The following is a 57,001-nucleotide window of genomic DNA, read 5'->3' on the forward strand; positions in this document are numbered from 1 at the left end:
GAGCGCGACGGAAATTGCCGCCAGCACTGGCGCCTGCCACATGTCGATGTAGTAGGACAGGACGCCACCGCCCGACGAGCTATGAACCTGCGCCGCCGTGCGCCACTCAAGCATATGCTTGCGGCTGACGAACAGACGAAAGAGCGACCGGACGATCGCGTCGGCCATCAGAGCCGCCTGATCCGCGATGAAGACGATGCGCAGCGCCACCTGGGCATTTGCCGCGCGGACATCGGAGAGGATGGTCTGCAGGTGCGCTCGGGCGACGATGTCGCTGCGGCGCGGTACCGCGCCGGTGATCAGCGACAGCGTCGGCGCCACGAACAGCAAGAAGATGAGCACCAGCTGCCAGATCAAGGCCTGGCGCGGCTCCATGTAATACCAGCCCATGACCGAGGCGACGAGCCAGCCGATCGGGATGAGGCAGCGGCGCAGGTTGTCATACATTTTCCAGCGACCGAGCATGGAGACGCCGCTGGAGGGCTTGAAGATGTAGGGCAAGAGCTGCCAGTCCCCGCGGGCCCAGCGATGCTGGCGCGAGCTCTCCACCTCGTAGCGGATCGGGAAGTCCTCGATGAACTCGACGTCGGTCACGAGCGCGCAGCGTGCGTAGGAGCCTTCGAGGAGGTCATGCGAGAGAATGGTGTTTTCCTCGATTCGCCCCTTCAGCGCCGCCTCGAACGCATCGACGTGATAGAGGCCCTTGCCGGTGAAGGTGCCCTCGCCGGCGAGATCCTGATAGACGTCGGATACCGTAAAGACATACGGATCGACGCCGCGATTGGCGGAGAAAATCCGCTGGAAGGTCGAGGCTTCGTCACCGGTCGTCAGCGACGGCGTCACGCGCGGCTGCAGGATACTGTAGCCGGCGACGACCTGCTGGGTCGTCGGATCGATCTGGGGGCGGTTGATCGGATGGAACAGTTTGCCGACGAGCTTGGTCGCGGCGTCACGCATCAGGCGCGTGTCGGAATCGAGCGTCAGCACGTACTGGACATTGTCGGGTATGATGTTGGCGCCGGGCAGGAAGCTCGTATCGCCGTCGCCGCGCAGTAGCAGATTCAGTTCATGCAGCTTGCCGCGCTTGCGCTCCCAGCCCATCCACACGCCTTCCTGGGCATTGAACAGCCGGCGGCGGTGCAGGAGATAGAAGCGGGTTCGGCCGTCATAGGCATAGCGCGCCGAAAGCTGCGCAATCTCGCGCTTGGCATATTCCAGGACTTCCAGGTCTTCCGGCGTCTCCTCGACCTTGCTGTCGGTCCAGTCGCTGACGAGCGCGAAGTAGATCTCGCCACGGGGATTGGCGAGGTAATGAACCTCCAGGTTGCGCACGAGTTCGTCGACATGGTCGCGCTTGGAGATGAGGCAGGGAACCGCAACCAGCGTGCGCGCCTCCTCCGGAATGCCTTCGCGGAACTCGTAGCCCACCAGGCGCGTCGGCTTCACGCACAGGGTGACGACGGTGTTGAACAGGCCGACCGCGCCTTCCGATGCCGGCAGCGCGAAAAGGATCAGCATGATCAGCCAGGCGCCGTCGGGAATGTCCATCTGGTCGAGAAAGAAATAGACCCCGATCATCGCCAGAAGCGTCAGCAGTGTCACCGGCCCCGCAATTGCGAACCAGTTTAGGGCCCGCGTGAAACGGACAATGCGTTGCAGGATGGACGGCCGGTAGCCGATGCGCCGTTCCAGGAGCCCGTGCTTTTTCCCGATGAGATAGGCGCCGACATTGGCCTCGTGAGCGCCGGCGACATTGCCGGCGGCCATGTCCTCCGCGGTCATGGCAAGCGCGGTCTGGGTCACCTCCAGCTCGGTCCGGCCCGAGCGGCGGGCGAGTTTTTCGATCGTGTCGCGATAGGCGTTGCGCGAACCGAAGTCGAGATCGTTGTAGTCGGACCCTTCACGAAGGGCGGCGTCCAACCGGCTGACGCTCTCGACCCAGACCGGCCATTCCGTGTCGTCGATCGCGCGCAGACTCTTGATGAGATTGCTCATCGTGGCGTTGCCGGACGACAGGCGGTTCTGCTCGGCGACAAGCACCTCCTCGAGATCGCTGCCGCGCGCTTCGATCTGGCGTTCCAGCCATTGGATCGCCGCACCGGAGGCCTGCAGACCGTCACGAAGTCGGTAGAGAAGTTGGGCGACGAAGGTGTTGTCGGCGACGAGCTCTTCGATCTCGCGCAGGATCACGACGCTCCGCTCCGGATCGTTCTGCCGGATCAGTTCGTCGGCGATCTCATTTGCCTTGCGCCGCATGCCACGCGACTGCTCCACGCGGATCGAGATCCGTCGCAGGTTTTCGATCAGGATGAAGCGGATGATCGACGGCAATGCCCAGAGCTCGCCGATCTTGAAGGCCTCGATCTTCTGGAAGCCTTCGACGATCGCCGTCAGGCTGTCGCGCGATACGCTGCTGTGGGTATGGGCGACATAGAGCCACCCCAGCGCCATCGTGCGCGGGATATCGACGTCGCCAACCTTCATCGTCGGTAGCTGGCGATAGAAGCGGCGCGGAAAATCGCGACGTACCTCCTGGACGGCCTCCTCGACGACATAATAGTTGTCGAGCAGCCACTCGGCCGCCGGCGTGATGGCGGCCCCTGCTTCGACGTCGCGGGCGATCGTCCGGTAGACGCGAAAGATCTCCCGCTCGTTTTCCTTCTGGCGCGCGCGAAACTCGAACGGCTTGAAACCCGGCAGGGTGCTTGCACCGTCACGCGCCAGGTCTTCGCCGCAGGCGCTCAGCTCTTCGAGTGTGAAATAGGTATCCCGGATCGAATCGTTGTAGTCGATCTGTTTGGATTCCGTCTCGCGCGGCGAAGGCTGGGGTCGATTGTGAAGGGGCATTTGCTTGTTTCTGGGTTCGAGCAACGTGGATTTGTGCCGCAATCCTGGATCGCGGATCGCATTTCGGCGGACGAAGTTCACTCGTGCGCCACCATGAACCATGACGCCTTCATGCGTCCTTTGCGTGCCGCCGCCAGTCCTGAAGGGGGGCGGAATACGCAAGCCCGCGCACCTTGATCATGGCGCGATATGGCTCAGGCGACACGCAAATGTGCATCGGGGCCGCGTGGTGCATGAAAACAGCATTTTTTAGCCGCAAAGGGAGGTGGTTGCAACAAGGCGGCTGGGCAAGAGGGTCACTCCTTGGCAAGAGGCGCACAACTGGCAAAAAATTCGATCCCCCCTAAACAATCCACGGTGAACAGGGGCTGAACGCAAAGCGCAGCAAGGGGTTCCAAAATCGGCCGGTATCTGTCGACAAGACCGGCTGTGTCATTGACAGGACCGGCGCCATCGGGCCAACGTAAGCCATCAGGGTTCTTTCGAATCGTTCTCGATCCGGAGCTAAGAGGGAAGCCGGTGCGATGCCCCACAAGGGGCATCAAGACCGGCGCTGCCCCCGCAACTGTAAGCGGTGAGCTGCTGTCGCCGATGCCACTGGCACGATCACGTGCCGGGAAGGCAAGACAGCCGCAACGACCCGCAAGCCAGGAGACCTGCCCTGATGAACTTGTAACGTCCATGGGCGGGGTGTCCCACGGCTGCGCTTGCTCCGCGAGAGCGGAATTTTTAGCTCGCGTGCGTCCGGTCATCCCCCAATTGCAGATTGGGGAAGTCATGCTTGTCACCGTTGAAACCAATCCCTCCGAATCCGGGCGACCGGAAGCGGTGTTCGTCTCCTGGCTGCTGTGGCAGCCGCGCGGGGCCGATCTCCAGACCGAAGCGCTGAAGGAGCTTTGCAAGCTCGCGCGCTATGCAGACCGAAACCCGGACATCGCCCGTCTGCGGTCGCTCTTTGCCACGCTGGCTGAGCGGGAGAAGCTTCATTAGCAACTTACCGCATAAAGACATATTGACATAAAGATATCCTTATGTGATCTCCGATGCAGACAATTCTGCATCGGAGGGCTTTGCCATGGCAGCAGCCGACCTCAACGACCTATTCGGTCCCGAACTTTCACCTCGCACTGGCAAGGACATCGCCGACGCGCTTCAAACCGCTGCGAAGGAACGCATTCTCGTTCTCGACGGCGCCATGGGCACGGAAATCCAGACGCTTGGCCTCATCGAGGCGGATTTCCGCGGCAGCCGTTTCGGCGACTGCGCCTGCCACCAGCAGGGCAACAACGACCTCCTGACGCTAACGCAGCCGGCCGCGATTGAGGACATCCACTATCGCTACGCGCTTGCCGGCGCGGACATCCTGGAGACCAATACGTTTTCCTCCACCGCGATCGCCCAGGCCGACTACGGCATGGAAGCACTCGTCTATGAACTGAACCGCGACGGCGCGCGACTGGCCCGCCGTGCCGGGTTGCGTGCGCAGGAAAAGGACGGCAAGCGCCGTTTCGTCGCCGGGGCGCTCGGGCCAACGAACCGCACCGCCTCGATCTCGCCCGACGTCAACAATCCCGGCTACCGCGCCGTCACCTTCGATGATCTCCAGCTCGCCTATGCCGACCAGCTGCGTGGCCTCATCGACGGCGGCGCCGACATCATCCTGATCGAGACGATCTTCGACACGCTGAACGCCAAGGCGGCGATCTTTGCGACCAGGGAAGTGTTCGCCGAGAAGGGCATCGAGCTGCCCGTCATGATCTCCGGCACGATCACCGACCTGTCCGGCCGCACGCTTTCCGGCCAGACGCCGGAAGCGTTCTGGAACTCGGTGCGCCACGCACAGCCGTTTTCGATCGGCCTCAACTGTGCCCTCGGCGCCAACGCGATGCGTGCGCATCTGGACGAGATTTCATCCGTTGCCGACACCTTCGTCTGCGCCTATCCGAATGCCGGCCTGCCGAACGCCTTCGGCAAGTACGACGAGACGCCGGAACAGATGGCCGCGCAGATCGAAGGCTTCATGCGCGACGGTCTCGTCAACATCGTCGGCGGTTGCTGCGGCTCCACGCCCGCGCACATCAGGGCCATTGCCGAGGCGGCCGGCCGCCACGCACCCCGCCAGATCCCGGACATTCCGCGCCACATGCGCCTGTCGGGGCTGGAACCCTTCACGCTCACCAAGGACATTCCCTTCGTCAACGTCGGCGAGCGCACAAACGTCACCGGCTCGGCGAAATTCCGCAAGCTGATCACCGCTGGCGACTTTGCGGCAGCCCTCGAGGTCGCCCGCGACCAGGTGGCGAACGGCGCCCAGATCATCGACATAAACATGGACGAGGGCCTGATCGATTCGGCAAGGGCGATGACGGAGTTCCTCAACCGCATCGCCGCCGAGCCGGACATCGCCCGCGTGCCGATCATGATCGATTCGTCCAAATGGGAGGTGATCGAGGCTGGCCTGAAATGCGTGCAGGGCAAGCCGCTCGTGAACTCGATCTCACTGAAGGAAGGCGAGGAAGCCTTCCTTCATCACGCCCGCCTCGTGCGTGCCTATGGCGCCGCCGTAGTCGTCATGGCCTTTGACGAAAAGGGCCAGGCCGACACGCAGCAGCGCAAGGTCGAGATCTGCAGCCGCGCCTACCAGCTCCTGACCGAGGTGGCCGGTGTGCCGCCCGAGGACATCATCTTCGATCCGAACATCTTCGCCGTCGCCACCGGCATCGAGGAACACGACAATTACGGCGTCGACTTCATCGAGGCCGCGCGCCAGATCGTGGCGACGCTGCCGCACGTACATGTTTCGGGTGGCGTCTCCAACCTTTCCTTCTCCTTCCGCGGCAACGAACCCGTGCGCGAGGCAATGCATGCGGTGTTCCTCTACCACGCGATCCACGCCGGCATGGACATGGGGATCGTCAACGCCGGCCAGCTTGCGGTCTATGACACGATTGACGCCGAGCTGCGCGAGGCCTGCGAGGATGTCGTGCTGAACCGCGCTCCCAAAGCCGGCGGCACGGCGACGGAACGTCTCCTGGAGATTGCCGAGCGCTTCAAGGGCGCCGGCGGCAGGGAGGCGAAGGAGAAGGATCTCGCCTGGCGCGAATGGCCGGTCGAGAAGCGGCTGGAGCACGCGCTCGTCAACGGCATCACCGAATTCATCGAGGCGGACACGGAGGAGGCCCGCCTTGCCGCCGAGCGGCCGCTGCATGTCATCGAGGGCCCGCTGATGGCCGGCATGAACGTCGTCGGCGACCTCTTCGGCGCGGGAAAGATGTTCCTGCCGCAGGTGGTGAAGTCCGCCCGGGTGATGAAGCAAGCGGTTGCGGTGCTGCTGCCCTACATGGAGGCGGAAAAGCTCGCCGGCGGCGGCGTCGCACGCCAGAGCGCCGGCAAGATCCTGATGGCGACGGTGAAGGGTGACGTGCACGACATCGGCAAGAACATCGTCGGCGTCGTGCTCGCCTGCAACAACTACGAGATCATCGACCTCGGCGTCATGGTGCCGGCGGTCAGGATTCTTGAAACCGCCCGCGCTGAAAAGGTCGACATCATCGGCCTCTCCGGCCTGATCACGCCGTCGCTGGACGAGATGGCGCATGTGGCAAGCGAGATGGACCGTGAAGGCTTCGACATTCCGCTCCTGATCGGCGGCGCAACCACGAGCCGCGTGCACACGGCCGTGAAAATCCATCCGCGCTACCAACAGGGCCAGGCCGTCTACGTCACCGACGCCAGCCGTGCCGTCGGCATCGTCTCCAGCCTGCTGTCGGCGGAGGCGAAGCCGGGTTATGTCGAGACGCTGCAGGCCGAATACCGCAAGGTCGCCGACGCCCACATGCGGGCGGAAGCCGAAAAGCAACGCCTGCCGCTGGCGCGGGCGCGCGAAAACGCCTTCAAGCCCGACTGGCCGGCCTGCCGGCCGAAGACGCCCTCCTTCCTCGGCAGCCGTGTCTGGCAGGACTGGGATCTGGCCGACCTTGCCCGCTACATCGACTGGACGCCGTTCTTCCAGACCTGGGAACTGAAGGGCGTCTATCCGAGGATCCTCGACGACGAAAAGCAGGGCGAGGCCGCCCGCCAGCTCTTTGCCGATGCACAGGCGATGCTGGAGAAGATCATCGCCGAAAAATGGTTCACCCCGAAGGCGGTCGTCGGCTTCTGGCCGGCGAATGCCTTCGGTGACGACATCCGCCTCTTCACCGACGAGAGCCGGAACGCGGAGCTTGCGACCTTCTTCACCCTGCGCCAGCAGTTGTCGAAGCGCGATGGCCGGCCGAACCTCGCGCTCTCCGATTTCGTCGCGCCGCAGGAAAGCGGACTTTCCGACTATATCGGCGGTTTCGTCGTCACCGCCGGAATCGGCGAGATCGCCATTGCCGAACGCTTCGAGCGCGCGAACGACGACTATTCGTCGATCCTGGTCAAGGCGCTGGCCGACCGCTTCGCCGAGGCGTTTGCCGAGCGCTTGCACGAATATGTCCGCAAGGAACTCTGGGCCTACGCGCCGGAGGAAAGCTACACGCCGCAGGAGCTGGTCGCCGAGCCCTATGCCGGCATTCGTCCCGCACCGGGCTATCCGGCCCAGCCCGACCACACGGAAAAAACGACGCTCTTTCGGCTGCTCGACGCGGAAAAGGAAATCGGCGTCCAGCTCACCGAAAGCATGGCGATGTGGCCGGGCTCGTCCGTCTCCGGCCTCTACATCGCCTGCCCGGAAAGCTACTATTTCGGCGTCGCCAAGGTCGAGCGTGACCAGGTTCAGGACTACGCGGCGCGCAAGGGCATGGCGGTCGCCGAGATCGAGCGTTGGCTGGGGCCGGTGTTGAACTATGTGCCGGCACCGCTGAGCGAAGCCGCCGAATAGGCGCATCAGGCCGCGCTTGCCTGCAGCAGCAGGATCATCGCGTAGCTCGCCGCCAGCAGCGCCAGCAGCGACAGGAGCACGGTGGCGCTCACCCGCATCCCGGCCTGCATGACCTTGCGGACGTCGACACCGAGCCCGAGGGCGGCCATGGCAACGACGGTCAGGGCGCCGGACGCCTTGCTCAAAACCAGGGCCGCCGGCTCGCCAATCAAACCGAGCGAGCGGGCGGCCAGCATCAGCAAAAAGCCGACGATGAACCACGGGACGAGGCGGTGCAGCGGCGGCCGGCGGCGATCGCCGCCCGACCGGCTCGTCGACACCAGCGACAGCAGCAGCACGACCGGCCCGAGCATCATCACGCGCACGAGCTTGACCAGCATGCCCACCTGCACGCTGACGGCTGAGACCGGGGCCGTGGCTGCGAAGACCTGTGGAACCGCATAGACGGTCATGCCGGCCAGAATGCCATAGTCGACACCCGAAAGCCGCAAAACGGGCACCAGCAACGGCAGGAGCAGCACCGTCAAGACGCCGAGCACGGCGGTGAAGGCGATCGAGGACGCGACGTCGTCGGGTCGCGCCTGGATGACCGGCGCGGTCGCGGCGATCGCCGAATTGCCGCAGATCGAATTGCCACAGGCGACCAGCACGGCCATTCGCTTCGGCAGGCCAAGAAAGCGGCCGATGCCATAGCTGACCGCAAGCACGCAAAACACGACGAACGCGATCGCTCCGAGCATTGCTGGCCCGATCGAGGCAAGGGCCGCCGCGCTGATGCCGGAACCGAGCAAGACGATGGCGATCTCCAGGAAGTATTTGGCGCTGAATTCGATACCGGGGTCGAAGGTCGCAGGACGTCGAAGCAGAAGCCGCAGGACCGCGCCAAGCAGGATTGCCAGCACGAGCGCCTCAATCCACGCCTCCCCTGTCAGTTGCCGCTCGGCGAAGTCGCCAAGAAGCGCAAGGCCGGCCACGGCCAGCGAAAGAACCACGCCCGGGATGTAGGCACGGATTAGAATGACTTTGCTCATCCAGCTTCAATGATGGAAATTTTTTATGCAATCCATCGACAAATAAGGTACGTTTCGTTCGATATTTTTGAATGATCGCCATGACCCTGGAACAGCTCCGTATCTTTATCGCCGTCGCCGATCGCGAGCATCTCACCCAGGCAGCACTTGCGCTGCATCTGACGCCTTCGGCAGTCAGCTCGGCCATCCGCACGCTGGAGGAGCGCTACGCGGTCGCCCTCTTTCATCGAACCGGGCGCCGGATCGAACTCACCGAAACAGGGCGCGCCTTCCTGACGGAAGCGAAGGCGACGGTCGCGCGGGCACGGGAAGCGGAACTGTTCCTGGCGGAGGTCGGCGATCTGCGGCGAGGATCGCTGACGCTGCATGCCAGCCAGACCATCGCCAGCTATTGGCTGCCGCCGGTGGTGATGCACCTGCACCAAAGATACCCCGGCCTGGATCTGCGCGTAACCGCCGCCAACACCGAGCTTGTCGCCGCGGCCGTGATCGACGGAGCGGCTGAAATCGGTCTCGTGGAAGGAGCGATCGACAGCGTTCTGCTGATACAGCAGGTGATCGCCCGCGATCGCCTCGTCATCGTTGCACGGCCGGACCATCCGTTGGCGCAACGGCGCGGCATCGAGCGGGACGATCTGCTTGCCGCGCGGTGGGTGCTGCGTGAACCGGGGTCAGGCACCCGCTCCGTCCTCACAGCCGCACTTGAGGCCAGGCCGGGGCAGCTCACAGCCGAGCTGACGCTGCCCTCCAACGAGGCGGTGCGCGCTGCGGTTCGCGCCGGGCCATTCCTCGGGGCCTTGTCGGAACTGATCGTACAGGCGGACATCGACGCCGGCCGGCTGGTGAAGCTCGACTTCACCCTGCCGGAGCGCGAATTCCTGATGCTGCGCCATCGCGAGCGCCATCGTTCGAAGGCGTCCCTCGCCTTCGAGGAAATGGTGATGACGCAAGGTCGTTGACCTGCGTCAGCGCCTCATTCGCCCCGCCCGCGAAAGCGCCGCTGGTAGGCCGGATCGTAAAGCGAGCTCTCGCGAAAATCCTCCGCCGCGAGCGTCCGCCCGACGAAGATCAGCGCGGTGCGCTCGATCGGCTCCTCGGCGACCTTGGCGGCGATGTCCGCGAGCGTGCCGCGCACGATCCGCTCGTCCGGCCAGGACGCCTTGACCACGATCGCCACCGGGCAATCGGCACCATAGTGCGGCACCAGTTCGGCAACCACCTGGTCGAGCGCGTGGATGGCCAGATGGATCGCGAGCGTTGCGCCCGTCGCTCCAAAACCCTGCAGCGTTTCCCGGTTCGGCATCGGCGAGGCGCGGCCGGACACGCGAGTGAGCACCAGGCTCTGGGCGACCGCCGGGATCGTCAGTTCGCGCTTCAGCGCTGCCGCCGCAGCCGCGAAGGACGGCACACCGGGTGTAAGGGTGTAGTCGATCGCGTGCTTCTCCAGCCGGCGGATCTGCTCGGCGACGGCGCTCCACACCGACAGATCGCCGGAATGCAGCCGCGCCACGTCCTCGCCTGCTTCTGCCGCCCGCACATACTCCGCCTCGATCTCGTCCAGCGACATCGGCGCGGTATCCACGATGCGCGCACCGGGCGGGCAGTATTGCAACAGCTCCGGCGAGACGATCGAGCCGGCGTAGAGGCAGACCGGGCAGCGGCCGATCAAGTCGCGGCCGCGCACGGTGATCAGGTCGGCGGCGCCCGGTCCGGCGCCGATGAAATGGACGGTCATGCTTGTTCCTCGATTTCATTAGCCGGCTTCACCCAGCTCCATTGGGTGACCGGCATGGCAGGCCGCCAGCCGGTCATCTGGCCGATCGGTCCGGCACGGGCAAGGTCGATGCGGATCAGCGAACCGCCCAGGCGCACATGCGCTGCGAGAAGCACGGCGTCCATTTCGGTGGTCACCGAATTGGCAACAAGCCGCCCGCCGGGCTTCAGCGCGGCAATCGCCGCATCGAACACGCCGGCCTCGCTGCCGCCGCCGCCAATGAAGATGGCATCCGGCGCGGCCAGGCCCGCCAGCACACCGGGTGCCGCGCCCTCAACGACGGCAAGCCCCGGGACACCAAAGTTAGCTGCGTTCTGCCGGATGCGCGCGGCCCGCTCGGCGACCGCCTCGATGGCGACCGCCCGCAGCGACGGATCGGCGAGCATCCATTCGATGCCGATCGAGCCGGATCCCGCGCCGATGTCCCAGAGAAGCTCACCGTGCCGCGGTGCAAGCGTCGAAAGGGTGAGTGCGCGAACCTCGCGCTTGGTGATCTGGCCGTCGTGCTCGAACAGCGCGTCGTCCAGCCCGGACGTGAACGGCAGTACGCGCGCTGCTTCGCCGGCTGCAACCTCGATCGCGCAGACGTTGAGCATGTCGGTTTCGTCGAGCGCGAACCGGTCGGCACGGTGCGTGCTCACCCTTTCGCGCGAGCCGCCGAGCGCTTCCAAAACAGTCAAGGCCGACGCACCGAATCCGGCTTGCGTGAGCAATGCCGAGAGCGCGCGCGGACCGTCGCTGTCGGAGGTCAGGGCCAGGATGCGGCTGCCCGAATGCAGGTGCGGCCGGATCAGGTCGATCGGACGCCCGTGCAGCGAGACGCAAGTCGCATCCTGCAACGCCCAGCCCATGCGTGAGGCGGCGAGGCTGAAGGAGGACGGCGCGGGAAAAACCGTCATCTCCGCTCGCGGGATTGTTCGCGACAGCGTCACGCCGACGCCGTAGAAGAAGGGATCGCCCGAGGCGAGCACCACCACCGGTCGGCCGCGTGCGGCAAGCACGGCTTCCACCGAGCGCGCGAACGGGCTGAGCCAGACGCGGCTTTCGCCGATGATGGCCGGAGCTGCGAGTTCCAGGTGTCGCGCGCCGCCGAAGACGATCTCGGCCTTGGCGATTGCCGCCTTGGCCGCATCGCCGAGACCGGCTAAACCATCTTCGCCGATCCCGACGATGGTCAGCCAGGGCGGCGATACGACAGGGACAACGGACGGATCAGGCGTGGACAAGAGACGCATCCTCATTCTGGGCGGCACCACGGAAGCGCGCGAACTGGCGCGCCGGCTTGCGCCGCGCGACGACTTCGAGGTGACCCTGTCGCTCGCCGGCCGCACGATCGACCCGGCGCCGCAAGCCGCTCCGACCCGCACCGGCGGCTTCGGCGGCGCGGCCGGCTTGGCGGACTACCTCGCCGCGAACAGCATCGATTTGCTGATCGACGCGACCCATCCCTTTGCGCGCCAGATTTCCATTAATGCCGAACAGGCCGCAGACCGGGCCGGCACGCCGCTGATCCACCTCGAGCGGACCGGCTGGCAGCCCGTCGAGGGCGATCGCTGGAACCATGTCGCAACGCTGGCGGACGCGGTCGGGGCCCTCGGCGCCGAGCCGCGCCGCGTCTTTCTCGCGATCGGCCGGCAGGAGGCGTTCCATTTCAACGCCGCGCCGCAGCATTGCTATATCGTTCGCAGCGTCGACCCGGTCGAGCCGCCGCTGGCGGTCCCATCGGTCGACTATATCCTCGCCCGCGGCCCCTTCGCCGTCGAGGACGAGACCGCGCTCTTGCGCGATCATCGCATCGAGGTGGTCGTCTCCAAGAACAGCGGCGGCGAGGCCACCTACGCCAAGATCGCCGCGGCGCGCGCTCTCAATATTCCCGTGATCCTGGTCGATCGGGGACGGCAGGGCGGCGTCACCACGGCGGAAACCGTCGCGGACGCGCTGCGGCTGATCGATCATGTGGCCTCCGCGGGCAGGAAGCGTGGCGTATAAACGAGATCGGGCCTGCCTTCACGCGCGATCACGCGCGTCTGCGGCGAGCCGATGATGACGCAGGTCGCCATGTCGGCGCGCGCGGCATCCGCCTCGCCGAGCGGCTTGACCACCATGCGCTCGTCCGGTCGTCCGGCAGCCCGGCCAAAGATCACCGGCGTTTCCGCCGGAAGGACGTCCCGCAGGATCTCGAACGCCTTGCCGAGCTGCCAGGGTCGCGCCTTGCTGATCGGATTATAGAGCGCGATCACCAGTCCTGCCTCCGCCACCATGCGCAGCCGCTTCTCGATCACCGGCCAGGGCTTCAGGTTGTCGGACAGCGATATCGCGCAGAAGTCATGGCCGAGCGGCGCGCCGATACGGGCAGCAACGGCTAGCATCGCGGTCACGCCGGGAACCACCACGAGGTCGATGTCCCGCCACCCTGCCGGTCCCGCGTCGATCGCCTCGCAGACGGCCGCCGCCATGGCGAACACGCCGGGATCACCGCCGGAAACGACACACACGTTGACGCCTGCCGCCGCACGGTTCAGCGCCGCCTGGGCCCGGTTCAGCTCTTCCCGATTGTCGGAGGCGACCTTGATCTGGTCCGGACGAAGCGAAAGGCGATCGATATAGGGAAAATAGCCGAAGAACTCGGTCGACGCCTCGACCGCTCTTGCCGCCTCTGGCGTCATCTGCTCCGGACTGCCCGGTCCGGTTCCGATCACATACAGCGTCCCCGTCATGGCCGGCCGCTCCAGCCGGGCACCAGCACCAGCGAGAAGTAGGGTGCCGTATCGTCGAGCTTCTCGGACAGCCGCAGCGACTTGCTTTCGGCCATCGTGCCGCGCTCGACATAGATCGCCTCGGCGAGCCGCCCCGCTGCCGACAGGGCCCGGCGGATCTTCGGCAGATTGCGCCCGACCTTCATGATGACGGCCGCCTGGGTGTCCTCCAGCCGACGCGACAGTTCCTCTTCCACCATCGTGCCCGGCAGCACCGACAGCACGTCGTCGCCCTGCACGATCGGCAGGCCGGAGAGCGACCAGCAGCCCGACATCGCCGTGATGCCGGGAATGACCTCGGTTGGAAACCGGTCCGCGAGCCGTACGTGCAGATGCATGTACGAGCCGTAGAACATCGGGTCGCCCTCGGAGAGGATCGCCACCGTCCGGCCGGCCGCCAAATGCGCGGCCACTGCTGCGGCCGAGGCGTCATAGAATTCGGTGATCTGCCGCTTGTACTCGTCGTGATCCTTGTCGATCTCGGTCGTCACCGGATAGTAGAGCGGCAGCTCGACGATACCGGGCTTCACAAGACCTTCGACGATCCTCCGCCCATTGCCGGAGCGGCCGGCCTTGGCGAAGAAGGCGAGCACGTCGGCCTCGCCAATGGCGCGCACGGCCTTCAATGTCAGCAGTTCCGGATCGCCCGGCCCCGTGCCCACGCCATAGAGGCGACCCATCTGCACCGCGCTCACAGGCCCGCCCTCGCCAGCGAGTTCAGGGCCGCCGCCGTCATGGCGCTGCCGCCGAGGCGGCCGCGGACGATGGCGAAGGGCACGCCATAGGAATTTTCCGCCAGCGCCTCCTTCGATTCCGCCGCACCGACAAAACCGACCGGCATGCCGAGAATGGCCGCCGGCTTCGGCGCGCCGTCGCGCAACAGTTCCAACAGGTAGAAAAGAGCGGTGGGGGCATTGCCGATGGCGACGACGGATCCGGCCATTCGCTCGAGCCACAGGCGGATCGCCGCCGCCGACCGCGAATTGCCGATCTCGGCCGCCAGATCGGGCGTGCGCGGATCGCGCAGCGTGCAGATCACCTCGTTTGCGGCGGGCAGCCGCGCTGCGGTGACGCCGCGCGCCACCATCTCCGCATCGCAGAAGATCGGCGCACCGTTCCGCAACGCCTGACGGCCGGCCGCGACGAAATCCGGCGAAAACACGATCTGGTCCGCCGCCTCCACCAGGCCGCAGGCATGGATCATCCGCACGGCGACGTCGGTCTCGTCATCGGAAAACCGGGCGAGATCGGCCTCGGCGCGAATGATGGCGAAGGATTTTTCGTAGATGGCGTTGCCATCCTTTATGTAATCGTAGTCTGTCATTGCGAACCCTGCCGAAAAGCCTTGGCAAGCGTGGACGCGCCGATTCGATCGAGCGTGTGCCGCGCCGTATCCTTCTGTTGTCGTTCCTGTCGAAAGAGCGCGACGATACGCGCAAAAGCCTCGCCGAGGCCGTCGGCCGGCACCGTCACACCGGTTTCGTCGGCTGCGCGGGCATCAATTGCCAGCGTGACGCCATTGTCCTGGCCGGCCAGCGTCAGCGCCGCGGCCCGCGGATGAGCACATCCCTTGGCGCAGCCGGAAATATGGACCGTCAGCGACCCGTCCAGCAGATCGGGTGCCTGCGCCACCAGAAGATCGGCCGCCGCCTTCGTGTCAAACCGTCCTGACGCACAGCCGGTCGAACCGGCGCATACGGCAATAGCGTTTCCGGGTTCGTCAGCCCGCGTCCAGAAGCCTTCGCGCTCGGCAAGCGCAATCGCCGGGTCGATCGCCGCATCGGCGAGGCCGAGGACGATCAGCGACCGGTGCGGCGCCAGCCGCACCTCGTTGGCGCCGAGTGCCGCCAGGCCCTGCATCAGCCTCTCGAGATGCGCAGCACTCGTCTGGCCATAGGCAAGACCGACGCCGAGCGCGGTATCCTCACCGAGTCGATGGCGACCAATGGGCCGCGACTGCGGTCGTGGGCTTCCCATGTCCACCGGACCGGACCAGGCGAATGATCCGAGTTGCGAGCGCAACACCTCCGCGTCGAGGTCGCGCCCGCGGGCGGCGGGACCGAGGCCGTGAAGCGCCGCGAGCGCCGTCAGGACTGCGCTGACGGCATCGCCATCCGCGACGATCGCCACTTCACGCGCCGAGCATGCATCACCACCGACAGAAAGCCGCCAGAACAATCCATCGGTCCGGCGGAGTGCGTCCAGACGGATGTCGGCGACCATGTCGGAAAGGCCGAGCGTTCCACTGCCATCGACGACGATCGACAGCTTGGGCGCCAGCACCAGCGGCGGCAGGTGTGCTGCGATGGCCGCGCGAATCGCGGCACCAAGCGGTTCGGCGTCGGCGATCTCATCCGGATCGATACCGGAGAGCGGCGGCGTCTCGACCGCGACGTCCCGATGGAAATCGATCCCCGCCTCCGCCAGCCCGGCGGCAAGCTTCGGCACCGTCTCCTCGCGCAAGCCGCGGATCTGCAGGTTGCCGCGCGCAGTTACCTCGAGCAGGCCGTTGCCATGCGCCGCGGCCAGCCGGGCGATCGCAATGTAGTCGGAAGGTTTTAGGCCAATGCGCGCCGGACGCAAACGCACCAGCAACCCGTCGCCGGTGCGCATTGGCGAAGCGAGTGACGGACAGAACCCACGCCGAAGCGCCGCTGACGCGGCGGTGGCAGCGGGACTGCAAGCAGTGTCCGTCAGAGCAGAGAGCGTCGTCGTCACGTCTCGCTCTCCGTCTCGCGCGCGCGGCGGATCAGGTAGGTATCCATGATCCAGCCGTTTTTCTCCCGCGCGCGGCGCCGCGTCTCGGAAATCGTCTCCGCGACGTCGCCGAGGCGGCCGGAAAGCGTAATTTCCAGTTCCGTGCCAAGATAGGCACCCCAATAAATCTGGGCGTCGCGGTCCTCGACGGCCCGAAAAGCCTCGACGCCGTCGAGCATGACGACGACGTCATCCACCCCCGCCGGCCAGCCTTCGGAGAGCCTGCGGCCGGTGGTGATCTCGACGGGCAGGCCGATGCGGTTGAGCGCGATCTTCTGGCTGGCACAGAGCGCCTGGATGCTGGTGATGCCGGGGATGACCTCGAGATCGAAGGCGACGCGGCCGTTGGCGCGCACATGTTCGATGATGCGGATCGTGCTGTCGTAGAGCATCGGGTCGCCCCAGACGAGCAGACCTATCACCTCGCGGTCAGTGGATACTTCAAGTATCAGCTCTTCGTAGATTCTTGCGATGGCATGGTGCCAGTCCTGCACGCCGTCGTCATAGCCGCCATCGGCGCGGCGCTGCGGCACGGCGTAGTCATGGATGCGCGTGTCGGGATTAGTAAGGTAGCGCTCGCAGATGTCGCGGCGCATGTCGGCAAGAAACGACTTCTCCTCGCCCTTGGTCGGAATGAGCAGCACGTCGGCTCGGTTCAGAGCATTGATCGCCTGAACGGTGATGTGCTCGGGGTTGCCCGCGCCGATCCCGATGATCAAAATGGTTCTAGACACGTCCACTCCCCGTGCGGCCCAGCGCTCCCGGTTGCGTCCCGATATGGGTCCCGCCCGACCTTCCTAATCCCAAAGTGAGGCTGAGAACAGTGCCTGAATAGCGGCGTCGGCCGGTCTTTTTGAGACGCCTCCCGAAAAGCGGACCTTTTCTGCGCCGCTATGCGACCGCCTCGCGCGCCCTGAAATAGCTGCGCGGTGACGAGCCGAGCATGCGCTTGAACATGGTGATGAACGCCGGAACGCTCTCGTAGCCGGCCTCAAGCGCCACCGTTGTCACCGGCTCGCCGTTCGCCAGCCGCGGCAGGCAAGCGAAAATGCAGGCCTGTTGCCGCCAGGTGGTAAAGCTGACGCCGGTCTCCTCGCGAAAAAGGCGCGTGAATGAGCGGCGGCTCATGTTCAACTGTCTCGCCCAGTCATCGATCTTGGCACCAGGCACCGGATGATCGAGGAAGTCCCGGCACAGACTTGCAAGCCGCGCGCTTGCCGGGAACGGCAGTCCCAGCGGCTGCTGCTCGAGCCGTCCGATCTCGTCGACGAGCAGTGCCATCACCAGGTCGGCACGATGCGGGTCACCGTCCATCCCCTGCAGCCGGATCGCTTCCGCCAGGAGATGGTGCGCCAGATCGGTCACCGCCAACACCTCAGGCACCTCCGCGGCCGCGCGACCGCTCGGCGCGAGAATGTAGATCGAGCGCATGCTGACATCGCTGTACATCTCCACCGAATGCTTCAGCCCGCGCGGGATCACCAGCGCATGGCCGGGCGGGATCATCCAGCGCCCGCGCGCGGTGGCGACCAGAACGACACCGGCGAAGACGCAAAGTACCTGTGTGCGCCGGTGGCTGTGCAGCGGCACGACATAGCCGTGCGGGATCTCGTTGCTGTGCACGAGCACGTCCGCATTTGACTGCTCCATCCACGCGAGATTGCGAAGATGGTCGTCATCAAGCCTCGAAAGCAGTTTCGGGTTGAGCTTTGGCATCCGTCTGGCCCACTTGCGAAAGAATTGGACCTCAGCACAAAAGCAGGCCGCAGGCAATCACGCTATGGGAAGCTTGGCAGTCATCAATTCTGCATAAATCATTGAGGGTCAGCATGTCGACGGCAGTCTCCGTCGCGCCGCCACATGCCGCGCGAACCAGTTTCTCCATTATCGTCGCTGTCAGCGTCTGCCACATGCTGAACGACATCATGCAGTCGCTGCTGACGTCGCTCTATCCGATCCTGAAGGAAAACTACGCGCTCGATTTCATGCAGATCGGCCTTCTTACCATGGCCTTCCAGGTGACGGCCTCGCTGCTCCAGCCGGTCGTCGGCATGGTGACGGACCGCTGGCCGATGCCCTTCTCGCTGCCGCTCGGCATGGGCAGCACCTTCTTCGGCCTGTTCTTCCTCGCCTACGCTCACTCGTTTCCGATCCTCGTTCTCGGCGCCTGCCTGATCGGCTTCGGATCGGCGGTGTTTCACCCGGAATCCTCCCGCGTCGCCCGCGCCGCCTCCGGCGGGCGCCACGGCCTGGCCCAATCGCTGTTCCAGGTCGGCGGCAATGCCGGCACCGCCATCGGCCCGCTGCTGGCAGCCTTCATCGTGCTCCCCTTCGGCCAGTCCAGCGTCGCCTGGTTCTCGGTCTCAGCGCTGCTGGGCATGGTCATCCTGACCTGGGTCGGTCGCTGGTATGCCGCCGAGCGCCTGCGCATGGCAGGCCGCGCCGCGGTTAGCCGCGCCTTGCCGCTGCCGCGCGGTCGCGTCGCCTGGGCGATCGCCGTCCTCGTGCTGCTGACGGCGACGAAGAACGTCTACATGTCCTCGATCGGCAGCTACTTTACCTTCTACACGATCGAGCGTTTCGGCCTGTCGGTACAGGACGCACAACTGATGCTGTTCCTGTTCCTCGGCGCCTCTGCCGCCGGCGTCTTCCTCGGCGGGCCGATCGGCGACCGCTTCGGCGCACGCTTCGTCATCTGGTTTTCGATCCTCGGCGTCATTCCTTTCGCGCTGCTCCTGCCCTACGCCAACCTGTTCTGGACGGGCGTGCTGAGCGTGATGATCGGCCTGATCTTCTCCTCCGCCTTCTCGGCGATCGTCGTCTTCGCCCAGGAGCTGGTGCCCGGCCGCGTCGGATTGATCGCCGGCGTCTTCTTCGGCTTCGCTTTCGGCGCCGGCGGTCTCGGCGCAGCCGCCCTCGGGGTCTTCGCCGATACCCACGGCATCGCCTTCGTTTACCGCATCTGCTCCTACCTGCCGCTGCTCGGTATCCTCACCATCTTCCTGCCGCGCCTGCGAACCCGGTGAGAACACCGACTGCAAATTGAAAAAACCCGCGCATTGCCGAATGCGCGGGTTTTTCAATTTGAATGGCAGAAAGTCGGTCAGATCCGCGCTTGCACCAGATGCGCCAGCTGGGCGCCGACTTCGTAGTAACTCTCTCGAACCGGCCGGAAGCTCTGCGCCACCGGGTCGGTGACCGGCAGCGGCAGGTCTTTCTCGGTAATCTCGCCGGCGATGTGCCGCGCTAGCACCTTGCCGAACACCGTCCCCGGCGCAATGCCGCGGCCGTTATAGCCGGAAAAGCCGATGACGTTCTCGGCCAGCCGGTGGAATCGCGGCAGGTTATCGACGGTCATGCCGATCTGGCCGTACCACTCCGCCTCGAACGCGATGTCGCCGATCTCGGGGAACAGTTTCTTCAGCGCACGCCGTGCCCAGGCCTTGTGGATCGCCGCGCCCGTCCCGCGCAAGGCACCGACGCTGCCGAAGACGAGCCGACCGCGTTGGTCATAACGATAGGAGGAGAGGATCTCCGCGGTGTCCCACACGCCTTCGCGCCCTGGGACGATCTTCTTCTGTAGCTCCGGCGAAAGCGGCCTGGTGGCAAAATTGAAATAGGGCAGATGGACGAGTTCGGCCCGGACCTCCGCCCAGGGGGACACCGTATAGGCGTTGGTCGCGACGATGACCCAGTCGGCGGTCACCGCGCCTTTTCCGGTTTTCACGGTCCAGCGCTTGCCGGATCGCTCGGCGCCGATCACCGGGCTGGCGGTGTATACGCTTGCTCCGGCCGAAATCGCCGCCTGTGCCAGGCCGCGCACATAGGCGAGCGGCTGGATCGTGCCGGCGCGCATGTCGAGAAGCGAGCCGGCATAGGCTGCGGTGCCGACCCGACGGGCCGTTTCCTCGGCGCCAAGCAGCGTCACCGGTGCGCCACGCCGTTGCCATTGTTCGGCGCGCGCCTGAAGTTCCTCGAGCCCGGACTTGCCGATCGCGCAATGCAGCGTGCCGACCGGATTGATCTCGCATTCGATCGCGTGCTTTTGCACCAGCTCGAAGACGAGCTTCGGCGCATTGCCGAGAAGATCGAGCAGCCGGTCGCCGTAGAGCTGGCCGAGCACGCCCGGCAGATCGTCCGGCATCGTCCACATGCCGGCATTGACGAGCCCGACATTGCGACCCGAGCCGCCGAAGCCGATCTCCTTGCCTTCCAGCACAACGACCTTGGTCCCCCGCTCGGCAAGATGGAGCGCTGCGGACAAGCCGGTGTATCCGCCCCCGACGATCACCACGTCGGCCTCGTAGCTGCCGGAAAGGGTCTGCGTCGCAGGAGCGGCTGGAGCGGTCATTTCCCACAGGCCGTGGGAACGGGGATCATTCTGCATGGGCGTCTTCTTCGATGGAAGGTGGCGGGGCGTGTTCCGATGTCGCCACATTGGTTCATCGCAGGCAAGGAGGAAAGTGCTGATTCGACACCGGGTCATTCTGGCTGCGAATGAGCGGTTTAGACGCTTTAGGCGACCTGCGTCGCGATCCAGCCACGGAAAGCCTGGCTGAGCGAGTTTTCGAGTTTCCCCTCCGGCACGACCAGATAGTAGCTGTTGTCCGTCTGCATCGGCCGATCAAACACGACGGCAAGACGGCCGCTCGCCAGCTCCTGCTCGATCAGATAGCGCGGCAGCAGCGCGAAGCCGAGGCCGGCGACCGCCGCCTCGATGACCATGGAAAACTGGTCGAAGCGATGGCCGCGATAGGCGGTCTCGGCCGCCCCGCCGTTCAGCTCGAACCACTGCGCCCAGAGCTTCGGCCGGGTGGCGAGATGCAGCAGCGGCGCAATCTCCAGGTCCTTGGGATCCTCCAGTTGCCATTGGCGGATCAGATCGGGGCTTGCCGCCGGCAGAATGACCTCACTGCAAAGATAGGAGCAGGTCGCCCGCGCCCAGACGGGCTGGCCGTAGTGGATGGCGAGGTCGAAGCTTTCCTCGTCGAAGTCGAAAGGAGCCGAGCGGGAGGCGACGTTGATGATCGTGCCCGGAAACATTTCCAGAAAGGCGGGAATGCGCGGCGTCAGCCAACGGCTGCCGAAGGTCGGCAGCGTGGCGATCGTCAGGCTGTGATCGGAGCGCGCCGCCGACATGGCGCGCAGCATCGTCTCTTCCGTCTGGTGCAGCAGCTTGCGCACCTCGGGCAGGAAACGGCGCCCGTCCTCCGACAGCACGACGCGCTGGCGCACGCGCTCGAAGAGCAGCACGCCGAGCTGTTCCTCGAGATCCTTGATCTGGCGGCTGACGGCACTCTGGGTGAGGTTCAACTCATTGGCGGCCTGGGTGAAACTGCCGTGGCGCGCGGCGCACTCGAAGGCCTGCAGGGTCGTCACGTCCGGTATCAGCCTGCGGCTCAACTTCATTCGTCTCTCGCATCAACCTAGTCAAAACATGCGCGATCGCTCGCAGGCCCAATCCGTTATGATCCGTTTTCAGCATGATCGGAATTCCGTCACCCTTGTAGGACGAGAGAGGCGGCCATGAAAGCAAAATCGTGCGCTTGCGCCGATGCGATAGGCTCGGGCTTCTGCGCCACGATGTACGGCGCCCAGGGACCCGCCGCAGCACGCGGACGAGCCGCGGGGCCGGGATGACAAAAGGCACGTCCTTGACCATATGAAGGAGGGGCGAGCGCCTTGAGTGGGCTAGGCCTGCGACGTGCCGGCAGGCAATCTCGCAGCGGCCTGCGGGAAGACCTGAACCGGTGCAACGAATCTGAACGATCGCGACGCGCGTTAGACGATGCGATCCCTTGATGAGATCGGCGGCTCAGCCGCCTGCGATACGATAAAAATGGAGTTAGAGACCATGACCAATGTCGACGTGAAACAGGAAACCGCCAAGCTTCTCGACAAGCTCGGTGTACCGGCCGCCGCCTGGCAGGGCGGCGACATGGCTTCCTTCAGCCCGGTTACCGGCGAAGAGATCGCCAAGCTGAAGACCGTTTCGGCCGCAGACACCAACAAGGCGATCGACGCCGCCCATGAGGCCTTCAAGGCCTGGCGCCTCGTGCCGGCTCCGAAGCGCGGCGAGCTCGTCCGCCTGCTCGGCGAAGAGCTGCGTGCCGCCAAGGCCGATCTCGGCCGCCTCGTTTCGATCGAAGCCGGCAAGATCACCTCCGAGGGCCTCGGCGAAGTTCAGGAAATGATCGACATCTGCGATTTCGCCGTCGGTCTCTCCCGCCAGCTCTACGGCCTGACGATCGCCACCGAGCGTCCCGGCCACCGCATGATGGAAACCTGGCACCCGCTCGGCGTCGTCGGCATCATCTCCGCCTTCAACTTCCCGGTCGCCGTCTGGTCGTGGAACGCGGCCCTCGCGCTCGTCTGCGGCAACCCGGTCGTCTGGAAGCCGTCGGAAAAGTCCCCGCTCACCGCACTCGCCTCGCAGGCCATCCTCGAGCGCGCCATTGCCCGCTTCGGCGACGCGCCGGCGAACCTCTCCCAGGTCCTGATCGGCGACCGCGCCATCGGCGAAGCCCTCGTCGACCACCACAAGGTCGCGCTCGTCTCCGCCACCGGCTCCACCCGCATGGGCAAGGAAGTCGGCCCGCGGCTTGCCAAGCGCTTTGCCCGCTCGATCCTCGAGCTCGGCGGCAACAATGCCGGCATCGTCTGCCCGTCGGCCGACCTCGACATGGCCCTGCGCGCTATCGCCTTCGGCGCCATGGGCACCGCCGGCCAGCGCTGCACGACACTGCGCCGCCTCTTCGTCCACGACAGCGTCTACGACCAGCTCGTGCCGCGCCTGAAGAAGGCCTATGAGAGCGTCTCCGTCGGCAACCCGCTGGAAACCTCGGCGCTCGTCGGCCCGCTCGTCGACAAGCAGGCCTTCGACAACATGCAGAAGGCGCTCGAAGCGGCCAAGGCCGAGGGCGGCAAGGTCGTCGGCGGCAACCGCGTCACGGAAGCCGGCAAGGACACCGCCTACTACGTCAAGCCGGCAATCGTCGAAATGCCGAAGCAGGCCGGCCCGGTTCTCGAAGAGACCTTCGCACCGATCCTCTACGTCATGAAGTATTCCGACTTCGACAAGGCGCTCGAGGAGCACAACGCGGTCGCTGCCGGCCTGTCCTCGTCGATCTTCACGCTGAACATGCAGGAGGCCGAGCGCTTCCTGTCGGCTGACGGCTCCGACTGCGGCATCGCCAACGTCAACATCGGCACCTCCGGCGCCGAGATCGGCGGCGCGTTCGGCGGCGAGAAGGAAACCGGCGGCGGCCGCGAATCCGGCTCCGACGCCTGGAAGGCCTACATGCGCCGCGCCACCAACACGGTGAACTACTCGAAGGCCCTGCCGCTGGCACAGGGCGTCTCCTTCGACATCGAGTAAGTGGCGAGCGAGCGCCCATGACCATTGCAACCAAGATAGAGGAGGCGGGCTTCAAGCCCGCCTCGCGGATCGCCGCGATCGGCGTTTCCAAGATCCTGCAGATCGGCGCGCGGGCCGCGGCGATGAAGCGCGAAGGCCTGCCGGTCATCATCCTCGGCGCCGGCGAGCCGGATTTCGATACACCTGATAACGTCAAGGCTGCGGCCAAGGCGGCAATCGACCGCGGCGAGACCAAGTACACCGCGCTCGACGGCACGCCGGAGCTGAAGAAGGCGATCGCCGAAAAATTCCGTCGCGAGAACGGCGTCGACTACGCGCTCGACGAGATCACCGTCGCCACCGGCGCCAAGCAGATCCTGTTCAACGCCTTCATGGCGAGCGTCAACCCCGGCGACGAGGTGATCATCCCGACACCGTACTGGACCTCCTATTCCGACATCGTCGAGATCTGCGGCGGCGTGCCGGTGCTGATCCCCTGCGATGCCGACGCCGGCTTCCGGCTGAAGGCCGAGCAGCTGGAAAAGGCAATCACCGACAAGACGCGCTGGGTGCTTTTGAACTCGCCCTCCAACCCTTCCGGAGCGGCGTACAGCGAAGCCGACTATCGCCCGCTGCTCGACGTGCTGCTGAAGCATCCGCATGTCTGGCTAATGGTCGACGACATGTACGAGCATATCGTCTATGACGGCTTCAAGTTCGTCACCCCGGTGGCGATCGCGCCGAAGCTGAAGGACCGGACGCTGACGATCAACGGTGTCTCCAAGGCCTATGCGATGACCGGCTGGCGCATCGGCTATGCCGGCGGCCCGAAGGCACTGATCAAGGCGATGGCGGTGATCCAGAGCCAGGCGACCTCCTGCCCCTCCTCCGTTAGCCAAGCGGCTTCGGTCGAGGCGCTGAACGGCCCGCAAGGTTTTTTGAAGGAACGCCAGGCGAGTTTCAAGCACCGTCGCGACCTCGTCGTCTCCGGCCTGAACGCGATCGACGGCCTCGATTGCCGCACCCCCGAAGGCGCCTTCTATACCTTCGCCGGCTGTGGCGGGCTCATCGGCAAGACGACGCCGGCCGGAAAGCGGATCGAGACCGACGCCGACTTCACCGACTACCTGCTGGAAGTCGCCCATGTCGCCGTCGTCCCCGGCTCCGCCTTCGGCCTGTCGCCGTACTTCCGCATCTCCTATGCGACCTCGGAGGCGGAACTGACTGAAGCGCTGAAGCGGATCGCGGAGGCGTGCGGCAAGCTCACGTGAGCCATGTCGACAAAGAAATCAGAGATAATTTGCAGCACGCCGGAGGAAACTCCGGCGTGATTTCTTTGATGCTACTGGCGGGCTGCCAGCCGGTCCGCCCGGCGAACGGCCGCGAGAAACCAGAGGTAGGAGAGGATAGAGGCGAGGCCCATCACGGGCACGACGATGCCGAAGGCAAGCAGTGGCAGACCCAGCAGCGCTGCGACGAGACCACCGAGAAAACCGGAACCCATCTGGATGAAGCCCATCAGCGCCGAGGCAGAGCCCGCAATATGCGGGAACGGATACATGCCGGCCGTCGTCATCTGGGGTGAGACGAAGGCGATGCCGAACGTGTAGATCGCAACCGGCAGCATGATCGACCAGAAGCTCGGCGACAGGACATGAACCGAAGCAACGATCATCAGGCTGCCGACACCGATCATCGCAAGGCCTGCCTTGACCGACCGCGATCCTCCATGGCGGCGGGAGAAGGAGCGGAGCGCAATCGATCCGAAGAAGTAGGAGCCGGACTGCATGATCATGCTCAGGCCGAACTGGGTCGGCGTCAGTCCGACCTTCTCGATCAGGATGAAGGGCAGCATGGTTGCCTGCGCATAGAGCGCCCCCACCGCCCCGCCCATGACGAAGGCGGCGGCGACGAAGCGCGCGTCTGTGGCGAGCTCGGCATAGGCCCGCACCAGCGGCCCGGGTGCGGCGCGACGCGGGTTGGGCTCCACCGTTTCGCGCATCGCAAGATACACCAGCAGGCAGGAAGCCAGACCGAAGCCGACCATGAGGAAGAAGATCGACGTCCAGCCAAAGGCCGCCAGGGCAAAGCCGCCGATCGTCGGCGCCATGGCGGGACCGATCGCCAGCATGATGCCGATCATGTTCATGATCCGCGCCGCCTCGCCGCCGATGAACTGGTCGCGGACGATGGCGCGCGACACGGTCACGCCGACCGAAGCGCCGATGCCCTGGATCAACCGGCCGACGAGCAGCCACTCGACGCTTGGGGCGAACGCCGCAGCCAGGCTGCCGACGAGATAGATCGAGAGGAACAGCAGGGTGGTGAAGCGACGGCCGAAGGCGTCTGCCAATGGCCCGGCCACGAGTTGGGCAAAGGCGAAGCCGCCGAAATAGAAGGACAGCGTGAGCTTGATGGTCGATTCGCTGGTGGAAAATGCGTCGACAAGCGTCGGCATGGCCGGCGTGTAGAGCGACATCGAGATCGGCCCGAGCGAGGTCAGGAGCGCGCCGATGAGGGTGGTGCGCCGCTCGGTCATTGTGTGCGGTATCATCCGTCCTGTCCTTCGGACTCTTTGCGTGCGCCGCAGCGGTCCAGTTTCATGAGATTATCTCGGAGGACGCGAAGGTTGCCGCGCAACGCTTCGCGCACCTCTCCGTCGAGGCCCGCCAGCACCGCATCCATGAGCCCGGAGACATCCGGCTTGAGAGCGGCAAGCAGGGCTTCGCCCTCGGATGTGGTCAGCACGTTCTTGGCGCGCCCGTCGTCCGGGGCCGGTACGCGCGTGACAAGCCCCATCGCCTCCAGCCGGTCGAGATAGGTCGAGAGGGTCATCGGCTCGATGCCCATGCGGGCGGCAATGTCGGCCTGCTTGACGCCACAGCCGATGGAGACCTGGATCAGGGCCCGCGCTTCGCCGGGGGTGATGGCCAGTTCCGACGCATTGACCCTGCGGTCGAAGGCGCTGCGCAACAGGCGCGAGACGTCGCTCAGCAACAGTCCGATCGTGTCTGCTTGAAATGTCTGCGACATGGGGTGGTCGACTATCTGGCGCTCGAATTTTTGTAAGCTTTGCTTATCAGTTTTGAAGGCGCCGGGGCAATGGCGTTCGCAGACGAATGGTGTCCAGATGCGCTCCGACGCGCCGATGGGGATGAACCAGCGGAAAAGGCGGCGCAAACGCCCGATGGCTTGACGCGGATGTCGGCACAAGATCGAATGGCGCCACATTCTACGGAGTTTTTCATGACCGGATCCATGCTTGCCGGGGCGTTTCTCGCCGCCATGTTCTACGTCATCATCCCCGGCCCAGCTTTTCTGGCCCTGCTTGGCATCGGAGCGGGGCAAGGAAGGAAGGCCGGCGCGATGTTTCTGGGCGGCCATCTGGCCGGCGACCTTGTCTGGTCGACGCTGGCGCTCGTTGCGATCGTCGGCGCCAACACGATCGGCACCCTGGTCTTCGACGTCCTCGGCCTCTTGTGCGGTTTCTACCTAGCCTGGATCGGCTGGACGGCGCTTCGGGCCAAGCCGCGCGGTGCGGACAAGCCGGTCCTCACGGTGGAGCGTCCGCTACGGCGCGGATTGATCTTCGGCCTGACCAATCCCAAGGGATATCCGGTCGCGCTCGCCACCTTCACCGCATTGCTCGCAAGTTCGGCGAGCACGCTGAGCTTCTCAACCTTGCCGATGCTGCTGGCCGTATCCCTTTTCGGCTTTCTGCTCGCCGACCTCTTCCTGATTGCGATCATCGGTGCGTCGATCGTGCGACGGTTCTATCGCAAGCACGAACTGGCGATCGTGCGCATGTCGGGACTGCTTTTCATGGGGTTCGCCGTCCAGGCCGTCTGGCATGCCGCCCCCGGTCTTGCCAGCTGGCGCCGGGCCTGAGCCCGCGGTCGTATCTGCCGATATCAGCCCGCTCCGGCATCCGTCGTGACGGCGGGAAACGTGACGACGGCGCTCAGCCCTCTGCCGCCGGCACCTTGTTCAAGAGCGAGTGTGGCGCCGAACAGGGCCGCGATGTCCTCGACGATCGGAAGTCCCAACCCCATTCCCGGGGCCTCGCTGCCTCCCCCGCGGGCGAAGCGCTGCAGGACCTCGGCTTTCCGTTCGGCGGGGATACCGGGACCGTTGTCGTCGACCCGCAGACGGATCGTCTGGCCCTTCGGCTGAATCGCCACCGTGACCTCCGCGCCCGGCCCGGCATAGGCGATGGCGTTGTCGATCAGGTTGCGCAGCATCTCGCCAAACAACAGTGGTTCGGCCCGCACGATCGCCGGGCCGTTGCCGTCGAAGCCGAGATCGATGTCCGCCTGGGCGGCCATGGGCACGTATTCGGCCGTGGCTGACCGGGCGATTGCCGCGATGTCGATCTCGGCGAGGGGGTGCGGTTCTGCCGAGGCCGCCGCGTCGATTTTGGCCATCAGCAGCAGTTGCGCCAGGATGCGCTCGGCATGGGCGACGGCGCTATCACCCTTCTGCGCCGCCTCCTGCGCCGCCGCAAGCGTCGGCGCCCGGCTGGCAAGCGCAAGCTGTGTGCGGATGATGGCGAGCGGCGTGCGCAACTGGTGGCTGGCATTGCCGGAGAAATGACGCAGCGAATTCAGCGCCGATTGCAGCCGCACCATGAAGGAGTTGACGGTGTCGACAAGGCCCTGCACCTCGTTTGGCACCTCTTGATCGATCGGGTGGAGGTCGCTGGGGTTGCGCTCGGCGATCGCGTCGCTCAGGCGGTAGAGCGGGCGCAGCGCCAATGTCACGGCAATCCAGACTATGACGGCGGCACCCACGATCATCAGCCCGAGGCGCAGGGCTGATCGCAGCAGGATCGCTTGCGCCAGTTGGCGTCGGGCGATGGTGGTTTCGGCCACCGTCACGACGAAGGGAACGGAGTTGACGCCGGTCGAGGCGGAGCGCTGCAGGACCGCGACCCGGATCGGCTCGCCGCGGAAGGTGGCGTCCGCATAAGCGGTCGGCTGACCACCGGTGTCGGAGATGCTCGGCAGCGTCTGGTAGCCGGTGATGAAATTGCCCGGCGGTCCTTCGACCCGGTAGAAAACGCGATCCTGCGCGGCCGAGGTCAGCATCTCCAGCGCCACGTAGGGGATGTCGACTTCGAGCGCGCCGTTCTCGTTCACCACCACCCGTTCCGCAATGGCGAGCGCCGATCCGGCGAGAACGCGGTCGGAGACCGTGTTCGCCGTCTTGATCGCCTCGCGGTAGGTGTCGATCAGGGCAAGGACCCCGAACACGGCGGTGGCGACCAGAAGCCAGCCCAGCAACTGGCGGCGCAGCGAAAATACCTGATGGCCGGTCAAACCGGAGCCGCCTTGTCGAGGTAATAGCCGATGCCACGGGCGGTGCGCACCGTCAGCCCATGCGGCGCCATGCGTTTCCTGAGCCGGCTGACGTACTGCTCGATCGCATTGGCGCTGAGGTCGTCGTCGAAGGCGGCGAGCGACTGGATGATCGCCTCCTTGGAGACCACCTTGCCGGCGCGGAGAAAAAGAACCTCGAGCAGGCCAAGCTCGCGCGCGGGAATATCCAGCGGCGCGCCGCCGGCCGAGAACGTGCGTGAATTGAGGTCGAGTTCGACGCCGCCGAAGCTGAGCGCCGAGGACCGTAAGCCCGCCTGCCGGCGCAGCAACATGCGGACGCGTGCCTCGAATTCGGAGATGTCGAAGGGTTTGCTCATGTAGTCGTCTGCGCCAAGATCGAGGCCCTTGACCTTGTCCTCCGCCGAGCCGCGCGCCGTCAGGATCAGGACGGCTGCCCGGTTCTGCCGCGCCCGCATGACGCGCAACACCTCCAGCCCGTCCATTTCCGGCAAGGTCAGGTCGAGGATCACCAGATCGAAGGACTCGGCCGAGATCGCAGCATCGGCCGATGCGCCATCACTCACCACGTCGACCGCGTGGCCGGTCCCGCGCAGGATGGCGGACAGACCATCCGCAAGCGCCTGGTTATCTTCAACGAGCAGTATTCGCACCTGGATCTCCTTATGCTCACACTAGCGATCGACCGCCGGCTTGTGAACGGTGCCGCGGTGAGGCAAGTTCGCCAACATGCGCATTTTAATCGCCTTTACGCTCCTGTTCTGCTCCTGCAGCTCTGCGATGGCCGCGGAAACCTTCTACCCGGCCCCGGACGGGCAGGGAAACGCATCTGTGCTCGTCGTTTATTCTTCGCTGGATGAGCCGCTTGCCCGGCCGATGATCAAGGGCTTCCAGCAGGCCAATCCCGACGTCGCGGTGCGCTATGAGGAAATGCTGACCGGCGAGGTCTATGACCGGGTGGTGAAGGAAACCGATGCCGGACAGAAGACAGCCGACTTTGCATTTTCGTCGGCGATGGACCTGCAGGTCAAGCTTTCCAACGACGGCTATGCCCAACGCAGCGACCTGCCGATGAGTGACCGCTGGCCGCGATGGGCCAACTGGCGCAATACGGCCTATGCGCTGACCTTCGAGCCCGCTGTCTTCGTCTATCACAAGCCCAGTTTCAAATACGAGAAGCCGCCCGCCTCGCGCGCCGAATTCGTCGACTATCTCCAGCGTCACGGCAACGAGATCTATGGGCGGATCGGCACTTACGACATCGAGCGCTCGGGCGTCGGCTTTCTTTTCATGGCGCGTGACCAGGAGCAGTTCGGCGACATCTGGTCCGTCATCGGCGCTATGGGAGCCGCCGGCGTCAAGCTCTACTCCACCAGTTCGGCGATCCTGGAACGGATCGCGGACGGTCGCTTTGTCATTGGCTACAACATTCTCGGGTCCTATGCGGCGGATTGGGCAGCAAAACATCCCGACGTCGGCATCGTCCTGCCGAAGGATTACACCGTGGTGATGTCGCGCATCGGGCTGGTGCCGCAGGCGGCCGCTTCTCCGGACCTCGGCCGACGCTATCTGGAGTTCTTCATGTCGAAGGAGGGCCAGACGATCATGGCGCAAAAGCTGCAGATCGCCGCCGTCTCGCCCGAGGTCGCAGGCGAAAACACCGCGACCACAATGCGCGAACTGCTCGGAGCGCAACTGAAGCCGGTCCCGGTCAGCCCGGGTCTGATGGTCTACCTAGACCAGGTCAAGCGTGCGCGGCTGATCGCGCGCTGGAACGAAGTCCTGCGGGCGCAATAAGCTCCGTTCGGACATATTGCGGCAAGACTGTGCTACGGTGTCAGTTAGATGACAGGTTTCTATGATGCCTTTGAGGGCGTCATCGTCCGTGGAGGCGGATGATCGAGACCCCTGGGGAGGAGTTCGGGCGCAACAGGTGGCCGGACGGGCGCCGTTGGCCAAGCTTCTCCCTCAATCATCGAACGATGCGCGACCGAAGACGTCGCGCTTGACGGAGGATTCGCCTTGAAACAGTTTTTCCTTGCTTCCATCCTCGCCGGCGCCATGGCGCTGCCGGCACTCGCAGCCGACTACAAGGTCATCGCGCCCGCCAATCCCGGCGGCGGCTGGGACCAGACCGCCCGCACGATCCAGACGGTCATGCAGGCCGAAGGCATTTCCAACAACGTCCAGGTCGTCAACGTTCCGGGCGCCGGCGGCACGATCGGTCTCGCCCAGTTCGCCAGCCAGGACAAGGGCAACCCGGGTTCGCTGATCGTCGGCGGCTACGTCATGGTCGGGGCGATCCTCACCAACAAGTCGCCGGTCACGCTGAAGGACGTCACGCCGATCGCCCGCCTGACCGGCGAGTATGAGGCAATCGTCGTGCCGGCCTCCTCGCCGTTCCAGACCTTCGGCGACCTCGTCGAGGCGCTGAAGAAGGATCCGGGTGCGGTCTCCTGGGCTGGCGGTTCGGCTGGCGGCACGGACCATATCGCTGTCGGCCTGATCGCCAAGGCGGCTGGCGTCGATCCGAAGAAGATCAACTACATCGCCTATTCGGGTGGCGGCGAGGCGCTGGCGGCGATCCTCGGCGCACAGGTCAGCGCCGGCATTTCCGGCTACGGCGAATTTGAATCCCAGGTCAAGGCCGGCACGTTGCGCCTGCTCGCCGTTTCCAGCGACGAGCGCATCGAGGGCATCGACGCTCCGACCATCAAGGAAAGCGGCCTCGACGTCGTCGTCCAGAACTGGCGCATGATCGCCGCGGCTCCCGGCCTGAGCGACGAGCAGAAGGCCGCCGTCAATGCTGACATCGAGAAGCTGGTCAAGTCGGCGGGCTGGCAGGAACAGCTGAAGACCAAGGGCTGGCAGGATACCTATCTCTCCGGCGCGGCCTTCGATGAGCAGCTCGCTAAGGACGTCTCGGCCACCGAAGGCATCCTCAAGGAAATCGGACTGGTCGAATGACCGACGGGACCAAACCCGCAAAGGCAACGCGTCGCCCCGATGGGGCGGCGCTGGTCATCGCCATCGTGCTGGCGGCCATCGCCGGCGTGATCTTCTGGGACGTCTCGCGGCTCTCCGGTGCGGCCGGCTACTCGCAGGTCGGGCCAACGACGGTGCCCTATGCCATCGCCTACTGTCTGATCGGCCTCGCCATCTGGACCGCGATCGAGGCCTTCCGCAACGAGTTCCCGGCGCGCGAACCCCAGCAATTCGGGCCGGTCGTCTGGATCGTCGGCGGACTGGCCGCGCAGATGCTGCTGCTCAAGGTCGCCGGCTTCTCGATCGCCACCGGACTGCTGTTTGCCTTGACCGCCGCCGGCTTCGGCAAACGCAAGCTCTGGCTGACGATCCCGATCGGAATCGTCCTCAGCTTCGCCATCTGGGTGATATTCGCCAAGCTGCTGCAGCTTTCGCTGCCCACGGGGCCGCTCGAGCACCTGTTCTTCTAGAGCATTGCAGCGCGAGTCGCTGAGATGCTCTAACCTTTAATTTCTACGCAATTCCTGACGCAAAGCCGCTGCGCATTTTGCTGGAATTGCTCAAGGGGGTCGGCAGACCATGAACACATTCGAATTTCTGATGCAGGGCCTGTTGGTTGCCGCCCAGCCGATGAACCTGCTTTACGCGCTGATCGGCGTGACACTCGGCACCGCCGTCGGCGTGCTGCCGGGGATCGGCCCGGCGCTGACCGTGGCGCTGCTTTTGCCCGTCACCTACAAGCTCGATCCGGCCGGCTCGCTGATCATGTTCGCCGGCATCTACTACGGCGGCATGTATGGCGGCTCGACGACCTCGATCCTGCTCAACACGCCGGGCGAAAGCGCCTCGATCGTCACCGCGCTGGAGGGCAACAAGATGGCGCGCGCCGGCCGCGGCGGCCCCGCGCTCGCCACCGCGGCGATCGGCTCCTTCGTCGCCGGCCTGATCGCCACGCTGGCGCTCGCCTTCGTCGCGCCGTTCATCGTCAAGGTCGCACTGGTCTTCGGCCCGCGCGAATATTTCGCGCTGATGGTGCTCGCCTTCGTCACCGTGTCCTCGGCTTTCGGTGATTCCACGCTGCGCGGGCTCACCTCGCTGTTCGTCGGCCTGACGCTGGCGATCATCGGCATCGACCAGCTGAGCGGCCAGGCGCGCCTGTCCTTCGGCATCCCCGATCTCCTCGACGGGATCGAAGTGACGACGCTTGCGGTCGCCATGTTCGCGATCGGCGAATCGCTCTACATCGCAGCACAAGGCGACAAGGGACCGGACAAGGTGGAGGCCGTGAAGGGCTCGGTCTGGATGAACGCCGCCGACTGGGCGCGCTCGTGGAAGCCGTGGCTGCGCGGCACCGCGATCGGCTTTCCGATCGGCGCCATGCCGGCCGGCGGTGCCGAGATCGGCACCTTTCTGTCCTACGCGGCCGAGAAACGCATGACCAAGCACCCGGAGGAGTTCGGCAACGGCGCCATCGAGGGCGTCGCCGGACCGGAGGCGGCCAACAACGCATCCGCGGCCGGAACGCTGGTGCCGCTCCTGACGCTGGGGCTTCCGACGACGGCGACGGCGGCGATCATGCTGGCCGGCTTCCAGCAGTACGGCCTGCAACCAGGCCCGCTGCTGTTTGCCACCAACCCGCAACTCGTCTGGGGCCTGATCGCCAGCCTCTTGATCGCCAACCTCATGCTGCTGGTGCTGAACCTGCCGCTGATCGGGCTCTGGGTGAAGCTGCTGACGATCCCGAGGCCGTGGCTTTATGCGGGCATCCTGCTGTTTGCGACGCTCGGCACGATCGGCGCCAATCCTTCGGTGTTCGAACTCGGCATGCTGCTCGCCTTCGGCCTGCTCGGCTACGTCATGCGCATCTTCGGCTATCCGATCGCACCGGTCGTGGTCGGCCTGATCCTCGGGCCGCTCGCCGAGCAGCAGCTGCGCCGGGCGCTGTCGATCAGCCAGGGCGACCTTACGACGCTCGTTGCCTCGCCGGTGGCGGTGGTGCTGCTGTTGATCGCAGCCGCCGCCCTGATCATACCGCTGGTCCTGCGGGCTCGCGGCCGTGGTGAGGTTCTGTCGCAACTGGCGGCAAGCGAGGACTGAGAAGAACTAAAAACAAGTTTGACGAGTATAGCACGCCGCGGTGGAAATCGTGGCGTGCTTGGCTTGCATGGCAGCCCTGTGATTCCGTTCCTTGTCTGCGGCACCCATCGGTTACATCTTTGTTCCTGTAAAAGAGAGCAAAGAGAGCAAGACGATGAGCCTGTTTCGAGACACCATTCGCCAGGGTTTCCTTGGTCGCGCCTTTGCGGTGTTGGGCGCTGCGGGTGCAGCCGCCGCCGCCGTCGAAGGCAACCGCCGGCCGAAGGACCGCGACCTGAGAACCCTCGGCATCGATCCGATGTCTTTCCCGAGGTAACACGCCGCAAGAGCGTAAACCTGCATCCCCCACGGGATGCACGGTGCGGTGACAGCAGTATTCAGCAGATGGCCCGTCGAACTGTTTCGGCGGGCTTTGTTTTTATTGGCGGCCGTCCCTCTTTGAGCGGCCGTTTGGGCTGGCGATGGGTTTCGGCTGCGTAGGGAGAGGCGGCCCGTGACTGCTCGCCATTCGCCAGATCCCTTGTTCTAGAGCCCCAGCCGCCGCGCCGGCGGAAGTCTTCAATGGCGCCGCTGATCGGCGCTTCGCCACGGAGACGAAGGTGGAACACGGTGACGCCCAAGAAAGAAGTGCCGGGGGGGTCCACACCAAGCAGGTCGACCGTATCCCGCCCGCTTCGTGGGTATGCTCCGGTAACATACGTCCAGCGCGGGAAAAAAGGACGTAAAAGATTGTACTGAAATTGTCGTAGTCCAGTCGCCCCTCCAATACTCGCCCTGCCGGATCGGAGACGTTATGGCCGTTACGCATGATCAGGTAATCGCAACCGAACAGCCGTCCGGCAAGCTGACGCTGCTGCCGCTGACGGCCCTTGTCGTCGGCTCGATGATCGGGGGCGGCGTCTTCAACCTGCCATCCGACATGTCGCGGGCGGCATCGCCCGGCGCCATACTCATTGGCTGGATCATCACCGGCTTCGGCATGCTGATGCTGGCACTCGTCTACCAGTCGCTGGCAATCCGCAAGCCCGACCTCAACGCTGGTCCCTACGCTTACGCCAAGGCCGGCTTCGGGCCGTTCATCGGCTTCAACAGCGCCTGGGGCTATTGGCTCAGCGCGTTCCTCGGCAACGTCGCCTATGCCGTTGCGATCTTCTCGGCCCTGTCCTTCTTCTTCCCGGTTTTCGGGGACGGCAACAACCTCATATCCATCGTCGGTGCGTCCCTCTGCCTCTGGCTGATCCATGCGCTCGTTATGAACGGCATCAAGCAGGCCGCGTTCGTGAACATCGTCACGACGATCGCCAAGCTGGTGCCGCTGATGCTGTTCATCCTGATTGCGATCGTCGCCTTCAACTGGGACAGGTTCACCTTCGACTGGGGCCGCGGTGCGGGGCCGGAAGGGCCCGGGCTCGGCAGCATTCTCGACCAGGTCAAGAGCACCATGCTGGTGACGCTGTGGGTGTTCATCGGCATCGAGGGGGCAAGCGTCTACTCGGCGCGCGCGGCGCGCCGCTCGGATGTCGGCCGAGCCACCGTCATCGGCTTCCTCGGTGCACTCGGCATCTACGTCCTCGTGTCGCTGCTGTCGACCGGCATTTTGAGCCAGCCGGAACTCGCAGGCCTGAAGGTGCCCTCGATGGCCGGTGTCCTCGAGCCACTCGTCGGACGATGGGGCGCGTCGCTCGTCAATCTCGGCCTGATGATTTCCGTCGGCGGTGCCTTCCTGTCCTGGACGCTGCTTTGCGCCGAGATCCCCTATACCTGCGGACGCGACGGCACATTCCCGAAGTGGTTTGCCGCGGAGAACGCAAACGGATCGCCGGTGAACGCTCTGTGGGCGACCAACATCCTGATCCAGGTGTTCCTGATCCTCAGCTTCTTCTCCAAGAGCGCCTATCAGTTCTTCTACTTCATCGCCTCCGTTGCGATCCTCCCGCCCTACGTGTTTTCCGGCGCCTACGCTTTGAAGCTCGCACTGAGCGGCGAAACCTACCAGCCCGACGACAGGGCGCGTCGGCGCGACATGCTCGTCGGGCTCATCGCCACGCTCTACGGCCTGTGGCTCGTCTATGCCGCCGGTCTCACCTACCTGCTCATGTGCGCCGTGCTCTTTGCACCCGGCATTCTCGTCTACGCCCGTGCCCGCAGGGAGCACGGCGAGCCGGCGTTCGTCGGCATGGAAGCTCTTATCGCGATTGGGATTGGTATCTTGGCCTTGCTCGCCGTCTACCTGATGTGGACCGGAGCGATCAGCCCCCTGTAGCCGCAATCCTTTCGCTCGTTTCTGAACCATTCCTGCGGTGGAGGAGCCAAGATGCGCAATTTCGGTGTCCATTCGGAAGTCGGCAAGCTCAGGACGGTGATGGTCTGCCGACCATCGCTGGCCCACCAGCGGCTGACGCCCGCAAACTGCCACGACCTGCTTTTCGACGATGTGATCTGGGTCCATGAAGCCCAGAAGGATCACTACGACTTCGTGCTCAAGATGCAGGAGCGTGGCGTCGAGGTCCTCGAGCTTCACGACCTGCTGGGCGAGGCACTGGCCGACAAGGAAGCGCGCGATTTCGTCCTGGATCGCCGGATCGTGCCCAACGTGCTCGGTACCCAGATCGCCGAAGCGATGCGACCCTGGCTGGACGAAATGCCCTCCAAGCAGCTCGCCGCATTTCTGATCGGCGGCATCGCCGTCTCGGACCTGCCCGACATCCGCGGCAAGGACCTCATGCTCGAGGCGCTGGGCGCGCCTGAGTTCGTGATCCCGCCGATCCCGAACACGCTGTTCCAGCGCGATCCGTCGTGCTGGATCTACGGCGGGGTGACCTGCAATCCGATGTATTGGCCGGCGCGTCGGGCGGAAACCCTTGTGCAACGGGCGGTCTACAAGTTCCATCCGTCCTTCAAGGGCGGCGACTTCCAGATCTGGTGGGGCGACTCCGACGAACCGTTCGCCAACGCGACGATGGAGGGCGGCGACGTCATGCCGGTCGGCAACGGCGTTGTTCTCATCGGCATGGGCGAGCGCACGACCTACCAGGCCGTCGGGCAGGTTGCCCAAGCGCTCTTCAAGGCGAAGGCCGCGACGCGCGTCATCGGCTGCCTGATGCCCAAGAGCCGTGCGGCGATGCACCTCGACACCGTGTTCAGCTTCTGCGACCGCGATCTCGTCACGCTGTTTGCCGACGTGGTCGACCAGATCCGCTGCTACAGCGTCTACCCGAAGGGCGACGACGGCACGTTCGAGGTCCGTCCGGAGACAAAGCCGATGCTGGAGGTCGTCGCCGAAGCGATGGGGCTGAAGAAGTTGCGGACGGTCGCGACCGGCGGCAACGCCTACGAGGCCGAGCGCGAGCAATGGGACGACGGCAACAACGTCGTCGCCATCGAGCCCGGCGTGGTGGTCGCCTATGACCGCAACACCCACACCAACACGTTGTTGCGCAAGGCCGGGGTCGAGGTGATCACCATCCGCGGCTCCGAACTGGGGCGCGGCCGCGGCGGCGGGCACTGCATGACCTGCCCGATCTGGCGCGATCCGGCCTGACGATTTTTTGCCGATACGACCTTTCATCAGTCTTGGAGCAGCATCATGAGCCTCAATCTTCGCAACCGTTCGCTTCTCACGGTACAGGACTATACGCCGCGCGAGTTCCGCTTTCTCCTCGATCTCGCCCGTGACCTGAAGCGCGCCAAGTACGCCCGCACGGAGCAGAAGCACCTCGAAGGCAAGGAAATCTGCCTGATCTTCGAGAAGACCTCGACGCGCACCCGCTGCGCGTTCGAAGTCGCCTGCTCCGACCAGGGCGCGAACGTGACCTATCTCGATCCCGCCGGCTCGCAGATCGGCCACAAGGAATCCTTCAAGGACACCGCCCGCGTGCTCGGACGCATGTATGACGCGATCGAATACCGTGGGTCGGCGCAAAAAGGCGTCGAGACGTTGGCCCAGTATGCCGGCGTCCCGGTCTACAACGGCCTGACCGACGAGTATCACCCGACCCAGATGCTGGCGGATGTGATGACGATGCGCGAGTACAGCGACAAGCCGATCGCCGACATCAAGTATGCCTATGTCGGCGACACGCGGTCCAACATGGGCCATTCGCTGCTGATCGTCGGCTGCCTGATGGGCATGGATGTACGCATCTGCGGCCCGAAATCGCTCTGGCCGGCGGACGAGTACCGCAAGATCGCCGAAGACCTCGCTGAAAAATCCGGGGCGCGGCTGATGATCACCGACGACCCGAAGGCGGCCGTCGAGGGCGTGGATTTCATCCACACCGACGTCTGGGTTTCCATGGGCGAGCCGAAGGAGGTGTGGAAGGAGCGGATCAAGCTGCTGACACCCTACCAGGTCAACAAGGAATTGATGAAGGCGAGCGGCAACCGCCAGGTCAAGTTCATGCACTGCCTGCCGGCTTTCCACGATACGGAAACCGTGGTCGGCAAGCAGATCGCCCAGGACTACGGCATGTCCAACGGGCTCGAGGTGACCAACGACGTGTTCGAGTCCGAGGCGAACGTCGCCTTCGAACAGGCGGAAAACCGCTTGCACACCATCAAGGCGATTCTCGTGGCAACGTTGGGAGATTGACCATGCGCATCGTGATTGCACTGGGCGGCAACGCGCTGCTCAAGCGCGGCGAGCCGATGACGGCGGAGGTGCAGCGGCGAAACATCCGCATCGCGGCCGAAGCCATCGCCCCCATCACCAGGGAGCACCAGGTCGTGATCACCCACGGCAACGGGCCGCAGGTTGGCCTGCTTGCCCTGCAGGGCGCCTCCTACAAGCCGGACGAGGCCTATCCGCTCGACGTGCTTGGTGCCGAGACCGAGGGAATGATCGGCTACATGCTGGAGCAGGAAATGGGTAACCTGCTGCCGTTCGAGGTCCCGTTCGCCACCCTGCTGACGATGGTCGAGGTCGACGGCAATGATCCCGGCTTCAAGAACCCGACGAAATTCGTCGGGCCGGTCTACGAGAAGCCGGACGCGGACCGGCTCGCGGGCGAGAAGAACTGGGTCTTCAAGCAGGACGGCGACAAATGGCGCCGGGTGGTCCCCTCGCCGATGCCGAAGCGAATTTTCGAGATCCGCCCGGTGAAATGGTTGCTGGAGAAGGGTACCATCGTGATCTGCGCCGGTGGCGGCGGCATACCCACCATGTATGAGCCGGGCAAGGAGCGCTTGCTGAAAGGCGTCGAGGCGGTGATCGACAAGGATTTCTGCTCGGAACTGCTGGCGCGCGAGCTTGAGGCCGACCTGTTCATCATGGCCACGGACGCTCCGGCCGTGTGCATCGACTGGGGCACGCCCAACCAGAAGGCGATCCACCGCGCCAGTCCGGCGGCGCTTTCCCAGTACTCCTTCCCGGCCGGCTCGATGGGGCCGAAGGTCGACGCGGCCTGCCACTTTGCCAGGGAGACGGGCAAGGCAGCGGCGATCGGCGCGCTTGCCGACATTGCCGCCATCGTGGGTGGGGAAAAAGGAACGATCGTCGACGGAAGCTACTCAGACCTGACGTGGCATTGAGGGTCCGAACGACGTAGGGGGTCGCCGTGGCCGACACGAATGAGCAGAGACCTTCAGACCGCGCGACACTGCGCCCTCCTTCGTTGACCGATGCGCTCATTCCCTGCATCGCCCTCATCGTGCTGTTGGCGCTGTCCTATGCGCTGTTCGGCGACACAGCCTCGTCGGGGCCGAACCAGGTCGCGCTGTTGTTCTGCGCAGTCATTGCCGCAGGGGTCGCCTACAAGAACGGGATGCCATGGTCCGGTATCCGCCAAGCGGTTACCGACGGGATTGCAACCGGTCTGCCGGCGATCATGATCCTGCTTGCCGTTGGCGCCCTGATCGGCACATGGGCGATGAGCGGCACCATCATGTCGATGGTCTATTATGGTCTCAAGCTGCTGAGCCCCAACTATTTCTATGCCACGACGGCCCTGGTCTGCGCGGTGGTTGCCTTCGGCATCGGCAGTTCCTGGACCGTTGCCGGCACAATCGGTATCGGGCTGATGGGGGTTGCCACCCATATGGGCCTGTCGCCAGCGATCACAGCAGGGGCGATCATCTCCGGGGCCTATTTCGGTGACAAGGCTTCTCCCCTCTCGGACACCGTAAATCTCGCGGCGGCGACGGCCGGCTCCGATATCTACGGTCATATCCGCGAGTCGCTATGGACGTCGGTGCCTGCGCTCGGCATCGCGGTGGTCCTTTTTGCGCTTCTGGGCAAGCCCGGCGACTTCGACGCAACGGCGCTGCTATCGAGTATCGAAGCAAAGGCGAAGGTCTCGCTCTGGGCCTTTCTGCCGTTGATTCTCGTCTTCGGCCTGTCGATCGGTCGGGTAGCGCCGTTTGTCGCGATCTTCGCCGGGGCGCTTGCCGGCGCGCTGCTGGCGGTGATCCAGGACCCGGCAAGGGTTGTCGCGTTTGCCGATGTCGCCACCCTGCCCCATGCGCTGGCCTTACTGAAAGGGACATGGTCCGCGCTTGCCAACGGCTACACGGTCGAGAGTGGCGACAAGGCGATCGACGTGATCCTGAGCCGCGGCGGCATGGAGAGTATGCTGAACACGGTCTGGCTGATCATCACCGCGCTGGCCTTCGGCGCGGTGGTCGAGCATGCCGGGCTCTTGAACCGGTTGATCGATCCGCTGGTCGCCAGGGTGAAATCCCGCACCGGGATCGTCTCCACGGTGGCCGGGACGGCGATCCTGTCCAACGTCATCACCTCGGATCAGTACATATCGATCGCCCTGCCGGGGCGGACCTTCCAGGGCGCTTTTGCAGACCGCGGCCTCGCCCCAGTGATGTTGTCGCGCGTCATCGGCGACACCGCCACCGTGACCTCGCCGCTGGTCCCCTGGAACAGTTGTGGGGCCTACATGGCATCGGCCCTCGGCGTCGGCACGATCGCCTACGCCGGCTTCTGCTTCTTCAACATCCTGAACCCGCTCCTGACGATTGTCTTCACGTTCCTCGGCTGGCGGATCATCACCCTGCCGAAGCAGGCGGAATCGACCGAGGAAGACGATCCGCAAAAGCGGCACCTGCGCGTCGTGAAGTGAGTAGGCGGGACCGTTCGCCGGACGCCGGTCAGAAGTTCCGCTGGAACCGGATGACGCCGCCCCAGTCTTCGGCGTTCGGACCGGCCTTCTCATCCATCTTGTTGCGGAAGTCGAGTTCCGGGATGATCTCGAAACCCGGCACGACGGCGTAGGCGATGTTGAGTGCGCCTTCGATATCGCCACCCTCGTCGAAGTTCATCGAGGCGTTGATCGTCGCCTTCTCCGTCAGCACGTAGGAGGCGCCGATCCATGCCGCCCAGGCGCCGTCCCACTGGGCGTAGTTGTTGACGCGGTCGCCATCGGTGTTCCAGCCGCCCATGGCAAAGACCGACAGGTTGCCGATCATGCCGTCCAAGCGCAGCTTGATCGCACCTTCCTCCATTGACGAGTCATAGGCGCCCACGAGGCGAGCCTTGAACGGGTCGGTGACATAGCCCACGGCGGCGATGATGTCCGGCATGTAGTCGTCATCACCCTCGTCGAAATCTTCCACCGTATCGCCGCTCGGATCGCTGTCGTCCTCAAGCGAGATCGCCGCGATGAAGCCGTTGCCGGGATCATAGGTGTAGCGGATCTGCGTCTGGTGGAAATCGCCGTAGTTGACGTCGTAGTAGTCGTTGATGGTATTGCCCGCATCATCGGTGAAATCTGTATAGAGCGTGTCGATGTAGCCGACGAGGAAGCCGGCCAGTTCGATCGTACCGATTTCGAGACCGACGCTGCCGCCGTTGTTATTGTCTCGATTGAACAGGGTCTCCGCATAGGTCTTCAGGGCGCCGTATTCCGTGTCCGATGCCGTGCTGATACGGAAACTCAAGCGTGATCGCGTGAACCAGGAGTCGCCGCCGCCATTCGGAAATTCGGCGCCGCCATCCGGAAAAGTATCCTGCCCGTTCGGATCACCACCAGAGATGTCGACGCGCAGGTAGCCGCCGATCTTCAGGCAGGTCTCGGTACCGGGAATGTAGAAGTAGGCCTCGCCGAAGGCATCGCAGACGCGGACATACTCCATCGGTTCCGGCTGCGCGGCGACGATGGCGTCGGCAGCTAGGCCCGCATAGGGAAACAGAAGCGTCGAACCAGTGGCAATCAAGATGGCTTTGCTGTTCATGTTTCTGCCTTTGCCTCGCGAACGATCCCAGAAATTGACCCGATGCCGCACCAGCATGGAGTGATTCGCTAGTTTATGACACGCGAAATCGCTGGCAAGTCGGTGCGGCGCGATCCTGCGCCGCCCCGCACCAAACACCACTCCACCGTTCCCGACCGGACGTGGCCGATGTCGAACCGATAGAGATTACATGATGCTACGGGCGTCCACGCTTCATGCGCGCTAGGATCGACGCATTGAAGGCCGCGGACCGTCCGAGATCATCCGGGGGCGTGAGGCATATGCGCGGCGTGCGGAGGACTGGTCGTGTTCCTGGACTACTTTGCGCTCGGTGTGCTTCTCTTCATGGTGCTGACCCTGTTTTACGGGATCATCGCCATTCACGACATTCCCCATCTGATTGCGAAATCGCGCAATCATCCCCATCAGGACGCCATTCACGTGGCCGGCTGGGTCAGCCTGTTTACGCTGCATGTAATCTGGCCCTTCCTTTTCATCTGGGCGACGCTCTATCGCGAGGACCGCGGGTGGGGCATCCGGCACGACGGCAAACTGCAGGCGGAAAAGGAGGCGAATGCCGAGGTTGCGGTCCTCCAGGCCCGGGTTCAGGAACTGGAAGAGCAACTGAAACTGCAGACGAGGGAGCCCGCCTGATGGATCTTCTGCTCATCCTAACCTACGCCGCCATCTGCATCGCGGTCTTCAAGATCTTCCGCATTCCGCTAAACCAGTGGACCATATCGACGGCGGTCCTTGGCGGCATTTTCCTGATCTCCGGGCTCCTCTTGTTGATGAGCTACAATCATCCCTACTCCAGCGACGGACGCATCTACTTCACCTCGGCGCCGGTGATTCCCGCCGTCGGCGGCATCGTCGTGGATGTGCCGGTGGCGGCGAATACGCCGCTGAAGAAGGGGGACGTGCTGTTCCGCATCGACCCGCGGCCCTACCAGTTCACGGTCGACCAGAAAAAGGCGGCATTGGCCGAAGCCGAGCAGATGGTCCAACAATTGAAGGCCGCCATGGATGCGGCCAATTCGGTCGTCGAAGGCGCGATTGCCGATCGGGACCGGGCGCAGCAGAGCTTCGAAAGCTACAAGGAGATCTTCGAAAACTCGATGCAGCGGACCGGTAATTCCGCTGTTTCAGAGCTGGAGGTCGAAAACCGCCGTGGCCTCTTCCTGGCGCAGGTCGCCGCCGTCGGCACCGCCCAAGCGCAGGCGCAACAGGCGCGCCTGGCCTATGAATCGCAGATCAATGGCGTGAACCCCTCGGTCGCACGCCTGACGGCCGAATTGCGCAATGCCGAGTTCGAGCTTGACCAGACGACTGTGCGCGCCCCCAGCGACGGCTATGTCAGCCAGGTTTTCCTGCGCCCGGGAATGATGGCCAATCCGCTGCCGCTCCGCCCCGTCATGGTCTACATCAACAGCGACGACCGCATGCTCGCGGCCGCCTTCATCCAGAATTCGCTGCAGCGCGTAAACGTCGGCGATGATGCGGAAGTGTCGTTCAAGGCCGTGCCCGGCAAGATCTTCAAGGCAAAAGTCTCTGGCATCATCGACGTGATGGCCCAGGGACAGCTGCAGCCGACCGGCGCCCTGCTGGATCCGCAAGCGCCGGAGCGCCTGCAGCCCGGCCAGACGCTCGCCAGGATCGATATTCTCGAGGACACGAGCGCCTATCAGTTGCCGGGCGGCGTCGTTGCCGACGTGGCCGTTTACACCCATCACTGGCACCACGTCGCGATTCTGCGCAAGGTGCTGCTGCGCATGAGCGCCTGGATGAACTACGTCTTCCTGGAGCACTAAGATGCGTGGTCCGCGGCTGCCGGCGAGATTGCGCTTCAGGCGGGGCTCCTCCGAAGGTGGCAGGCGGACTGCCACCTGTGAGCGCCACGTCGACGGGGTTGCAGCATGAGCCGAGCCCTGCCGATCTTCCGAGGTTTTTCGGGCTATCGCATCGGCTGGCTGCGAGACGACATATCGGCAGGGCTGTCCATCGCGGCCGTCGGACTTCCGAGCGCGATCGCCTATCCGGTGATCGCCGGACTTCCGCCGCAGACCGGGATTTATGCCAGCATTGCCGCGCCGATCGCCTACTCGATCTTTGGTGTGTCGCGGCGGCTGATCGTTGGCCCCGATGCAGGAACGATGACAGTGCTTGCCGCCGCAATGGCATCCGTCGTCGCCGCCATGCCGGCTGCGACGCCGATCGATCGCGTCGCACTTGCCTCCGTCCTCGCCCTCGGAGTGGGCGTAATCTGCCTCGGTGCGAGCGCCTTGCGGCTCGGCGTGCTTGCGACGTTTCTCTCCAGACCGATCCTGGTGGGATTCTTTGCCGGCATATCGCTGTCGATCCTGGTCGGCCAGATTGGCCGCATGACCGGCATGAAGATCGAGTCGGATGGCCTGATCCCGCCGCTGCTGGAACTCGTAGCCAAGCGCGATCTGATCAATTGGCCGACGGTCGCGTTGACAGCCGGCATGTTTATCGTGCTCCAGGCAGCAAGGGCATTGAGATCGCCCATACCCGGCCCTGTGGTCGTCGTCGTGCTCGCCGTCGCCCTATCGGCGTTGTTCGATTTCCAGTCCCACGGCATTGCCGTCGTCGGCGACATACCCACCAGTCTTCCTTCGTTTTCGTTGCCGTTGATGGCAGGCTTGCCGCCGGCTAGCCTGGTCCTCGGCGCGGCCGCCATCTTCCTGGTCAGCTTCGGCTCCGGTGCGGTGACCGCGCGCAGTTTTGGTGCGCGCACGGGGGAGCCGGTCGATGCCAACCGCGAGCTGATCGGCCTCGGCAGCGCCCAGGTCGCTGCAGGACTGTTCGGATCCTTTCCGATCAGCTTTTCCGATTCGCGAACGGCGATAAACCTGTCGATCGGCGGCCGCTCCCAGATGGCCGGGCTGATCTCTGCCGCAGCACTGATCGCCGTGCTGCTCTTCCTCAACGATGCCCTGCGTATCCTGCCGGTCGCCGCACTCGCCGCCATTCTCGTTTCCGCCGCCCTCAGTCTCATCAATGTCGACGAATTGCGCCAGATCTGGCGCATCAGCCGCGTCGAGTTTGCCTTTGCGCTGATCACCATGTGGGGCGCCATCAGTTTCGGCGTCCTCAACGGCGTCATCGTGGCGATCGCGGGAACGCTCGTCTACCTGTTGCGCAACATGATGTATCCACGCGACGCCTTGCTCGGACGCATCCCGGGACGCGACGGCTTCTACAAGCTGCATCGCTTCCCGGAGGCCCAGGCGGTGCCGGGAAGCGTCATATGGATCCTTCAGGGCAGCCTGTTGTTTTTCAATACCGATCACGTTCGGGGTCGGCTGGATGAAATCACCACGGCGCTGCCATCTGGGACGCGGTGGTTTGTGATCGATGCAGGCGCAATCGCCCAGATGGACAGCACCGCCGTCGCGATGCTGGAGCAGGTTCGCGCCGAACTTGGCGCCCGGGGCATCGCGCTATGCTTCGCAGAACTTCATGCCGATGCGAGGGCCCTTCTCGAGCGCGGGGGGCTGATCGAGCGCATTGGCCCAGCGCTCGTCTTCGAAGATCTGGACGATGCGCTCCAGGCGTTTCAGGCCGCCGAACCGAAATCCGCGGCCAATGAATCAAACAGGCAACCGGGAGAGATGTGATGAACAAGAAGCACGATGCGAAGGAGAATGCTTCTAAGGAGAACGGCAAGGTCCGTGACTACGATAAGCAGATGGAGAAGCTGCAGGTCGAGATTTCCCACCTTCAAGCCTGGATAAAGAAGTCGGGTGCGCGCGTTGTCATCATTTTCGAGGGACGCGACGCTGCGGGCAAGGGCGGCATCATCAAGCGCATCACCGAGCGCGTAAGCCCGCGGGTGTTTCGCGTCGCCGCGCTGCCGGCGCCAAGCGACCGCGAGAAATCGCAGATCTACATGCAGCGCTATATCGCGCACCTGCCGGCCGGCGGCGAAATCGTGATCTTCGATCGTAGCTGGTACAATCGCGCCGGCGTTGATCGTGTCATGGGCTTTTGCAGCGACAAGAAAGCCCGGCGTTTCCTCGAACTAGCACCAAGGTTCGAGGCCGCCATCGTCGAAAGCGGGATTATCCTGCTCAAATACTTCCTGACGGTCAGTGAAGACGAACAGGAACGCCGCTTCCGGCGTCGCATCGACGACCCGCTGCGCCAGTGGAAGCTCAGCCCGATGGATGTGGAATCCTATCGGAAGTGGTGGGACTATACGCGCGCCTATGACGAGATGCTGCGGATGACCGACACCGACGTTTCTCCCTGGTGGATCGTGCCATCGGATGACAAGGAACGTGCCAGGATCAACTGCATCTCTCACATCCTCAAGTCGATCCCCTATGAGAAGGTCAAATTCGACGCGCCGGACCTTGGCAAGCGCCAGAAGCGACCTGACGACTACGAGGAAGACAAGACGCCCCGGAGACTCGTGCCGGACGTCGCTTGAGGCCGCTTTCTACTCCGGCCGGTCCGACCAGGGCAGCGGCGGCTTGCCGCTGTCCAGCGCCGACGGGCCCCGGAGCCACGCGACCAGCAGATCGTAGAACACGCTCAGCACGATCGGCCCCAGGAACAGCCCGATCAGCCCATAGGAGAGCGTGCCTCCGAGGACCCCCATGAGGATCACCAGCATCGGCGTCGAGAGCCCGCGCGATACGAGGATGGGTTTCAGAACATTGTCGATGACGGCCACCGGAATAAGAAGGGCCGTCAACGAAAGTGCATAGACTAAGTCCTTCGTCATCCACGCCCAGATTATGAGAGGCAACAACACCGGCGCCGGGCCGATCTGGACGATGCACAGGATCAGGACGACGAAGGTGAGCCCACCGGAAGCGGGGACTGCAAAGACATACAGGACAAGTCCGACGAGAACGGCTTGGAAGATGGCGACGCCGATGACGCCTCTCGCCACGTTGTGGATCGTCGCGGCCGCCAGCCGGACAAAGCCCACTCCACGGTCGCCGGCGATGCGATCAGCAAGGCGGTTTATGCCGGTCGCCATTTGCGGCCCGTGGCCGAAGAAGAATCCTGCAATAACCACGGAAGCCATGAAACTCAGCAGTCCAATGCCGACACGGGCGGCTTTGCCGAGAACGTCGCCGCCCAGGTCCAGCAGCGACGGTTGAAGACGTGTCAGCGTGCCCGCCAAATTCTCGGAGGCGAGGCGCCACGCCTCATAGACGCGCTCACCGATGACGGGCCATTGCTTGATGCCTTCCGACGGTGTCGGAATCTGCAGCGAACCGGTTTCCAGCTTCGTCACCAGCCAGTGGGTGGCTTCGACGAAGTTCAGCGCGATCGCCGCCAGGGGACCGATGATGATGCCAAGACTGAGAAGCGTGATCAGCGTCGCCGCCAGCCGCTTGCTGCCGCCGAGCGCGACCCGGAGGGCCTGATAACCGGGATAGAGCGCAACGGTCAGGATGCCCGCCCAGATCACGATGACGAGAAATGGCGCCACCAGTGTGAACGACCAGTAGGCAAAGAGGGCGACGACACCCAGCCGCACGTAATCGGTGACCCGCCGTTCGATTGTCGTCTGGTCGGGTGACACGGGTTGGGAAGCGGAAGACGATCTGTCGTCCATGTGGTTTCCCCTCGGCAACGGCCGATCGCCTCGCCTTGGAAACAAGCCGGCTCAAGTGACCGGGGGCTCCCAGTTGAGGTAGAAACCGATATCGCCGGGAACGCCACCGGGGAAATTGATCACCATCGCCTTCAGCCGGTAACCCTGTGGCTGTGCGACCTCCTTGAAGCGGTCGAACAGCTCTTTCGCCTTGCCCTGAAGGGTCTGCGGCCAGTCCGGATCGGCGTTGTTGATCGCCCGCCCGCTATCGCTGCAGAAATCGGATGGAAACGTGTAGACCAGGGCCTCCATCTTTCCTTCCTTGACCGCGCGTGCCACGACGTTGCGGATCATGGCCCGCTCCTGCTCGCCGACATGCTTGTGAAAAAACTCGTCGGTAAACTTGGCGAGTTCTTCCCTCTTGCGATCCCGCAGTTTGTCTTCCCGCTCCATGTCGGCGAGTTGCGTTTCGAGAATTTGCTTGCGCAGGGCTTCGGCGCTGAGAACAGCGTCATTCGGATTCGACTTGTCGTTACCGGTCATGTCGTACCTCCAACGGTCCAAGGCAATTCTGGAGCGTCCCTCCGGCGGGTTGAAGTAACATACGAGAGAAACGTCAGTATGCTACGCGCACCGTCCGCGCGAAGTCGCTTGGGCTGTACCGATGGCCGTCGCCGTCAGGACGCGAGATGGGCGAAGGCCGCAACGACCTCTTCATAGACTTTGCGCTTGAAAGGAACGATCAGCCCGGGCAATGACTGCATAGGCTTCCATTCCCAGGCGTCGAACTCGGGCTCATGGCCGCCGGGCGGCGGGTTGATCGCAATCTCGCTTTCGTCGCCCTCGAAACGGAAGGCAAACCAGCGTTGCGTCTGACCACGGTATTTTCCCTTCAGCCCGATCCCGATCAGATGCGGCGGCAGATCATAGTTGATCCAGCGGCCGGCGTCGGCAATCAGTTGGACCGAGCGGATGCCGGTCTCCTCAAAGAGCTCGCGCGATGCGGCCGCCAGCGGATCTTCATCGCGGTCGATGCCGCCCTGCGGCATCTGCCATAGCTGCGGCGAACCATCGTACTCGGAGTTCCCGATCGGGATGCGCCGCCCCGCCCAGACGAGGCCATCCCGGTTCAACACCATGATGCCGACGCATGGCCGGTAGGGCAGATCCTCGGGTTGCACGGGCTTTTTGGCTTTCCTGCTCATCAACATTCCTATTGCGTCGGGTCCTGGTCAGCGAGGGCAGCGACGCCGACGATCTCGATGCCGCGCTGGGCGGCCTCCTGTGTCCAATCGGCGATCGCCTGCACGCTTTCGTCAAAGGCCGACGCGACGCCGATCGCCGTGCCGTTGCGGCGGGCGACACGTTCAAGTTCATCCAGCTTGCGCAGGATCGCATCGCGCGAAAGCGTCGAGTCGAGCTGCAGGTCGGCGAAGGCGTGCGGCATCTCCAGCGCGCCGGCAACCGTTCCCGACAGGGACTGCGCCGAGGTGCCGTCATCGAGGAAGAGGAGACCGCGATCGGCAATGTCGCGCATGACCGGCTCCAGCGCATCCGCGCTCGACAGGAACCGTCCACCCATGAAGTTCATGACACCCGTATAGTTGGTGATCTGTCCCATGGCGCGATGCAGGTGGTCGAGATTCTTCTTCGCGCTGAAATCGGTCCGAAGCGTATGGGGGCCGGGATCGTTGCCCGGATCGTCAAAGGGTTCCAGCGGCACCTGCAGCAGGATTTCGTGGCCATTGCGGCGTGCCTCCTGCATCCAGCGCGGCAGACTGTTGCCGCTCGAGGCGAATGCCAGCGTCACCTCGCCCGGCAGGTCGCGGATCGCCCGCTGCGTTCCGGTCTGGCTTAGCCCGAGGCCACCGACGACGATTGCAATCCGGGTGCCGCGCGCGCCCGACCAGGGCCGCGCATACTGTTCGACCGGGCGCAGGCCGTCCGGCCCGGTGACGGGTAGTTTTCCATGAGCGGTGGTTTCGAGCAGGTCCTCGTTTGGAAGCGCGGCGAAACGCGGGTCCTGGCCCACCCTGCTGGCATCGAGGATGAGCGGCCCGCCGTCACCCCGATCCTTCGGCGTGAACTTCCGCACGAGATTGCCGTCGGCAGTTCGGGTTTCCTCGATGTTGGCGCCGGATTGACCCCGTTGCCGGCGCACACCCGCCGCCGGCCCGCCTGGCTCGGCAGCCGGCTGCGCGGCGGCAGCCTCCTCCGTTGCCGGCGCCTCCGGCGGAGCGACTTTCTCCGGTGCTACCAAGTTGCCGCGAGGCGCCAGCGCCGTCCACAACGAAAGGCCTATTACGCAGACGCCCGCAACGGCAATAGCGACGCGGGCGGCAGAAAAACGGGACGACTTTACGCGGCCGGACGCAGCCTTCCGATTCTGGCCGAGCGGTGCGTTGAGATCCGTTCCCAAGTGACAGGTCCGTGCCGAAAGGAGCGAGCCCCGGATTGATCGTCGCGATCCTCCGGGGCGTGAGGCGTCAGTTCTTCAGCTCGGCCCTTTCCGGGCTGGCCGGGAAGGACGGATCCGTCTTCTCGCCGCGCAGCAGCTGGAGCGCGTACTGCAGCTGCAGGTCATCCTTGGCTTCCGGCGGCACGTAGGCAGCGGAGCCCGACCCCTCGTCGTTCTCGCTCTGGCCCTTGATGTGGCCGCGCAGGTTGGACTCGCCTGCGGTCTCGAGCTTGCCCTGCAGCTCCGGCGGCAGCGGCTGGTCGACCTTGATGTCCGGCGTGATGCCGGTGCCCTGGATCGACTTGCCCGACGGCGTGTAATAGAGCGCCGTCGTCAGGCGCAGCGCGCCGGCATCGCCCATCGGGATGATCGTCTGGACGGAGCCCTTGCCGAACGAGCGGGTGCCGACCACGGTGGCGCGGCGCAGGTCTTGCAGCGCGCCGGCGACGATCTCCGAAGCGGAGGCAGAGCCGCCGTTAATCAGGACGACGAGCGGCTTGCCGTCGGTCAGGTCACCCGGCGAGGCGTTGAAGCGGCGGGTCTCGTCCTCGTTGCGGCCGCGGGTCGAAACGACCTCGCCGCGCTCCAGGAAGGCGTCGGAAACGTTGATCGCCTGGTCGAGCAAGCCACCCGGGTTGAGGCGCAGGTCGAGGACAAAGCCCTTCAGCTTGTCGGCCGGGACATCCGCCTTGATCTTCTCGATGCCCTTTTCGAGGTCATCGAAGGTCTTCTCGGTAAAGGAGATGACGCGCAGATAGCCGACGTCGCCCTCGACGCGGAACTTCACGGCCTTGACCGCAATGATGTCGCGCACGATCGTCAGTTCGATCGGCTTGTCGGCGCCCTTGCGCAGGATCGTCAGCTTGATCGGCGTGTTGACCTTGCCGCGCATCTTGTCGACGGCTTCCTCGAGCTTCAGGCCGCGGACGTCCTGGCCATCGATCTTCGAGATCAGGTCGCCGGCGAGAACGCCGGCCCGCGCCGCCGGCGTGTCGTCGATCGGCGTGATGACCTTGACGAGTTCCTCGTCCATCGTCACCTCGATGCCGAGCCCGCCGAACTCGCCGCGCGTCTGCGTGCGCATCTCTTCGGCGTCCTTGGCGTTCATGTAGGACGAGTGCGGATCGAGCGAGGACAGCATGCCGTTGATGGCGTTCTCGATCAGCTGGTCTTCCTTCGGCGGCGTCACGTACTGCGCGCGGACGCGCTCGAACACGTCGCCGAAGATGGAAAGTTCGCGATAGGTGGACGCGCCTGCAGCTTCGGCCGGCATCGTCAACGAGTAGATCGAACTCATGGCCGTCGCACCCAACAGTGCTCCGACGAGAACAAGGGAAGCCCTACGAATCATTGCTTGCCTTTCCAGAGACAGTAGCGGACCACCACGGTCGGGAATCAACCGGTTTGCCGTTTTTTCGGAATTCAATGTAAAGCGTCGGCCGGTCGGTTTCCAGCGCCAATGCGTTTACACTTGCCACTCTTTTCTCCCCCATAACAGCGAGCGGCTCCCCTGCCACGACGAACTGTCCTTCACGGACATTCACCCGGTCCATGCCCGACAGCACCAGGTGGAAATTGTCGCCGACATTGAGGATGATCATGCGCCCGTAGCTTCTGAAGGCGCCCGCAAAAACGACCCAGCCATCAGCCGGTGCCGTCACGAGCGCGCCCGGGTTGGTCGCAAGTATCAGCCCCTGGGACGAATGGCCCGTTCCATCCGCCTCGCCGAATTGCCGAAGCGCATCGCCCGCAACGGGGTAATCGAGGCGCTTCTGCAACTCCGAAAACGCATATGCCGGAGCAATGCGGTTTTTGTCGGGCGAACCCGACAGTGCGGCGTCGCGCGCACGCTGGCGCTCGGCCTCCGTTTGCTTGGCACGTTCGGCCTCCTGCACCCGCGCCAGCGCCGCCGCCTCGCGCACGGAGGTGATCTCGCGCTCCATGCTGCCGATGAGGCTCTCCAGGCTGGTTGCGCGACCGGCGAGTTCCTCCGCCCGCCGCCGCTCGGCGTCAAGCGTGCGGGCGTTTGCGGCCGCCAGCGCCTCGTTCTCGCTGATCAGCAGTTCGGAGCGCCGTTCCTCCTCCAGCCGGTTCGTCATGGCGACGGCGAGGTCGGCCTTCTCCTTGTCGATATCCATCCGGACCGTGGCCAGTTGCTGCAGGTCGGCGACCAGCCGCTCCGTCTCCGCCCGGATGCCGGGCACGACCGCGCCCAGCACGATCGCGCTGCGGACCGAGGCGAGCGCATCGTCGGGGGTGACGAGGATTGCCGGCGGCGGGTTGCGGCCCATCCGCTGCAAAGCAGCGAGCACCTCGGCGAGCAGGCCGCGGCGCTCATGCAGGGAGCGGCGGACGGCGTCTTCCTCGCTCCGCATCGCCGCAAGCCGCTTTTCGCCGGCAAGGATCTTGGCCTCCATCTCCTTGCGCGTCCTGGCGGACTGGACGATCGCCTCGCGCAGCGACGCGCGGTCCTTCTCCAGCTTGCCGATGCCGGCCTCGAGTTCGAGCGCCTTTTCCTCCGAAAGCGTGATGGTGTTCGACAGCGCCTCGAGTTCGCGCCGCGTGCTGTCGCGCCGAAGGGCGATCGCCGCGGCGGGGTCAACCTCGACCGTCACCTGTCGGCCGACCTTTCCGGCCGCGACTGGGGCGGAGGCCGGTTCGGCGCGGAGCGGTGCGGCAGGCAGGGCGAGGCAAAATCCGAGCACGGCCACAATGAACGGGCGCGACCGTTCCGGTCCGCGAGCCGCGAAGCGCCTGCTGTTCATGGGTGTTGCGGACGTGATCATTTTCCCGCGCGTTGCCGTTCCAATGTCCGTCTAAGCCGATTTGCCGATTTCGCCAAGGAACAACGCCAAAATTGCGTCCGGGGGCGAGCGAAATCCCCGACGATGCGGAAAATGTCAGGCGCGGTGATAGGGATGACCGGACAGAATGGTCGTGGCGCGATAGAGCTGCTCGGCAATGAGAATGCGCACGAGTTGGTGCGGCCAGGTCATCTTGCCGAGGCAGAGGACCGCCTCGGCGTGCGCATGCAGCGCGGGGTCGAGGCCGTCAGCCCCGCCGATCGCGACCATGACGTCGCGCTTGCCGGCGTCGCGCCAGCGGCCGATCAGCCCGGCAAACTCCTCCGAACCGAGCGCCTTGCCGCGCTCATCGAGCAGTACGAGCACCGCATCGGCCGGAAGCGCCTTTTCGAGCAGAGCGGCTTCCTCACGCTTGCGGGTGTCGGGGTTGGAGGCACGGCTCTCGGCAACCTCGACAAGCTTGCCGAGTTCGAGGCCGATCGGCGGTCCGGACTTCGCGAAGCGGTCAAGATAGCGCGCGGCAAGGTCCCGTTCAGGCCCGGCCTTGAGCCGTCCGACCGCAAAAAGCCCGATCCGCATCTATCCGGTTCCTCCGTCGCACACAGCGGCAACGCTCACCCGAGCGGGTGCAAGGTCAAACATGGCCGCACGCGGCGCCCGAAAGCCGGGCGGTGCGACGATCTAGTGCAACATGCTCTCTTCCATGTCCGGAGCCGCCCACATCCTTTCGATGTTGTAGAACTCGCGGATTTCAGGACGGAACACGTGGACGATGATATCGCCCGTGTCGATCAGCACCCAGTCGCCGGCCTCCAGTCCTTCGACGCGGGCGGAACCGAAGCCCTCGTCCTTGAGGTCGGTGAGCAGATGGTCGCAGATCGCCGCGACATGACGGTTCGACCGTCCGGACACGACCACCATGTAGTCGCCCAGTGCGGATTTTCCGACGATGTCGATCGTGACGATATCTTCTGCCTTCGAGTCCTCGAGGCTTGCGAGGACCACTTGAAGAGCGCGGTCGGCGGCATCGTCGCCGCGTCCTGCGCTTTTGGGAAGTGCGCTACTGACGCTTCCCTTCGCGTGCGCTGTTGTCAGTGTATTTCCTTTCCTTTGAACAGGTCCAGCACGGTTGCGATTCGCGCCACTCGCGTCGAACCACCGCTAGATTTAGGCACCAATGCCTATCGGTTTCAAGACATCACTTGCTTTCGGCGTGTTTCTCCAGCTCCAGGCGCTGCCTCAGCGCACTTGAACTGAGCGGCGAACGCGGGCCGTGAATGAAGGTCCAGGCCGGCGCCCTGCGGAACGCCAACGCGCCGGCATCGTCCTCGTCGACGCGGGCGCGGTCGAAGGTCTTTGCCATTTTCGACGACAGATAGGCGAGCGTCGATCCCGGTCGGTCGATCACCGCGATGGGAAATGTCCGGACGATCTTCTGCCAGCTCTGCCAGCGATGAAAGCCCTGCAGGTTGTCGGCGCCCATGATCCAGACGAAGCGGACGCCGGGATTGCGCGCCTTGACGAAGTCCAGCGTCCTTGCCGTATAGCTCTGGCCGATCGTCTTCTCGAACGCCGTGACCTTGATGCGTGGGTCCCCGGTGATCGCTTCGGACAGCCGCAGGCGCTCTTCCAAAGGCGCCAGGTGACGGCGATCCTTCAGCGGATTGCCCGGCGTCACCATCCACCAGAGCTGATCGAGCTGAAGGCGGCGCAGCGCAATCTCGGCGACGAGCACGTGGCCCTCATGCGGCGGGTTAAAGGAGCCGCCGAACAGGCCGACGACCATGCCTTGCTCGACATGCGGCATCCGCAGGTATCGCGCTTCGACGGCCTCGGCGGGCACCTAGGGCCGCACCTGTCCGGTGCCGCGCACCCTGTATTTGAACGAGGTCAGTTGCTCGACACCGACCGGCCCGCGCGCGTGCATCTTGCCCGTTGCGATGCCGATCTCGCCGCCCATGCCGAATTCGCCGCCATCGGCAAACTGGGTCGAGGCATTGTGCAGCAGGATCGCCGAGTCGATCTCGGCGAAGAATCGCTCGGCCACCGCCTGGTCCTGCGCGACCACCGCTTCCGTGTGCGCCGAGGACCAGCGGTTGATGTGCGCAATGGCGCCTTCGACGCCATCGACCAGCGTCACCGAGATGATCGCGTCGAGATATTCCGTCGACCAGTCCGTTTCGCCGACAGACTCCAGACCGGCAACGAGCGCGCGGATTTCCTCCGTGGCGCGAACTTCGCAGCCGGCCGCCTTGAGCGCGTCCAGCAGCGGAGCAAGATGCGTCGATACCGCCCCCCGGTCGATCAGCAGCGTTTCCGCCGCACCGCAGATGCCGGTCCGGCGCATCTTGGAATTGACGACGATGGTGCGGGCCATGTCGAGGTCGGCGGATTGATCGACGTAGATGTGGCAGAGGCCCTCGAGATGCGCGAACACCGGCACGCGCGCCTCGTTCTGCACTCGTGCGACAAGACTCTTCCCGCCGCGCGGCACGATGACGTCGATCGAGCCGCCGAGGCCGGTCAGCATGGCGCCCACTGCCGCGCGGTCTGCGACCGGTACCATCTGGATCGCGTGCTCCGGCAGGCCGGCCTCGAGCAGGCCACGCACCAGGCAGGCGTGGATCGCCCGGGATGAGTTGAAACTGTCCGACCCGCCGCGCAGGATCACGGCGTTGCCGGCCTTCAGGCAGAGGGCCCCCGCATCCGCCGTCACGTTCGGCCGGCTCTCGTAGATCACGCCGATGACGCCGAGCGGCGTGCGCACGCGCTCGATATGCAGGCCGTTCGGGCGATCCCATTCGGCAATCACGTCACCGACCGGATCCTTGAAGGCAGCAATATCACGGATGCCGGCTGCGATCGCATCGATCCGCTCCGGCGTCAGCGTCAACCGGTCGATGAAGGAACCGGCGAGCCCGCTCTCGCGCGCCCGGGCAAGATCGATCGCATTGGCGGTAAGGATCTGATCACGATCCAAGAGGATCGCCTGCGCCATCGCTTCGAGCGCAGCATTCTTGGTCGCCGTCGAGGCGAGCGCGAGCGGCCGGCTGGCGGCGCGCGCGCTCCGGCCGATCTCGGCCATCAGTTCGGCCACGTCGCCACTCGTCTGGCGCTGGTCAGGCATGGGCGGCATCCTTCTCCTGCGCCGTGGCGCCGTCCGCCTTTGCCGCGCCGGTCATGACGAGATCGTCGCGATGCACCATCGCCGCGCGCCCGGCATAGCCGAGAATACCCGCGATCTCCGCCGATTTCTTGCCAGCGATCTGGCGCGCCTCATCGGCATCGTAGCTTGCCAGACCGCGGGCGATTTCCCGCCCGCCCGTGCCGATGATGGCGATCGTGTCGCCGCGGGAGAAGGTACCCGAGACGGCGCGCACGCCGGCGGGCAGCAGGCTCTTGCCCGAACGCAGGGCACCTTCCGCCCCGGCATCGATCGTAAGCGTGCCGGCCGGCTGCAACTGCCCGGCAATCCAGGTCTTGCGCGCGGTCACCGGCGAGCCCGAAGGAGCGAACCACGAGGAGCGGGCGCCGGCATCGATCGCCCGCAGGGGATGGTCGGTCTTGCCCGACGCGATGATCATCGCGCAGCCGGCGCCGGTGGCGATCTTGCCGGCATCGATCTTGGTGCGCATGCCGCCGCGGGAAAGCTCCGAGGCGGCCCCGCCCGCCATCGCCTCGATGGCCGGCGTGATCTCCGCAATCGTTTCAAGGAAGCGCGCATCGCGATCGAGATGCGGCGGGGCGGTGTAGAGGCCGTCAATATCCGACAAGAGGACGAGCAGATCGGCACCGGCCATGGTGGCGACGCGCGCGGCGAGCCGATCGTTGTCACCGTAGCGGATTTCCGTCGTCGCCACCGTGTCGTTCTCGTTGATGATCGGCACCGAGCCGAGCTTCAGGAGCTGGTTCAGCGTGGCGCGGGCATTCAGGTAGCGGCGGCGCTCTTCGGTATCACCAAGGGTGAGCAAGATCTGGCCGGCGACGATGCCGTCCGCCGACAGGCTTTCCGACCAGGCGCGGGCGAGCGCGATCTGGCCGACGGCGGCCGCCGCCTGGCTTTCCTCCAGCTTCAGCGGGCCCTTCGGCAGATCGAGGACGGTGCGGCCAAGCGCGATCGCGCCGGAGGAGACGACAAGCACCTCGGTGCCGCCCTTACGCAGGGTGGCAATGTCG

General features: G+C 64.7%; 50 protein-coding genes and 1 riboswitch (2 of these 51 running past the window's edge). Of the genes, 22 read left to right on the plus strand and 28 right to left on the minus strand.

The features are described from left to right. Positions 1–2,847 carry the 5' end (the start) of a glycoside hydrolase family 94 protein gene (locus tag AC1DDS_RS05895; protein WP_477478029.1) on the minus strand. 5,643 nt of this gene lie to the left of the window's left edge, so the window shows 2,847 of its 8,490 coding nt (coding positions 1–2,847); it begins with the start codon at positions 2,845–2,847; its stop codon lies off the left edge, out of view. Positions 2,848–3,304: 457 nt separating this feature from the next. Continuing rightward, positions 3,305–3,525: riboswitch (cobalamin riboswitch) on the plus strand. 99 nt (positions 3,526–3,624) lie between these two features. On the opposite strand from AC1DDS_RS05895, the gene AC1DDS_RS05900 reads away from it, so the two are divergent. Continuing rightward, a complete protein-coding gene (locus tag AC1DDS_RS05900) occupies positions 3,625–3,837 on the plus strand; it encodes a hypothetical protein (RefSeq protein WP_477478030.1) in 213 nt (70 codons plus the stop codon). Positions 3,838–3,922: 85 nt separating this feature from the next. Beyond that, a complete protein-coding gene (metH, locus tag AC1DDS_RS05905; protein WP_477478031.1) occupies positions 3,923–7,711 on the plus strand; it encodes a methionine synthase in 3,789 nt (1,262 codons plus the stop codon). Between the two features lie 5 nt (positions 7,712–7,716). Here metH and AC1DDS_RS05910 read toward each other — a convergent pair whose 3' ends face one another. Continuing rightward, complete coding sequence (locus AC1DDS_RS05910; protein ID WP_477478032.1) at positions 7,717–8,742, minus strand: YeiH family protein; 1,026 nt, start codon at positions 8,740–8,742, stop codon at positions 7,717–7,719. Between the two features lie 80 nt (positions 8,743–8,822). Between AC1DDS_RS05910 and AC1DDS_RS05915 the strand changes: the two genes are divergently transcribed. After that, the gene (locus AC1DDS_RS05915) at positions 8,823–9,701 is read left to right on the plus strand and encodes a LysR substrate-binding domain-containing protein (protein WP_477478251.1); all 879 of its coding nucleotides are present in this window, start codon (positions 8,823–8,825) and stop codon (positions 9,699–9,701) included. A gap of 14 nt (positions 9,702–9,715) precedes the next feature. Here AC1DDS_RS05915 and cobM read toward each other — a convergent pair whose 3' ends face one another. Next, positions 9,716–10,477: a precorrin-4 C(11)-methyltransferase gene (gene cobM, locus AC1DDS_RS05920; protein WP_477478033.1), complete on the minus strand. Its 762-nt coding sequence runs from the start codon at positions 10,475–10,477 to the stop codon at positions 9,716–9,718. Continuing rightward, positions 10,474–11,751 carry a precorrin-6y C5,15-methyltransferase (decarboxylating) subunit CbiE gene (gene cbiE / locus AC1DDS_RS05925; protein ID WP_477478034.1) on the minus strand — a complete coding sequence of 426 codons (1,278 nt, stop codon included), beginning with the start codon at positions 11,749–11,751 and terminating at the stop codon, positions 10,474–10,476. Before cbiE ends, cobM begins: the two co-directional genes overlap by 4 nt. On the opposite strand from cbiE, the gene AC1DDS_RS05930 reads away from it, so the two are divergent. After that, positions 11,735–12,505: a cobalt-precorrin-6A reductase gene (locus AC1DDS_RS05930; protein ID WP_477478035.1), complete on the plus strand. Its 771-nt coding sequence runs from the start codon at positions 11,735–11,737 to the stop codon at positions 12,503–12,505. The two genes, cbiE and AC1DDS_RS05930, sit on opposite strands and share 17 nt — an antisense overlap. On the opposite strand, the gene AC1DDS_RS05935 is transcribed toward AC1DDS_RS05930, so the two are convergent. The 6 genes from AC1DDS_RS05935 to AC1DDS_RS05960 all read right to left on the minus strand — a co-directional run bounded on the left by AC1DDS_RS05935 (position 12,469) and on the right by AC1DDS_RS05960 (position 17,745). Then, the gene (locus tag AC1DDS_RS05935; protein ID WP_477478036.1) at positions 12,469–13,233 is read right to left on the minus strand and encodes a precorrin-3B C(17)-methyltransferase; all 765 of its coding nucleotides are present in this window, start codon (positions 13,231–13,233) and stop codon (positions 12,469–12,471) included. The two genes, AC1DDS_RS05930 and AC1DDS_RS05935, sit on opposite strands and share 37 nt — an antisense overlap. Beyond that, positions 13,230–13,967 (minus strand): precorrin-2 C(20)-methyltransferase, encoded by a 738-nt coding sequence (locus tag AC1DDS_RS05940; protein ID WP_477478037.1) that lies wholly within the window; start codon positions 13,965–13,967, stop codon positions 13,230–13,232. Before AC1DDS_RS05940 ends, AC1DDS_RS05935 begins: the two co-directional genes overlap by 4 nt. Continuing rightward, positions 13,964–14,596, minus strand: coding sequence for a precorrin-8X methylmutase (locus AC1DDS_RS05945; protein WP_477478038.1), 633 nt, complete (start codon positions 14,594–14,596; stop codon positions 13,964–13,966). Before AC1DDS_RS05945 ends, AC1DDS_RS05940 begins: the two co-directional genes overlap by 4 nt. Continuing rightward, complete coding sequence (cobG, locus tag AC1DDS_RS05950) at positions 14,593–15,990, minus strand: precorrin-3B synthase (protein ID WP_477478039.1); 1,398 nt, start codon at positions 15,988–15,990, stop codon at positions 14,593–14,595. Before cobG ends, AC1DDS_RS05945 begins: the two co-directional genes overlap by 4 nt. Further along, the gene (gene cobF / locus AC1DDS_RS05955; protein WP_477478040.1) at positions 15,987–16,763 is read right to left on the minus strand and encodes a precorrin-6A synthase (deacetylating); all 777 of its coding nucleotides are present in this window, start codon (positions 16,761–16,763) and stop codon (positions 15,987–15,989) included. Before cobF ends, cobG begins: the two co-directional genes overlap by 4 nt. Before the next feature lie 157 nt (positions 16,764–16,920). Then, a complete protein-coding gene (locus tag AC1DDS_RS05960) occupies positions 16,921–17,745 on the minus strand; it encodes an AraC family transcriptional regulator (protein WP_477478041.1) in 825 nt (274 codons plus the stop codon). Between the two features lie 113 nt (positions 17,746–17,858). Between AC1DDS_RS05960 and AC1DDS_RS05965 the strand changes: the two genes are divergently transcribed. After that, on the plus strand, positions 17,859–19,055 hold the full coding sequence (locus AC1DDS_RS05965) for an MFS transporter (protein WP_477478042.1): 1,197 nt from the start codon (positions 17,859–17,861) through the stop codon (positions 19,053–19,055). Positions 19,056–19,132: 77 nt separating this feature from the next. Here AC1DDS_RS05965 and AC1DDS_RS05970 read toward each other — a convergent pair whose 3' ends face one another. Both AC1DDS_RS05970 and AC1DDS_RS05975 read right to left on the minus strand, forming a co-directional pair. Continuing rightward, a complete protein-coding gene (locus AC1DDS_RS05970; protein ID WP_477478043.1) occupies positions 19,133–20,416 on the minus strand; it encodes an NAD(P)/FAD-dependent oxidoreductase in 1,284 nt (427 codons plus the stop codon). A gap of 128 nt (positions 20,417–20,544) precedes the next feature. Next, complete coding sequence (locus tag AC1DDS_RS05975; protein ID WP_310413637.1) at positions 20,545–21,438, minus strand: LysR substrate-binding domain-containing protein; 894 nt, start codon at positions 21,436–21,438, stop codon at positions 20,545–20,547. A gap of 445 nt (positions 21,439–21,883) precedes the next feature. On the opposite strand from AC1DDS_RS05975, the gene amaB reads away from it, so the two are divergent. Both amaB and AC1DDS_RS05985 read left to right on the plus strand, forming a co-directional pair. Further along, positions 21,884–23,407, plus strand: a complete 1,524-nt coding sequence (gene amaB / locus AC1DDS_RS05980; RefSeq protein WP_477478044.1) for an L-piperidine-6-carboxylate dehydrogenase — start codon at positions 21,884–21,886, stop codon at positions 23,405–23,407. Positions 23,408–23,424: 17 nt separating this feature from the next. Beyond that, entirely contained in the window at positions 23,425–24,657 is a 1,233-nt protein-coding gene (locus AC1DDS_RS05985) for a pyridoxal phosphate-dependent aminotransferase (protein ID WP_477478045.1), read from the plus strand. A gap of 71 nt (positions 24,658–24,728) precedes the next feature. Here AC1DDS_RS05985 and AC1DDS_RS05990 read toward each other — a convergent pair whose 3' ends face one another. Together AC1DDS_RS05990 and AC1DDS_RS05995 are read right to left on the minus strand one after the other, a co-directional pair. Then, the gene (locus tag AC1DDS_RS05990) at positions 24,729–25,940 is read right to left on the minus strand and encodes a multidrug effflux MFS transporter (RefSeq protein WP_477478046.1); all 1,212 of its coding nucleotides are present in this window, start codon (positions 25,938–25,940) and stop codon (positions 24,729–24,731) included. Then, positions 25,937–26,419 carry a MarR family winged helix-turn-helix transcriptional regulator gene (locus AC1DDS_RS05995; protein ID WP_310413646.1) on the minus strand — a complete coding sequence of 161 codons (483 nt, stop codon included), beginning with the start codon at positions 26,417–26,419 and terminating at the stop codon, positions 25,937–25,939. Before AC1DDS_RS05995 ends, AC1DDS_RS05990 begins: the two co-directional genes overlap by 4 nt. Positions 26,420–26,632: 213 nt before the next feature. On the opposite strand from AC1DDS_RS05995, the gene AC1DDS_RS06000 reads away from it, so the two are divergent. Next, positions 26,633–27,274, plus strand: a complete 642-nt coding sequence (locus AC1DDS_RS06000) for a LysE family translocator (RefSeq protein ID WP_477478047.1) — start codon at positions 26,633–26,635, stop codon at positions 27,272–27,274. A gap of 23 nt (positions 27,275–27,297) precedes the next feature. Here AC1DDS_RS06000 and AC1DDS_RS06005 read toward each other — a convergent pair whose 3' ends face one another. Together AC1DDS_RS06005 and AC1DDS_RS06010 are read right to left on the minus strand one after the other, a co-directional pair. Then, positions 27,298–28,704 carry a sensor histidine kinase N-terminal domain-containing protein gene (locus AC1DDS_RS06005; RefSeq protein ID WP_477478048.1) on the minus strand — a complete coding sequence of 469 codons (1,407 nt, stop codon included), beginning with the start codon at positions 28,702–28,704 and terminating at the stop codon, positions 27,298–27,300. Then, the gene (locus tag AC1DDS_RS06010) at positions 28,701–29,375 is read right to left on the minus strand and encodes a response regulator transcription factor (RefSeq protein WP_477478049.1); all 675 of its coding nucleotides are present in this window, start codon (positions 29,373–29,375) and stop codon (positions 28,701–28,703) included. The genes AC1DDS_RS06005 and AC1DDS_RS06010 overlap by 4 nt, the downstream gene beginning before the upstream one ends. Positions 29,376–29,502: 127 nt before the next feature. Here AC1DDS_RS06010 and AC1DDS_RS06015 point away from each other — a divergent pair, with 127 nt between their 5' ends. From AC1DDS_RS06015 to AC1DDS_RS06060, 10 genes are all read left to right on the plus strand, one after another. Then, entirely contained in the window at positions 29,503–30,519 is a 1,017-nt protein-coding gene (locus AC1DDS_RS06015) for an ABC transporter substrate-binding protein (protein WP_477478252.1), read from the plus strand. Positions 30,520–30,744: 225 nt separating this feature from the next. After that, a complete protein-coding gene (locus tag AC1DDS_RS06020; RefSeq protein WP_477478050.1) occupies positions 30,745–31,689 on the plus strand; it encodes a Bug family tripartite tricarboxylate transporter substrate binding protein in 945 nt (314 codons plus the stop codon). After that, positions 31,686–32,177, plus strand: a complete 492-nt coding sequence (locus AC1DDS_RS06025) for a tripartite tricarboxylate transporter TctB family protein (protein WP_477478051.1) — start codon at positions 31,686–31,688, stop codon at positions 32,175–32,177. Before AC1DDS_RS06020 ends, AC1DDS_RS06025 begins: the two co-directional genes overlap by 4 nt. Before the next feature lie 109 nt (positions 32,178–32,286). Continuing rightward, the gene (locus tag AC1DDS_RS06030) at positions 32,287–33,804 is read left to right on the plus strand and encodes a tripartite tricarboxylate transporter permease (protein WP_477478052.1); all 1,518 of its coding nucleotides are present in this window, start codon (positions 32,287–32,289) and stop codon (positions 33,802–33,804) included. Positions 33,805–33,958: 154 nt separating this feature from the next. Continuing rightward, complete coding sequence (locus AC1DDS_RS06035) at positions 33,959–34,120, plus strand: hypothetical protein (protein ID WP_310413669.1); 162 nt, start codon at positions 33,959–33,961, stop codon at positions 34,118–34,120. Between the two features lie 477 nt (positions 34,121–34,597). Then, positions 34,598–36,067, plus strand: coding sequence for an arginine-ornithine antiporter (gene arcD / locus AC1DDS_RS06040; protein WP_477478053.1), 1,470 nt, complete (start codon positions 34,598–34,600; stop codon positions 36,065–36,067). A gap of 51 nt (positions 36,068–36,118) precedes the next feature. Beyond that, positions 36,119–37,345 carry an arginine deiminase gene (arcA, locus tag AC1DDS_RS06045; RefSeq protein WP_477478054.1) on the plus strand — a complete coding sequence of 409 codons (1,227 nt, stop codon included), beginning with the start codon at positions 36,119–36,121 and terminating at the stop codon, positions 37,343–37,345. Positions 37,346–37,390: 45 nt separating this feature from the next. Then, positions 37,391–38,395 carry an ornithine carbamoyltransferase gene (locus AC1DDS_RS06050; RefSeq protein ID WP_477478055.1) on the plus strand — a complete coding sequence of 335 codons (1,005 nt, stop codon included), beginning with the start codon at positions 37,391–37,393 and terminating at the stop codon, positions 38,393–38,395. Between the two features lie 2 nt (positions 38,396–38,397). Beyond that, the gene (gene arcC / locus AC1DDS_RS06055; protein WP_477478056.1) at positions 38,398–39,333 is read left to right on the plus strand and encodes a carbamate kinase; all 936 of its coding nucleotides are present in this window, start codon (positions 38,398–38,400) and stop codon (positions 39,331–39,333) included. 26 nt (positions 39,334–39,359) lie between these two features. Continuing rightward, the gene (locus AC1DDS_RS06060) at positions 39,360–40,874 is read left to right on the plus strand and encodes a Na+/H+ antiporter NhaC family protein (RefSeq protein WP_477478057.1); all 1,515 of its coding nucleotides are present in this window, start codon (positions 39,360–39,362) and stop codon (positions 40,872–40,874) included. A gap of 28 nt (positions 40,875–40,902) precedes the next feature. On the opposite strand, the gene AC1DDS_RS06065 is transcribed toward AC1DDS_RS06060, so the two are convergent. Further along, entirely contained in the window at positions 40,903–41,985 is a 1,083-nt protein-coding gene (locus AC1DDS_RS06065; RefSeq protein ID WP_477478058.1) for a porin, read from the minus strand. Between the two features lie 306 nt (positions 41,986–42,291). Between AC1DDS_RS06065 and AC1DDS_RS06070 the strand changes: the two genes are divergently transcribed. The 4 genes from AC1DDS_RS06070 (at position 42,292) to ppk2 (ending at position 46,441) form a co-directional block, all read left to right on the plus strand. Then, positions 42,292–42,639 (plus strand): DUF3302 domain-containing protein, encoded by a 348-nt coding sequence (locus AC1DDS_RS06070; RefSeq protein WP_477478059.1) that lies wholly within the window; start codon positions 42,292–42,294, stop codon positions 42,637–42,639. Beyond that, the gene (locus AC1DDS_RS06075) at positions 42,639–43,796 is read left to right on the plus strand and encodes an HlyD family secretion protein (protein ID WP_477478060.1); all 1,158 of its coding nucleotides are present in this window, start codon (positions 42,639–42,641) and stop codon (positions 43,794–43,796) included. The genes AC1DDS_RS06070 and AC1DDS_RS06075 overlap by 1 nt, the downstream gene beginning before the upstream one ends. A gap of 105 nt (positions 43,797–43,901) precedes the next feature. Continuing rightward, entirely contained in the window at positions 43,902–45,626 is a 1,725-nt protein-coding gene (locus tag AC1DDS_RS06080) for a SulP family inorganic anion transporter (RefSeq protein ID WP_477478061.1), read from the plus strand. Next, positions 45,626–46,441, plus strand: a complete 816-nt coding sequence (gene ppk2, locus AC1DDS_RS06085) for a polyphosphate kinase 2 (RefSeq protein WP_477478062.1) — start codon at positions 45,626–45,628, stop codon at positions 46,439–46,441. Before AC1DDS_RS06080 ends, ppk2 begins: the two co-directional genes overlap by 1 nt. A gap of 9 nt (positions 46,442–46,450) precedes the next feature. Here ppk2 and AC1DDS_RS06090 read toward each other — a convergent pair whose 3' ends face one another. The 11 genes from AC1DDS_RS06090 to proB all read right to left on the minus strand — a co-directional run. Further along, positions 46,451–47,584: an AI-2E family transporter gene (locus tag AC1DDS_RS06090; RefSeq protein ID WP_477478063.1), complete on the minus strand. Its 1,134-nt coding sequence runs from the start codon at positions 47,582–47,584 to the stop codon at positions 46,451–46,453. 51 nt (positions 47,585–47,635) lie between these two features. Next, positions 47,636–48,106: a hypothetical protein gene (locus AC1DDS_RS06095; RefSeq protein ID WP_310413703.1), complete on the minus strand. Its 471-nt coding sequence runs from the start codon at positions 48,104–48,106 to the stop codon at positions 47,636–47,638. 134 nt (positions 48,107–48,240) lie between these two features. After that, positions 48,241–48,768 carry an RNA pyrophosphohydrolase gene (locus AC1DDS_RS06100; RefSeq protein ID WP_477478064.1) on the minus strand — a complete coding sequence of 176 codons (528 nt, stop codon included), beginning with the start codon at positions 48,766–48,768 and terminating at the stop codon, positions 48,241–48,243. A gap of 8 nt (positions 48,769–48,776) precedes the next feature. After that, a complete protein-coding gene (locus tag AC1DDS_RS06105) occupies positions 48,777–49,982 on the minus strand; it encodes a divergent polysaccharide deacetylase family protein (RefSeq protein ID WP_477478065.1) in 1,206 nt (401 codons plus the stop codon). 67 nt (positions 49,983–50,049) lie between these two features. After that, entirely contained in the window at positions 50,050–51,372 is a 1,323-nt protein-coding gene (locus tag AC1DDS_RS06110; RefSeq protein WP_477478066.1) for a S41 family peptidase, read from the minus strand. Next, on the minus strand, positions 51,362–52,786 hold the full coding sequence (locus AC1DDS_RS06115; protein ID WP_477478067.1) for a murein hydrolase activator EnvC family protein: 1,425 nt from the start codon (positions 52,784–52,786) through the stop codon (positions 51,362–51,364). The genes AC1DDS_RS06110 and AC1DDS_RS06115 overlap by 11 nt, the downstream gene beginning before the upstream one ends. A 135-nt stretch (positions 52,787–52,921) precedes the next feature. Next, on the minus strand, positions 52,922–53,404 hold the full coding sequence (rlmH, locus tag AC1DDS_RS06120) for a 23S rRNA (pseudouridine(1915)-N(3))-methyltransferase RlmH (protein ID WP_477478068.1): 483 nt from the start codon (positions 53,402–53,404) through the stop codon (positions 52,922–52,924). A gap of 102 nt (positions 53,405–53,506) precedes the next feature. Next, on the minus strand, positions 53,507–53,920 hold the full coding sequence (gene rsfS / locus AC1DDS_RS06125) for a ribosome silencing factor (protein WP_310414317.1): 414 nt from the start codon (positions 53,918–53,920) through the stop codon (positions 53,507–53,509). 103 nt (positions 53,921–54,023) lie between these two features. Then, the gene (locus tag AC1DDS_RS06130) at positions 54,024–54,632 is read right to left on the minus strand and encodes a nicotinate-nucleotide adenylyltransferase (RefSeq protein WP_477478253.1); all 609 of its coding nucleotides are present in this window, start codon (positions 54,630–54,632) and stop codon (positions 54,024–54,026) included. Between the two features lie 36 nt (positions 54,633–54,668). Next, positions 54,669–55,952 (minus strand): glutamate-5-semialdehyde dehydrogenase, encoded by a 1,284-nt coding sequence (locus AC1DDS_RS06135; protein ID WP_477478069.1) that lies wholly within the window; start codon positions 55,950–55,952, stop codon positions 54,669–54,671. Then, positions 55,945–57,001, minus strand: the 3' portion of a protein-coding gene (proB, locus tag AC1DDS_RS06140; RefSeq protein WP_477478070.1) for a glutamate 5-kinase. It continues 119 nt past the right edge of the window; the window shows 1,057 of its 1,176 coding nt (coding positions 120–1,176); its start codon lies off the right edge, out of view; it ends in the stop codon at positions 55,945–55,947. Before proB ends, AC1DDS_RS06135 begins: the two co-directional genes overlap by 8 nt.

This window comes from Mycoplana sp. 10N416 (genome assembly GCF_056394765.1).

What these genes read in the sequence shown, in the direction of transcription:
- AC1DDS_RS05900 (WP_477478030.1), top strand. Translation starts at nt 3,625, where the DNA reads ATGCTTGTCACCGTTGAAACCAATCCCTCCGAATCCGGGCGACCGGAA.
- metH (WP_477478031.1), top strand. Translation starts at nt 3,923, where the DNA reads ATGGCAGCAGCCGACCTCAACGACCTATTCGGTCCCGAACTTTCACCT.
- AC1DDS_RS05910 (WP_477478032.1), bottom strand. Translation starts at nt 8,742, where the DNA reads ATGAGCAAAGTCATTCTAATCCGTGCCTACATCCCGGGCGTGGTTCTT.
- AC1DDS_RS05915 (WP_477478251.1), top strand. Translation starts at nt 8,823, where the DNA reads ATGACCCTGGAACAGCTCCGTATCTTTATCGCCGTCGCCGATCGCGAG.
- cobM (WP_477478033.1), bottom strand. Translation starts at nt 10,477, where the DNA reads ATGACCGTCCATTTCATCGGCGCCGGACCGGGCGCCGCCGACCTGATC.
- cbiE (WP_477478034.1), bottom strand. Translation starts at nt 11,751, where the DNA reads ATGCGTCTCTTGTCCACGCCTGATCCGTCCGTTGTCCCTGTCGTATCG.
- AC1DDS_RS05935 (WP_477478036.1), bottom strand. Translation starts at nt 13,233, where the DNA reads ATGACGGGGACGCTGTATGTGATCGGAACCGGACCGGGCAGTCCGGAG.
- AC1DDS_RS05945 (WP_477478038.1), bottom strand. Translation starts at nt 14,596, where the DNA reads ATGACAGACTACGATTACATAAAGGATGGCAACGCCATCTACGAAAAA.
- AC1DDS_RS05960 (WP_477478041.1), bottom strand. Translation starts at nt 17,745, where the DNA reads ATGCCAAAGCTCAACCCGAAACTGCTTTCGAGGCTTGATGACGACCAT.
- AC1DDS_RS05965 (WP_477478042.1), top strand. Translation starts at nt 17,859, where the DNA reads ATGTCGACGGCAGTCTCCGTCGCGCCGCCACATGCCGCGCGAACCAGT.
- AC1DDS_RS05970 (WP_477478043.1), bottom strand. Translation starts at nt 20,416, where the DNA reads ATGCAGAATGATCCCCGTTCCCACGGCCTGTGGGAAATGACCGCTCCA.
- AC1DDS_RS05975 (WP_310413637.1), bottom strand. Translation starts at nt 21,438, where the DNA reads ATGAAGTTGAGCCGCAGGCTGATACCGGACGTGACGACCCTGCAGGCC.
- amaB (WP_477478044.1), top strand. Translation starts at nt 21,884, where the DNA reads ATGACCAATGTCGACGTGAAACAGGAAACCGCCAAGCTTCTCGACAAG.
- AC1DDS_RS05985 (WP_477478045.1), top strand. Translation starts at nt 23,425, where the DNA reads ATGACCATTGCAACCAAGATAGAGGAGGCGGGCTTCAAGCCCGCCTCG.
- AC1DDS_RS05990 (WP_477478046.1), bottom strand. Translation starts at nt 25,940, where the DNA reads ATGATACCGCACACAATGACCGAGCGGCGCACCACCCTCATCGGCGCG.
- AC1DDS_RS05995 (WP_310413646.1), bottom strand. Translation starts at nt 26,419, where the DNA reads ATGTCGCAGACATTTCAAGCAGACACGATCGGACTGTTGCTGAGCGAC.
- AC1DDS_RS06000 (WP_477478047.1), top strand. Translation starts at nt 26,633, where the DNA reads ATGACCGGATCCATGCTTGCCGGGGCGTTTCTCGCCGCCATGTTCTAC.
- AC1DDS_RS06015 (WP_477478252.1), top strand. Translation starts at nt 29,503, where the DNA reads ATGGCCGCGGAAACCTTCTACCCGGCCCCGGACGGGCAGGGAAACGCA.
- AC1DDS_RS06025 (WP_477478051.1), top strand. Translation starts at nt 31,686, where the DNA reads ATGACCGACGGGACCAAACCCGCAAAGGCAACGCGTCGCCCCGATGGG.
- AC1DDS_RS06030 (WP_477478052.1), top strand. Translation starts at nt 32,287, where the DNA reads ATGAACACATTCGAATTTCTGATGCAGGGCCTGTTGGTTGCCGCCCAG.
- AC1DDS_RS06035 (WP_310413669.1), top strand. Translation starts at nt 33,959, where the DNA reads ATGAGCCTGTTTCGAGACACCATTCGCCAGGGTTTCCTTGGTCGCGCC.
- arcD (WP_477478053.1), top strand. Translation starts at nt 34,598, where the DNA reads ATGGCCGTTACGCATGATCAGGTAATCGCAACCGAACAGCCGTCCGGC.
- arcA (WP_477478054.1), top strand. Translation starts at nt 36,119, where the DNA reads ATGCGCAATTTCGGTGTCCATTCGGAAGTCGGCAAGCTCAGGACGGTG.
- AC1DDS_RS06050 (WP_477478055.1), top strand. Translation starts at nt 37,391, where the DNA reads ATGAGCCTCAATCTTCGCAACCGTTCGCTTCTCACGGTACAGGACTAT.
- arcC (WP_477478056.1), top strand. Translation starts at nt 38,398, where the DNA reads ATGCGCATCGTGATTGCACTGGGCGGCAACGCGCTGCTCAAGCGCGGC.
- AC1DDS_RS06065 (WP_477478058.1), bottom strand. Translation starts at nt 41,985, where the DNA reads ATGAACAGCAAAGCCATCTTGATTGCCACTGGTTCGACGCTTCTGTTT.
- AC1DDS_RS06075 (WP_477478060.1), top strand. Translation starts at nt 42,639, where the DNA reads ATGGATCTTCTGCTCATCCTAACCTACGCCGCCATCTGCATCGCGGTC.
- AC1DDS_RS06080 (WP_477478061.1), top strand. Translation starts at nt 43,902, where the DNA reads ATGAGCCGAGCCCTGCCGATCTTCCGAGGTTTTTCGGGCTATCGCATC.
- ppk2 (WP_477478062.1), top strand. Translation starts at nt 45,626, where the DNA reads ATGAACAAGAAGCACGATGCGAAGGAGAATGCTTCTAAGGAGAACGGC.
- AC1DDS_RS06090 (WP_477478063.1), bottom strand. Translation starts at nt 47,584, where the DNA reads ATGGACGACAGATCGTCTTCCGCTTCCCAACCCGTGTCACCCGACCAG.
- AC1DDS_RS06095 (WP_310413703.1), bottom strand. Translation starts at nt 48,106, where the DNA reads ATGACCGGTAACGACAAGTCGAATCCGAATGACGCTGTTCTCAGCGCC.
- AC1DDS_RS06100 (WP_477478064.1), bottom strand. Translation starts at nt 48,768, where the DNA reads ATGAGCAGGAAAGCCAAAAAGCCCGTGCAACCCGAGGATCTGCCCTAC.
- AC1DDS_RS06110 (WP_477478066.1), bottom strand. Translation starts at nt 51,372, where the DNA reads ATGATTCGTAGGGCTTCCCTTGTTCTCGTCGGAGCACTGTTGGGTGCG.
- AC1DDS_RS06115 (WP_477478067.1), bottom strand. Translation starts at nt 52,786, where the DNA reads ATGAACAGCAGGCGCTTCGCGGCTCGCGGACCGGAACGGTCGCGCCCG.
- rlmH (WP_477478068.1), bottom strand. Translation starts at nt 53,404, where the DNA reads ATGCGGATCGGGCTTTTTGCGGTCGGACGGCTCAAGGCCGGGCCTGAA.
- AC1DDS_RS06130 (WP_477478253.1), bottom strand. Translation starts at nt 54,632, where the DNA reads ATGCCGCATGTCGAGCAAGGCATGGTCGTCGGCCTGTTCGGCGGCTCC.
- AC1DDS_RS06135 (WP_477478069.1), bottom strand. Translation starts at nt 55,952, where the DNA reads ATGCCTGACCAGCGCCAGACGAGTGGCGACGTGGCCGAACTGATGGCC.